Genomic DNA, 56,091 nt, shown 5'->3' with positions numbered 1-56,091 from the left:
ATGTTTAATGAAGCCAAACCGCCTATGGCGGTGGCATTGCTTTTAAGCTTTATGCTTTTGTTAAGTGCTTGCGGCGCGGCGGGAAACGCGGCAGAGTCGACCCATACGCCGGTGGAGACGGAACCTGTTTCCAGCGAGCAGCAGACTAAAATTATATCTACCATTGCCGGAGATATCGAGGTTCCTACGCATCCGAAACGGGTTGTTGCAGGAGAGTATTTGGGCAGCTTGATCGCACTTGGAGTCATACCCGTCGGAACATCCAACCATCATATTCAGAATCCCTATTTCAATGATGCCCTGAAAGGCGTAGAGGACATTGGGGATGGGAACGGCAATATTGAGAAAATTTTGGAGATGGAGCCCGATCTTATTATCATGGATGATACTTATGCCGAAATGAACGAGCAGCTGCCCAAAATCGCCCCTACGGTGATCGTTCCCTTTGCATCGCTAAAAACCGTTCATGATGAGCTTACCTATTTCGGCAAACTGCTTGGCAAAGAACAAGAAGCAGAGATATGGCTGGCCGATTATGACCGACGCATTGCCGAAGCCAAAGTAAAAGTCTTAAAGGCCATACCGGCAGACAGCACGTTCTCTGTTATGGAACTGATGGAAAAAAACATTTCTGCGGTGGGTTCCAACTATGGCAAAGGCGGTCAAGCGGTTTACGGAGGGTTTGGCTTCAAACCGCCGGCTGAAGTAGACTTGGAGATGAAAGACCCTGGTTGGGCATCCATATCTGCTGAGACATTGCCAAAATATGCGGGAGATTACATCATTCTGACTACCGATTCGCATACAATGGAAGATCTCAAAGCAGATCCGATTTGGAATTCACTTGATGCCGTCAAGAACGACAGAGTGTACATTTGGGGACCAGAACGTTCATGGTACTGGGATCCGATTGCCATACTCACCCAGACGGAGGAATTAGCAGAGTGGTTGACTGGCCTTAAATAAATGAGAAAAACGCCATGCTGCAGAGCTGCAGTCATGGCGTTTTTTACTTAGCTTAAGCGTTGCAATTCTTTTGATTCGAGATATCGTATCATCTATCCGCTACTTGCCGATTTTATCTTTTAGTTCCCCTAATTTCTCCTGCGCAGTGCCTTTGAGCTTATCCAGCTTGCCTTCGGCCTGCAGATGCTTATCATCAGTCACTTTTCCGTATCTGTCCTTTACTTCGCCTTTTGCCTGGTTTGCCATGCCTTTTACCTTATCCTCTAGTCCATTGGTTTTCATGGTTACCATCTCCTCTTTCGTTGTATGCTCATACTTACCACCAAGCCGATATTTTGAAACAGGACGGCCTGTATGAAAACATTTCAAGCTATAACCCCACCCAATCAAGCATCCACCCAATCAACTTATTGGGGTTAAACGTATGGTCGAGCATAATATCAATCCAAAGCATAAATGAAAGAAGCGACAACACAACGAATACGCTTACTTCCTTCATAGGTTTTTTTCTTGACACAAAAAATAGAATAGCGCCTGCAAAGGCAATGAAAAAAAGAAGAATAAAACCGATCATGGCGATAATTCCTTTCCTTTCTGCCGTTGCTTGTGAATCCATGTCAAGATAAGGAGCAACAGGGGCAATACGATGCTAAACAAACAGGAATACGGAAAAATATATCTGCGGTCCCAGTCAATATTAGCTACGACGTTATCATTAAGTGAGATTGCTAATCCCGAGACAAGAAGAACCAATGGGATAGCTATCCATGTTCTGTCCTTTAATTGAAACAATTGGCATATGCCTTCCACTGCGCAAAAATAAGCAATACACAGCTTTAAAAAAATCCATATCAACCACACAATTACGATAGTGGATTCCAAATGCTCAATAAATTCCGCGATCCGAAGCTCTTTTACGATGGTGTACAGCGGATACAGGAGATGCGAGCTGCGTGCCGCTCCCATAACGCCGATTGTAACAAATACGATTCCGCATAATAGTAGCGTCACTGTGATGAGACCCAAAAGCAGGCTGGTCTTAAACCTTGATTTGACATACGGCGCTAGCATCAGAATTGTAATTGTCTCTAGATAAGGGAAACCGATCACCGGTGCTGAGTCTTTCATCAGCTTGATCAAATTGCTTTGAAACATAGGCAGCAAGCGATCTCCGTGCCATTCATTAAGAGCCGCGATATAAATCACAAATAATACGAGCAAAATAAACGGCGTAAGCAATTCACTCGTTCGAGCGATTGTCTCAATGCCTCTAATCGCGGCATAACAAGCGATGAGCAAAAACATAACATGAAATACGGTTATCGGGGTATGCGGCATAAGAATCGTTTTCATAAAATCACCAAGATTCCGAGTGACCCAGCTTGCGGTTTGTATGAAATACCAAATATAGACGATCGCAATCAATCCTCCGACCGGCTTGCCCGCTACCTTCAAGCTGATCTGTATAATACTTAATTTCGGATTAGCATTCGCCAATAAAATCCATATACACGCCACCAAAACGGCAAATGCCCCCGCCACTAACGGGATGATCCATCCATCTTGTTTGGTAGAGGCAATCATGCTGCCCGGACGAATAAAAAAAGCAGTTCCTAATGCATAATTTACAGTCAGCAAAAAAAACTGCCAGCCGCTAATCCGTTCTTTTCCCATCATCATCACCTTGTTTTATAAGGATCTATCGTATTTCCGAAGGTTTGGATGACAAAATGTACAGAAACAGCAAGCTTTGTTTCTTTCCATAACGCTTTGTCAGCTTTTTCCTTCTTCCAAAGGTTCCCCCGCTTATGGGCATTTAATTCTTCTATGGCCAAAAGATCCCAATCTTTAGCCTTCCCTCTCTCATATAAGCGATTGGCTTTTTCCTTTACCTGTTTGGCTAGCTGCGCTTTAATCGCGTTTAAGTTATCTTCTGTTAATCTATCTTCCTGTGTATTTCCTTCGATATGAACCTTGGCTTTAATCTGTATGGTCAGAACAGGATGCCCCGAGCTTTTTGCTAATTGCTTGCGCACGGCAATATCCTTCAACCACAGTTCAACTTCACCATCATCAATCGCGACTGATTGGTGAAGCATCATAATCTGTCCATTCAGCAAATTGTACAAGGGCATCTCTGAAGATGTTAGTTTTCCGATCATTATCCCTTTTTTAAATATAGCTCCTCCTTTTAGATAAAAGCTGCCTTCATTCGCATTAATATTCTCATATCTTTTCGTCGACGGACTTCCTTGCGGGGTGGATATGCTTATAATTGGCAATACGGTAAGCACAGAGGTCTCCAGATTTTCGATAATATCTTTTACGCGAGAGCGGTAGCTTGCTTCTCCAGATTCCACAGACTGATTCTGAATAATTTTGCGCACATTATTGCCCGGCATCCGCTCCAAGGTCGTGTAGGTTTTCATGAAATTGGAAAGAGGGGAATCCGTAACAAGCAAATTGATCGTGGACTGCCGATCCTGCTGCTTTTCCATGAAATTAAGCTGGTCTAAAATTCCTTTTCTCGCTGCTCTCTCCGTTATTACCATCGCTTCGGAGTGGTCAAAAAACGGACGCTTTGGAATGCTGTCAAGCAGCTTGGAGGGGATCTCCATCGAATGCTTCGAGCTTACTCGGAACGTATATACCGGGGCATTAATCCCTGATACTTTTTGTGCAGCTATTCCCGCAGGATTAACGATATGATAATAAAAGGTGCTCCCTTCCTTCTCCGGCTCGATGTCCATCCCGATAAAGTTCACGATCGCCAACTCGTTAACCTCCACTAAATCCCAGCATGCAGTTAAGCAGAAGCAAATGGCCAAGCTGCAACATAATTTACCTTTCCACATTAACTTGTTGGCATTCATGCGTGTCACCTTTCGTTTTCGTGGTTAAAATCGGTTTTTCCGCCTCGTTCGGTTCATACGCGGATAGGTTTTGAGTTTCGAGCGCGGCACCCGCATCAGTACGTCCTTCCAGTCCGAAATTATGGTAGGTGCAATTGGAGCAAGAAACGGAATTCCGAATGACTTCAAGGAAGCGAAATGGACAATCGTAAACAATGCCCCGCATAATATGCCGAACAAGCCCAAGAAGCTCGCCAGCACCATATACGAATACTGCAAGAATCGTTGAGATAGGCCAAAATTATAATTGGGGGCTACGAAGCCCGCGATTGCGGTAACTGCAACGACGATAACCATTGCCGCAGAGACAAGCCCTGCCTGAACGGCGGCTTCCCCTAAAACAAGCGCTCCTACGATCGAAATCGCTTGACCAGCAATTCGGGGCATACGCAATCCCGCTTCGCGTAAAATTTCGAAAATGCCCGCCATCAAAAATGCCTCTACAAAGGATGGAAACGGGACGCCTTCTCGCTGCGCCGCAATGCTAACCAAAAGGGATGGCGGAAGCAGACCTTGCTGGAAGGTCGTAACCGCGATATAAAGCGCAGGCACAAATATCGCTAATAAAAAAGAAATAAATCTGATCCATAGCATAAAGGTAGCAATATCCGTTCGCTGATAGTAGTCCTCAGGCGACGAAAAAAATTGAAAAAAGGTAACGGGCCCAATCAATGCCAGCGGGCTGCCATCCACCAATACGATAATCCTTCCCTCCAATAAATGGGAAGCCGTTACGTCAGGTCTTTCTGATTTCATCATGAGCGGTATCGGAATAAACGTTTTGTCCGCGATCAAATCCTCAATATAGGAGGTATCCAATATGCTGTCTGTTTCGATTGATTTAATTCTGCTGCGAAATTCATGAACGATATCAATCGGCGCAAGCTCCTCTAGATATACGATAACGACTCTTGTCTCCGTTTTTGTCCCAATGATCAATTGCTCGAACCGCAAATCGGTTGAGCGGATTCTTTTGCGCAATAGACCGATACTCGTTGCCAAGTCTTCGTTATATGCCTCGTGCGGTCCCCGAACGGTCGCTTCCGTCTCTGGTTTATCAATTGCACGATGATAGGACATTGCTACATCGAGCTGGAGAATTTCTGCAGAGCCATGAATAATAAGCAAACACTTGCCGTCCAAAAGCCCTTCCAAACATGCGCTTAGATCAACAATGCTTGTGGAAGATGCGATAGGAATTTTATATTTTAAATACGCAATGGTGTCCATTTCTTGATCTGCCGCTGCGATGCCTTCCGATATAAAACGAAGAATGATGTCCTCGATTTTATTTTTATCCACCAGCGTTTCAATAAACAAACAATGACCCTGAATATGAGGATGATTCGCGAATTCATGATAAGTAAGATCAGGCGGATTTCCTAAAGCATTTATGATGGCTTCAGTAGAAAAATCTTCAAAGGAGATCTTGTCCACTTGATCGGTATCCTTCTTCATGTACATGCCTCTCCTTCAATGGATTTTTTTTGAATTATTCCCATTCGACTCACATGCAATACTAGAAGCACATTTCCGTTTTGCTAAAGACACCCCCCCTTCTCCAAATATGGATCAAGGCAAATTAATATTCCTTGCATAAAAATGATTCGAATGTAAAAAATAGGGTTTAGAAGAAAATTACCTAAAATAGAAAATCAGGAGGAACGAGATGAAAAAGACGATCCTATTTGCTTGTTTGATCTTATCAGCCCTAGCAATCGGAACAGCAATGACCCCTTCGAATTCCAATGCGTTAACGGTCAAAATCATTAATGGCGAAGGCAAAGAAATTGGTACCGCAGAGCTTACGCAGAAAAAGAATAAAGTGTTTATTCAGGTTGAAGCCGAAAATTTGGCTCCCGGCACGCATGGCATACATATTCATGCAGTTGGCAAATGCGATGTTCCTGATTTTACGACAGCAGGGGCTCATTTTAACCCACAAAACAAACAGCACGGCTTCCATAACCCAAAAGGTTTCCATGACGGTGATTTGCCTAATATCGAAGTTGGCGTAGACGGAAAAGTAAAAGCGATGCTCACAAGTGAAACCGTCACATTAGCTCGCGGACAATCCAATTCCTTGTTTCAGCCTGAGGGTACCTCCTTGGTCATTCATGAAAAAGCGGATGATTATGTAACGGACCCTTCCGGCAACTCGGGAAATCGTATAGCATGCGCGGTAATCAAATAAGTAAATCCTTGGCGCATGGGCAATATGTATAAAACGCAGAAAAAAGACTTGAGAGGCATCATCTCTCAAGTCTTTTTTCATTGTTTGATGTTATTTCGCGGTAGGCGAACGATCATCTCTGTACCGACCCCTTCTTCGCTCTCCGCAATTATTTTCCCGTTATGCTCCATTACAATTGTTTTGGCAATTGGCAACCCTAAGCCCGTTCCTCCGGTTGCCCGTTGACGTGCATGATCTACTCTATAAAAACGTTCGAAGATAAGATCAAGCGATTCCCAAGGAATGCCAATCCCTAAATCTTTAACACGAATTTCAATCTCCGTGCTCATTAAGGTTATAGTCAGCTCTATTCTTTCTTTGCTGTATTTCAGTGCATTATCCAATAAAATTAGAATCAACTGCTTGATCTTCAAGTAATCTGCTGCGATTGTGGGATCATCGCCATTCGTTTGAATCATTATTGCACGCCTATGCAATTTGCTAAGAAGAGAGGCAGATTCCATACAGCATTCAACGAGATTGAATGTCTCGAGCTTTAGCTTCGAATCATGCTCCGAAGAGGCGAGCAACAATAGCTGCTCCGTCATTTTCCTCATCCTTTTGGATTCCTCATAAATGGATTCAATCGCTTCTCTCTGAATGCTCTCGTCTTTCATTCCCCAGCGGCGAAGCATGTTGGCATACCCTTCTACAATCGTTAAAGTCGTATTCAATTCATGTGAGGCGTCAGAAACAAACTGCTGCTGTTTAATGAAGCTTCCTTCAAGACGGCTAATCATCCGATTGAAGGTTTCTGACATTTGATTGATTTCATCATTAGAATGAGTGGTTAGCGGTATTTTTTTGAAGGATAAGCTGCTTTCAATCTCCCGCATCGTATTTATGCTATTGGATATCGGTTTAACAATGGTTTTTGCTAATAACGCTCCCCCAAGAAAGCTCAGCAGCACAGCTCCGCCAGATGTAAGGAGTAAAATAATGATAAGTATATCAATGCTTTTATCCAGCCCCTCCATGCCCTGTATCATTTCAAAAGTGCCTATAACCTTAGCATTCTCCACGATAGGGACGCGCACGATTATGATCTTCCGTTCAGAATCTTCACTTAGCAAAGCTGTTTTCCGTTCGCTGAACTGCGCTTGCGGCAGAACCATCCTCTCTTCATTATAGAGCTCAGCTACAAGCTCTGATTTTGAATTAATAATCCTTATCGTTGAGTCATCAGTCAAATACATCCTTAACTGCTGTTCTCCTTCATTGTTAATCAATGAAGTAGGGCCAATTTTTTCAATCATTTGTTCCGCTTTGTTTTGAAGTGAATTCATTTCATTTTGCGTGGCTATTTTAATAAACGAGAAATATACGCTTAAATCTACGGCTAACAAAATAAAGATAACTAAAACCGAAGTTAACAACATGATTTTGTTTTTAAGTTTCATGCGTCCTCCTCGCGAATGCAATAACCTACTCCACGTATCGTTTGGATCAACTTCAGGTCGAAGTCATGATCAACCTTTTTGCGCACATACCGGATATACACATCAACTATATTGGTTTCACCTACAAAATCATATCCCCAGACATTCTCAATAATTTGCTCCCGTTCCAAAACGATGTTCTTATTTTCCAACAAAAATAAGAGAAGCTCATATTCCTTAGGGGTCAGCTCAAGGTGACGGCCTGCCCTAATCACTTTTCGGCTTTTTTTATTTATAGAAAGGTCAGCGACCTGAATTTTCCCTGTTAGATCAGCATTGCCAGTCGTGCTTTCTTCCGTTCGGCTTCGCATATTTGCTCGCATCCTGGCCAATAACTCTTCAATTTCAAACGGCTTCGTCATGTAATCATTGGCACCTAGATCGAGCCCGCTTACTTTGTCAGGTGTAGCATTTCTAGCTGTCAGCATAATAACAGGCGTAATCGCATCCACATTCCTAAATCTTCTTAATACTTCTATTCCTGTCATTTCAGGGATCATCACGTCCAAAAGAATCAGATCCCATGCTTGCGATAACGCTTTATCCAGTGCTTCTCTGCCATTTGTCGCTATCTCCGTCGTGTATCCTTCAAAGTTTAACTCGAGCTGAAGTAATCTTGCTATTTTTTCCTCATCTTCAACGATCAATACGCGCTTTTCCACTAATGCCGCCCCTTCCCAAAAACACATATCATTGTTCCTAGTAAGTTATCATGTAGTTGAGATTAACTTTATTTTATAAAAATAAGACCTAAGCAAAGCCTGCTTAGGTCTTATTCAAATGATTTAGTCGTTCTCGGCAATTATTGTACCCAAGTCGGCATCAATATTAATTTCCTGCTCTTTTCCAGCTGTATCTTTGATTGTTATATTATAAACAAGTTTTCCGTTCTCACTCTCTAACTTCACTTGTTTAACTTCGCCTGCTGTTTGTTGCTTTGCTATCTCAATACTTTGCTCTTCCGTAATTTTCACTGCTTTTGCCGCTTCAGCAGACACTGCAGAGTCAGTGCCATTCTGACCTTCTAGATCGTCATTTACCTCAGCATCGTTATCATTCTGACCTTCTTGATCATCGTTTACTTCAGCATCGTTGTCATTTTGTCCGTTTTGGTCATCATTTACTTCAGCATCATTGTCCTGCTGAGACTGATCTGTAATCGCTGCAGGCGATTCTGCTTTGGCAGACGGCAGAAGCGCAGCACCTGCCAATCCACCTCCGATGAGAGCAGCCGCAAGGGCAAACGACATAAGCTTTTTATTCATTATCTGTTCCTCCTAATGGTTTTTTTGTTACAAAACCAATTGTATAGAACACGTCTGAGATTACTGGGTGATTTAGATTAAAAAATCATGAGAGAACGATTAATTATAAAATGGCTGTTATGCCCTAACTTTTATCTTGCGTTGCCGTCTCTCGAGTATGTATTGATATAAACCGATCGAAGCAGCCAGCCATGTGCCGCTTGCTAAATATCCGCCAACGATATCGCTTGGGTAATGAACGCCTAAATAGATGCGGCTAATCCCGATAGCAAGTATTAAGATAGACCCCACTGCAATAAGTGCAACGCGCGCATACACGTTTGGGATGTGCTTCCATAGAAGGAACGTGATTATTCCATAGAACGTGAAGGCGGCCATTGAATGCCCACTCGGGAAACTATATCCATTCACTTCGATAATCCGATGCAGAGTTGGCCTTAACCGATGAAAGATCGACTTTAACACGCTATTCAACAAAGCCGATCCGATAAGGACACCTCCATAAAAGAGAAGCAATCTTCGTTCATGCAATTTTATTAATACAACCAGCATAGCGATAGCGAGTACAGACACAATAACGCCAGATCCGATAAAGGTAAATAGTTTCATTAAAGCAGTAAGGCCAGCAGATTCTGCGCCTTGAATCTTACTAATGATCATTCGATCAAAGTTGTCAATTCGCTTATCGCCAACCCAAATCGCAATCAAGGCAAATCCAATTGCGCCAATTAAACTCAACAAAAATGCACGGGAAAAAACGAATGAAAAATTCATACCATAGCACGCTCCATTGTCTATTCTTTAATTTGATCCCCAAATATATGTATTTATATTTATATTAGTTTGGCAACATAGGCAAAAGTTTATTCGGCATTAATCACTCCTGAGATAATACATTGTTCGTATTAATTAATCTACATCCTCATCGCAACTTTTTGTTGTTTTTTATAGAGTAGAGCAATATATACGAAAAAAAAGCTCGGTTTCAGGAAAACTCTTTCCCAGTATACCAAGCTTTTCTGTATATAGATCTTCTTTTACATTGTTCCGCCTCCGCGGCGAATGGAAGCTGGAATCTTTTCAGGGCCTTCGTTGATATATTTATAAATAAAGGTAGCGATTTTTTGGTCATCATAGTCGCTTAGCCCCATCGTTTTCGTCCAAGCCGTTACAACCACGTCTTTGTCAGCTGGAATATCTCCATTCGGAACAGCCAAAATTCCCGCTCCCGCTTCTCTAAAATTCACAAAATAGTTAAGCTGCTCGATGATTTTGGGATCGGCGTCCGCATGGTAATAAATAATAATGTCGCCGTGCTCCAAATTATGAACAAGCATTTCATAAGACGGCATTTCCTTATAGAAACCAAATTTCAAATCATGCGGGCTATGTGTGCCTGACGTAGGAATCTTCATCTCATACTTAACCGGCTCATCCGAATGTTCCGCACCGTAATATTTGTCATCCGTTACTTCGATCGCTGCTTCTACATTCAAGCTGTTCATATCATATTCCTTGCCCAAGTCTTTGGCAAAATGAATGATTGCAACGATAACTGACAAGCTAAGCAGCAAATGTGCAGCTACTCGCATTTTTTTCGTTTTTTGCTTAATAGCAGCTTTTTGATCCTTTTTCAAACGACTTGTATTTTCCTTATTCCATTTGGCGGCATACCAATAGCTCATGATCGCTAACAACAAAATAATACCCGCCGTATATAACAAAAAATAAGAAGATCCTGATTGCTGATGCAAACCCATATGCTCATTCATAAACTCATTTACACGCTCCTCTGCACTACTTTATGTAGTGTTCGTTTTCAAAAAAGATTAAGTGATTGCCATAACAATCATGCCCATAAACAGCAGCAAGACATAAATAGAAATCACGATGGAGGTCTTACCCAGCCTTACAGGAATGTCATGGCCAGGATCGACTAATTGCTGCAATCTATAATTTACGACACCGTCTGTAAAATAAACCAAGACAGGCGTAGGATTATCGCTAAAGCCTTTTTTGATTAGCTTAAGCAATGCGCTGCCAAGGCCGAGCTCCGAGCCCGTCTTCTTAATGGCATATTCATCGGCAAGCAGCTCACTCATCAGCTTATAGTTATGGTACGTCCATTTGGTGATCGGAATAAACCAGAGCGATTGCGAAATGAGCTGAAGCATAAATATTTTCAACGAATCATGGTGGCTTTGATGAAAGGATTCGTGCTCTATAACGGCTTCCAGCTCACTGTGATCCAACATTTCAATTAGCTCACTTGAAAGCACGACGAGCGGTCTTCTGAATCCAACGGTAAACGCCATTGCTTGATTATGATCGATGACAATAATATTCTGATTCATTGGCTTGAATTGTTGAATGACCCTAGCGGTCAAGTTGATGTTCCGTAGCGACATCAGTCTAGTTTTAAATCGTCTAGATAGAACAAACTGCTGCGTAATCTTAATGAGCGTAATCAATATCGCGTACGCAACGAGGGAGTTCAAAAACGTAATAACGATAAAGTAATATAGCGTATTTTCCCTAAACAAGCTTATGCAAAACTTAAAGAAGTTCACTTTCACATTGACGCCAAAAATGAGATGGGCGATATACATCCCCATCTGACTCCATACTAGCAGCGCAATGAATAGACTAAGCGCCAACACCAATGAGGACTTGCGCTGCCATCTCATGTTTGATTATCCTTTTTGAGCTGCTGAATTTTATGCTCCAGCTTCTCAAGCAAGGATTGGTCAACATCCTTTAGCGCATCAATCATATGGGTAATGACAACGCCGCCAAACTCATCCAGAAGGTTCTCTGTTAATTTCTTTGACTGCTGCTCAATAAAATCCGCTTTTGATTCAGTAGGACGAAATAACGAAAGTCTGCCTTGCAGCCTTTTTTCCAAAATGCCCTTTTCTAACAATCGATTCATGACGGTCATGACCGTGTTAAAATTGACCGGCTTCTCCTTTTCCAAACGGAGCTGCACGTCCTTAATGCTCAACTCCTCCGCAGCCCAGAGTATGTCCATAATTTTGGCCTCCAAGGAACCGAAAAATCGATTTAAGCCTACTTCGCCATATTTAAAATTTTTAATATCCATGGACCGCTCCTTCCACTACATATTATAGTGTAGCACAAATGGCATTTCAAGAGGATACATCTGCCTGCAAATGTCTCATTCGAATGAAATGGGCATATTCTGCTCACTCTATAGGAGCTGGAGGTGATAACAATGACAGGAAGAAACAACAAGCCAGATAATGATGGTCCAGCAGCAAGCCCCTCTCGTCTCGATCAATTTGGCGACAAGCTTAGCCGCAATGCTGAAGAAACGCCCAAGAAAACTAACAATAACAATGGCAAAAGCTGCTAACATGCAGCGAAGGCAGCCCGTTACTAGCGGGCTGCCTTCCATTTTACAAATCAAGAACGTTTGTTCCCCACATGCATTTTGAGCATTTTCGTCCATAATAACATCGATCAGCGCTTCGCATATCTCTTTTGATACCTACAAATCTTCTTATATACCGACTTATCTCTTAATGACTTGAATCCATAGATTGCAGGACGAGTATTTACTTCAATAATCCATAATTTGAGCTTCCGATCCACCCCAACATCCATACCGATTTCGTTTAGTGATTTAAAGGTTCTGTTCAGTTGGTAGGCTGTTTGCAAACCCAAGCGTCTGAGCTTCTGTTTAAACGCCTTCATATCGTCAACCCTTGACTCCAGCAGCATTTCTACGGGCTTTGAAGTGCCGCCTTTGCAGACGTTGGTCACGATCTTGGCATGATGGCCTATTCGACCAATCTCGCCTGTCGGCTCCCATTTTCCTTTTACGTTTTTCTGCACCATAACTCTTAGATCAATTGAACGACCCTTATATTTCAATAAATGAATGCCGCGCTGGATCAGGTATGAGCGGTCCTTCGTTCTTCGGGATATGCTTTTAGCCAGGCTCCTGAAGCTAGTGAACTTTCGTGTAGTGGTCAACAGCTGGTATTTATAGCCTTCCGTTAATTTCTCGACTCGCATAACGCCGCTTCCGCCCGTCCCTGTATTTGGCTTGACGTAAACCATACTGTAGCTATCGAGCATCGCTTTAAGCGTAAGGTTGCTGTATCTTTTAGTCATCGGTACGTTCCCTCTAAGCTTCTTATCTTGCAGTAACGATTCGGTCTTTTTCCACTTGCTCGCTACACTTCCCATACTCTCCACTACCTTTCGATCTATTTCCGGTCCAATCATCCCTATAATATACGTCGCTTCGTTACTCTTGGATTGTGCTAATATGCTAATGTCTCCTATGGCTATCCGATTATTTCATATACTGTACCGGCTAAACGCCCTAAATGATGGGAATGGCATATCTTGTAGGTACCTGTCCGTTACTATCCCTCGGTTTAGATCATATTGTGGATAATGTTGGAGGTGATCTCAATATGCATATAACCAGGCATCGATTAGCGAAAAACACAAAATACGAGACGCCCTATTATATTGTCCGGGGTGACTTGCAAGGGAATACGGTAATGGTAACTGCAGGCGTGCATGGGAGCGAGAGAGGAAGCATCTATGGGGCGAATCAGCTTTTGAACCAATTACAAATGCGGACACTCTTAATCAAAAGAGGGGTTCTCATTATTGTTCCTATTGTCAATCAACAGGCTTACAAAACACGCAGCCGGGGAAAGCCTGATTTGAATCGAACGTTTCCGCGCGCGCATAATCGTACTGCCAGGCATCCGCTTTCGGCCGCGTTATTTCAATTAGCGAAGCAATTTCAGCCTAGCTGGTATCTTGATCTTCATGAGGCAGACGGTTTATTCAAACTAAATCCGCGCTCTCTTGGCCAGACCCTCATCACGAATCCCAAGAGTGAGGCGATTCCGGCCGTAAGGCGTGTCGTCGGCCATATGAATCGTTCTATTACGCTAGAAAAAAGAAAGTTTTCTACGCGGCTTCATCAATTGCCTGGTTCCGGCCGCACCGCTGCCCATCTCTACTTAAAGGCAAAAGCTGTGACGGTAGAGACATCTATCGGTTTGCCTATTGCCGATCGCGTCAAATACCAAGTGAAAATTCTAAATCAATTTTTGAATGAGCTAAAATTAAAATAAGCAACATCTGGCATAACCAAAAGACCGCAAGGGCAGCAGCTGCCGTTGCGGTCTTCTATTTTCGAAAAAAATTAGTCCCAAGGATGCTTTACCGTCAAAAAACCGGCGAACTTCTTACTCTCGTCTCTTCTAATCTTGCGCATTTCAGCCCGGTGGGGTGCAGTCTCGAACAGCTTGATCTCCTCTTCCGTCTCAGGAACGACAGTTGGCACGGGAATCGGCTTGCGGTTCTCATCAAGCGCAACAAAGGTTAAGAAAGAAGTTGCCGCAACCCTGCGCTCGCCGCTGAGCAAATCTTCCTTTATGACCTTAACAAATACCTCTACTGAAGTACGGCCTGTCCACGTAACGAACGATTCAAGGCAAACCGAATCGGAAGGCCGTATGGGATGAAGGAAGTCGACAGAATCCGTTGAGGCAGTCACGACGGAGCGCCTGCAATGCTTGGTTGCTGCAATCGAAGCGATATCGTCGATATAAGCCATCAGTTTGCCGCCGAACAACGTATTGTGGTTGTTAACGTCCGGTGGAAATACCCTTGCCGTTTTGTAGCATTTGGATTCGCGTGAATACCTTTGTTCCATCGACTATTGTTCCCCTTTAGTAAAAACGGATAATAGCTGCGCGATGGCTTTCTCCCGATCTACCTCTAAGCAGAAATCAACTGGGCGGCCGACGGTTGAGCGCACTCTACGGTCAGTAATGATCATCCCTGCCGTATAACCTGTTCCGCAGTCGATTACCGCGTTCATCGATTCGATACGCACGAGTGACGGGTTAATAGCTACAATGACAGCTAACGGGTCATGCATCGCGCATTCGCCGTCAAAATGATTGGAGAATGCATAGAAATCAAAGTATGGCTCTAATGCGACATTTAGAAAATCTAATATCTCTTGCTTATCTTCGGCAATCTCGCGTGACAAATAGGCCATATGCTTCTTCGTTAGCCTTGTCTGCTGGGTCACATCAAGACCAACTATCGTAATCGGAAGCTTCGATTCAAATACGAGTGCAGCGGCTTCCGGATCGCCATAAAAATTAGCTTCGCTTACGGGCGTAATGTTGCCTGGCACGAATACGCTGCCTCCCATAATAACGACCTTCTTGAATTTGTTTTCAATCGACGGATCAAGCTGCAAAGCGAGTGCCAAGTTCGTTTGCCGGCCAACGGTAACTAAAGTAAGCTCACCGGGGCTTTCATTCACTTTTCGAACGATGAACTGCGCCGCCGTTTCCTCTAATAGCTGCTGAGGAGATGCCGGCAAAACCGCATCACCTATTCCGTTATGACCATGGATATGGTGTACGGCTCCTGGGAATACACGGCTAAGTGGGCCTGAAGCACCTTTGGCTACCGGAACTTCATAGCCACAATTGGCGACTTGAATGACGCGCAGCGTATTTTCAGTCGCTTGTTCCACGTCAATGTTCCCGAATCCCGTCGTAATTCCCTCTACTTTGATCTCAGGAGACAACAGGGCGTATAAAATGGCTAAGGCGTCATCAATGCCTGTATCTACGTCAAGCAGCATTCTGTTTATGTTCGACATCTCATAACTCCTCCTTCTACTAACGTTCATTGTAATCAATTCATGAGGCAAAAACCAAGCTTATTGAAAAAAATAGAGATAGGAAAAGAAGTCCATTGCAAGCTAAGCTTCAGCTAGTAGCTTTAACTGTTCGTTCCGATGCTCCAAAAACTTAGTCATATAAGACTTCAAAACGAGCCGCTCGGCGATCCACCCTAACCATCCAAGCGGAGCCTCGAACCGCAGCGTATCTGTCATGAGCGTGCCTTCTCCGTGCCTCTCAAACATGTGAACATGCCTCAAGTACTTGAATGCGCCTTTTTGCGTTTCATCAACAAATAAATAGGGAGCGTTAAAATCCGTTATTTTCGAAGTAAGCCGTTGTCTTATCCCAAAGTGCGTCGCTTCAAACGTAACCAGCTCACCCGCCCCGATACAGCCTGTCGTGACTCCTGCTACCGCCTGCTCGCGCGTATGCTTCCAAACCGTTCTCGTATGGACGTCAATGTCGCGCGCCAGATCAAAGCAGCGTTCAATCGGTGCCTTAATCATGATGCTCGTCGTTACTTCTACCAAACCATTCACCACTCTTTTTGTCTACCGCATAACGGTCCTAAACTATAGTAAGCCTTCTTTGACAAGGTTTATAAAATAATTCTGATGCTCGGGATGGCATGCGATCAAATATGGCTGTCCATTCATGCCAGCAAATGGTTTGCCGTAAAAATCAACGATAATGCCTCCCGCTTCCTTCGCCATAAGGAGGCCTGAATACAAATCCTCGCCTTCCGAGTTATATACGATAATCGCGTCCAAATCGCCTCTGGCCAACATCGTCCATTGCAGCGTTGGCGCCCAAAGCCGCATCATTCTTTTCGTACTTACGTCTATGTAATGCCTAAGCTTTACCGCTTGAGGTTCATTTTGAACCGCATGCCCCTGAATCCAGCCTACTCTAGCTTTCTTAAAGGCTTTTGCTTCGCCCATACGAACCGGCTTCGTATTGCATGAAGTGCCTTCATTCTCGCTTGAAACATATAATCGGTCCGTCATCGGCTCGTAGATAACCGCTAGCACAGGTTTTGTCTCATAAATAAGCGTTATCGATATGCCAAACAAGGGCAGCCCAATCGCAAAATTATTTGTTCCATCAAGCGGATCAACCAGCCACATCCACTCGCTTTGAACGTCATTTTCGCCAAATTCCTCTGAACGAATCTTATGACCTGGGAATACGCGCCTAATTTTATTCAAAATAACAGCTTCAGCCAAATGATCCACTTCCGTTACGATATCGCCGTGATCATCCTTCTCCTCATAATGATCCAGATCGCCAAATCGCTCACGTGTGAGCCGTCCCGCTTCATACGCCGCGGCTATCGCCACTTCCCTAGCGCTATTCATCGTCATTTGATCCAATTGATTTGCCCCCCCGCACTCCATTTAACCTTGTCAATCCTGCCTCGACGCAAGCTTTTCTCTGATTCTCCGTTTATAGAGCAGCCAAGTTTTCATAATCGATTCCTCGCTGCGATGACTAGACACCTCTTCTATGAAAGGAAAGTCTTCTGCCGATACCGCTAGTTTATAACGAGGCGCAACCGTCTCTCTACTTATCCATTCGTCAAAATATACGAAGCCGCTACTTGATCTGGCAAACGATTCCTTTGGCAGAAAATATACCGTTCCGCTTGTCCAAGGGGAATTATTCATCGTCGCTTCAGTCAGCGAGAAAAAATAGAAGCGATTCACGTTCTTTTTGACCCGAATGCATCCGTTGCGAAAATTCCCATGCAGCTTGCTCCGATTAAACACCGCATAAAAGATCGGCCAAATAGCATCCGATGTAGCAAATACAGCTTCCACATATTTACCGTTATAAAGCGTCTGGCGCCTCGTTTCAAATCGGTCGATCGCAGTATGGTTGGAACCATGAACGAGCATAGCTTTATGCTCAGTCATATAGGCGATGAACCTATACTTAGGATAAGGGCAGTCGTACTCGATCGCTCCCGCTTCCGGGTTTGTCTGCGCGAGCAGACGCTCATACGCCGCAGCCTCATGGGAATCAATGAGGATGGGCGGTTTTTCCATAAAATATTTTCGCAAAAAGAATGAAATGAATCCCATATCTAGTTGCTCCTTTATATATCTGTATAAAAATGGAGACGATTGCCGGACGGATCGGTGATGCTCACTTGGTTCCATTCGTCATCAAAGCCCGGCCGTGCGAATTTATATTTTTTACTTAGCAAGTGCTGCTGCAATCCTTTGGCATTCTCTACCTGTATGCGTACGGCGGAGCCTGGCGAACAATCACCGTAATGCTCGGATAAATGGATGATGCAGTCGCCGTTCGATATTTGCATATAAAGTGGTGCGTCTGGATCAAAGCGATGCTCCCAATCACATTTGAATTCTAAAAAATCGAAATAAAACTCTTTTGCTTTCGATTCATCAAAAAAACGAAGGATCGGCACCGTACGCTTCATATGAAAAGTCATCGTTTCTCACATCCCTCTCCAGTGTTATATCCATCTGATTATACATCCATTTCTGGCGGCACGGAAGGCTGCGGAAAGGAAAAAGGACGATACCCTTTTGCGATCATCGCATCCAGATACAGCCCTTTGTTCATCTTTACACTATTATTTTACGACACTCTTAAGCACGTCATCGATAATTTGCGAGTTAGCAATGGCACCTGAATATAACCAAGCCGTCGTATTTGGGAATTCGTAAACCTTGCCGTTTTTAACTGCAGGAATCGCTTGCCAGATCGGATCCTTCAATGCCTCCGAGCCGGAGTCAATATCACTGTTGATGAGGAAAATATGATCCGCGTCCATCTCAGCCAGCTTCTCAAGAGAAATGGCGTTCCAGTTGCCTGTTCCCACAGCAGAAATTTCTTTCACGACTTCTGGTACAGCAAGGCCGAGGTCATTGTAGAGGACAGAGCCGCTTGACAATTTGTCGCTAACGACGAAGAAGCTTTTTTGAACCAGCCAAATCGCTGTTGCAGATTCGCCTTTTGCTACGCCTTGTAGTTTTTCTTTTGCTTCCTTTGCTTTCAATTCATAGGCATCGAGTACTTTTTGAGCCTCATCGCTCTTTCCTAGAACTTCGCCTACTTTTAAAAGCGATTTGCGCCAGTCAGCGTTGATTTCATCGCCCAGCGTGTAAGTAGGAGCGATCTTCGAGTATTGTGCATATTTATCGCCCTCAACCGCACTATTTCCACCCATAATAATTAGATCAGGGTTAAAGCTAGTCACCGCTTCAAACGGAAGATCATAAGCAATCGTTGGAATGCCTTCAAGCGAATCTTTCAAATAATCTTGTGTTCCGTTTTGTACGGACCACTGTGCAACCGGCTTAACACCCAAAGCAACTAGATGATCTTCCAAATAAGAAGCAAGGATACGCTGCGGGTTTGCAGGAATCGTTACTTCGTTTCCAAGCGCATCCTTTAATTTATGCTCGGTAGATGCTTCTGTAGCAGTCGGCGCCTCAGTTGCAGCAGGTTCGTTGTTACTGTTGCTTCCACAAGCAGCAAGCCAAAGCGACATCACCATCAGACTCATTATTACCAGTATGAATTTTTTCTTATTGCGCATAAACACGATAGTTCCCCCTGTATGACTGTTTTTTTGTTGAAGTGAATCTCATCCACCTCAAAGACAACTAATGATAACAATTATCATTTTCATTGTCAATGGCGGTTTAATAAATTACACCACATTACATAATCACGAGGGAACTCGGCTTTAATATTCAGCTTTCTCAAATAACCGGATTAGCCAACGAGAAGTATCCTCCACAAACTGCCGAACAAATTCCTCAGTTAGATAAGACGGTTCTATGCGGGGTTCTTTCGTCGTATCGTTAAACCAGTGCAGCCTCCTCAGCCATAATCCGTGTCCATATTGTATAAGCCGCGCTCATTTTCAATCTGTTCATAAGAGATTTTGCTTTTGAAATCCCGGCATACGGTATGCTGGCGGAGAAGTTCGCTAATGACGTGGGATGAATCGCATCGGGAGAGATGCTTCCGAGTAGGAAATCAGCGATTGCCAGTGAAGTAAAGTTGCGTAGGTACAGCGCCTGAATGTATTGGCCGCAGCCGAGTGTACTTAGCGGGCAATGGCTGCCTCAATATAATTAAACTAGCTCATCCCAGCCAAAAGCTAATTCCTTCAATATGTCATTGCCGATTTGGATATCCTTCTCAGCAAAAATCTTGCCTCCCAAACTGGAATAGAAGGCTTTCGCCGAATTATCAGCTAATACCCATAACATACACGAATGATAGTTGTGCAGCTTCAAATGATTGATCAATGTGGAAAATAAAACTTTTCCATAACCTTGTCCTTGGTATTCTTTGAGCAAGTATATCGAATAAACTTCACTGTCAAAGTTGTATTGCTCGCTTCTGCATTTTCCGCCGTGTGTAAAGCCGACTATCGCTCCATCGTCATTTTCGACTACAATCACTGCATGATCCGGCTTCGGATTTTGAAATACCCCAATCCAGTTATTCAAACGACTCTCCACGCTTAGATTGTTCAAATAATCATCCGAGATGATTCCCTTGTAGGTGGTCTGCCAACTCGCAACGTGAACTTGAGCGATACTCGTTACATCTTCAATCGTTCCCATACGGATCTTCATGTTAACCTCCCATTACGCGTCTTCGTGCCTCTTCGTAAAAAAATGAGTTTCCTTGTACCCAAGGGATCTTATACGCTTCTTCTGGCTTAAATAAACCTCTTCCTTTGCTTTCAATCGTGCTTTCAAAAGGATCAAGCTGAATGATTTTCGCACAATAAAATAACATATAGCTATCTGGATACGGATACTTGTAGTTGTTAGGCTTTGTAAATAATCGGATGCGTTCATAACCAAGAAGCTGGGGAGACTCGACCAAAACCCGGGTTTCTTCGTATAGCTCTCTTTTCATCGCTTCGATTGGCGTTTCACCAGCCTCAACATGCCCGCCTGGAATGTCCCATCCTCTTTCTGCCAAATTCGTTAACAACAATTGGTCTTCTTGAAAAGCTAATACAAATGAGCCCGTTATTAATTCAAGCCGCGGCAAAACATCATCCATGACTAAACATGTTTCATTTGGCAACGGCAGACCTATTACATTTTTTTGTTCTCTTAACACATTCATCGGAAGCGATCATGGAATTGCACGATCGCCATGATTGCGAACATTGCTGAAAATATAAAAATAAAGGTTAGGAATAAGCTTACAATGAATGATCTTTGGATGCTTTTATTATTTTTCAGATTTTTTAGAAGCATTATCACACTCGCAAACCACAACGTACCCAGTAATGGAACGAATAACGTTATAAAAACGAGCAAATAACCACACTCCTTATGTAAAATCATTCATAATCTTGCCGTTAGAAAAACAAGAAAATTTAACCATTATTAACATAAAGATGTTACTATAGTAACAGATAGACAAGTCTATCTTGACGACCAAGAAAAGGAGGAGCAATCGGTTTCGGTAAAATATGTTTCATCTTTTCCATATTAAAGGAGGAATTATGATGTCTTTGTTGAGAACATGGCCTGAACGCTCCATGATCCGGATTATGGTTTTAAGCTTCATTTTATTGTTTTCGATAGTGCCGATCACTTCAGCAGCTGCGCCGGACCCGGTCACCAACCTTCATTTCACGAGCACTTCCCCGGTCATCATTGCGTGGACGAATCCCACGACCGACTATGATTCCATTAAGGTTATTAAACTAAACAGAACGAATTTGGTCCAAGTGTACAAAAAGGATTTAACGAAAGGAACTACCTCTCACTATGACACGACTTCTGTAGATCCAACAAAACAATACTGGTATATTGTTCAAACGGTGAAGGGCGGAGTAGTATCTTCTCAAGTAAAGGTTATCCTTAACTAAGTTTCCAAGTCCTGTATTCATTTTAGCAGATTGCGCAATAAGTTGAACTGTAAAAAAGCCGAGGAATGAGCAGTCAAAGGCTTGTTCCTCGGCTTTTTCAAATGGATGCCGATCACTTACCGATTAAAATTATGCTTTCACTTGTATCGTTCCCTATTAATTTAATGACTAACTCTGCATCTGCCCGGGAAGATGGGCTATTTTCAATGAGCAATTTGTTATAGTATATGCCTTCTTTGTCTAATGAAGCTTTCTCCGCGCTAAAGTTTAAAACATCGTTATTTTTTCTTCCACAAAATAACTAAAGGTTTCGATATCCGCTATGTGATTTCCTTTGTATTTAAGCTTAATCTCATACTTTTCTTCTCCTATCGTTTGTTCAACACGCACCTCGGCCGTCCAAGCTTCACCCTCGCCAAGTTTATAGCCTCCTCTTTCTTTACTTGCTAATTTTAACAAACAAAACACATATGATAAACCAAATGATACAATGAATGTAAAAATCAAAAGCTATTCTGATCACAAAAAAGCTAATAACCATGAAAAAAACAACCATACGGAGTAAATGCGAGCTTTATTATTCCACTTAATCTATAGCTTAAGACAGAAGAAAAGACTGCCCGTGGGCAGTCTCTTTTATGTTGAATGTTCTTATTGCAGCGATTGTAAATGCTCCTCGAAGCGATCGTAGGTTTCAGAAATGCCTTGCTCCATTCCCATATCCATAACGGCTTGGAGCGCTTCTGCGGAAGCGTATCTGCCTACGTTAATAAGCTTTGTTTTGCCCTCATGTTCAAGGAAAGTAATGGTAACCTGCGAGGAAGGCATTCCCTCCAATTCATTTCCTTCGGCATCTGAGAAAAAGTCGACTAATTCGATTTTTTCATTTTTAACAATGTCCTGGTAGATGGCTTTGCCCCATGATTCGACTCCGTAAAAATCCCCTTGGTTTTTATCCTGACACTTCATGCAGTAATGCCATACCCCGCCCGGACGAAAATCAACATTGCAAACCGTAAGTGTCCAACCGCGAGGCCCCCACCAATGCTTTAAATGCTCGGCCTCCGAGAACGCTTTAAATACAAGCTCGCGCGGTGCATTGAAAACACGCTCTAAAATAAGTTCTTGGCCCTCTACTCTGGATATCATTTTGTTTGTCATTATAAACTCCTCCTAAGATTTAGTTATTATTTTTAGTTGATTTTTCAAATTGCAGCTTCTGCAAGTAATGATGCAAGTTGTCGAACCGATCATCCCAAGTGCTTCGGTAGCTCTCAAGCCATTCATCTAATGCTTTGAACGGCTCCATTCGAAGTTTGTAATTCCGCCGATTAGCGTCAGCCTGAACGTCGACTAGTCCGGCGTCGAGCAAAACTTTTAAATGCTTTGAGGCTTGCGGCTGGCGGATTTGAAGTCGATTGGCGATCTCACCGACGGTTAGAGGACCGCCTTGCAAAAGCTCCACAATCCGTAAACGATTGGGCTCGGCTAGTGCGCTAAATGTCGATGCGTTCATGATGCAGATTTTCCTTTAATGAATGAATTAGACTTTGTAACGGAGATTGCAAGACCACGATTTCCATATCCATTCATATCTGCTCACCTCATTTCGTTTGTTTTTCTTTTTCTTGTACTCAATATACCATCTGAGGAATATTCCTGTCAACGAATATTTAAAATCATTATCTAAGCCTTAGTTTTCTAGCACGTTTTAACATAAAAAAAGACTGGCACCCTACTGGTACCAGTCTAATTCATCTCTATGACTTTGCCGAACCACAATCGCCGTTTAATTGCTTCCGCTTGGAATACTGATTTTTTTGGACCATGATTTACCGCCATCCGTTGTTCTGTACACTGCAGGACTTAGCGAGCTTGTATCAGCCATCCATCCGATATCCTTGCTTGTGAACGAAATAACGCTCTGGAAACCTTTAATGGTTTTGAGATTGCTCCACGACTTTCCTGCATCTAATGAACGGCCAACTCCAATAACTTCACCCGCTGGCGAGTAACCTCCGAGAATCGCTGCGCCGTCAACCAGTTCTAGGTTGCTTGGATGGCCGCCAGGGGAAGCCGGTCCTTCCTTCACAATGCCGACAGCGCCGCCGGGAGCCGGTCCGCCTCCAGCCGTGCTTTGGCTGATCACTTTTTTCCAGCTTGATCCATTGTCAGAGGATGCATAAAGGGAGTACGACTGCTGGGACATACCCGCTCCGCCATAAAACTCAGCCCAAATTTGGCTGCCGCTCGTGTAGATTTCACCGCCGATAATCTCATCTGATTTGACGTCCAGCTTGGTCGCCCAAGTCGCTCCGCCATCTGTTGTTTTAGATAACTTATAACCGAAGCCCGGTATTAAGGTAAGCACCCAACCATGCTTCACGTCGGTAAATTCCGCATAACGAGTATTTGCCGGAGTCGTAATTTTAGTCCACGTTTTCCCGCCGTCCGCCGTTTTATAGGCAAAAGCCCGTGTATATCCGAAGCCGTTTTTTGCATCCGTAAAATGAATGCGTTCAAGGGCGAGTGCACCTGTTGGAATTTTCGTGAAGGTGCTCCCCCCATTCGTCGTATATACCAGTGCATTCGTTCCGGCAGCTGAAGATTTCGCTAAAGCAAAGCCAGTCGTATTCGATATAAAGTCAAGCTGAGTAAACTGCCATGTTCCCTTATAAATAGACTGCCAAGAACCGCCTGCATCGGAGGTTCCGATCAGGAATCCATTGCCTGCGGCCCGTCCGGTTGTTCCGCTAAGAAACTGAATATCGCTAAAATGGAATGTCGAATCACCTGCCGGAGTCCCGCTGAATAGATCCTTTGCTGTAGACCCTGCCGCCGCCTGGGTAAATGGAACTGCCGACGTAAGTCCAATTGCTAGCGCTGCTGCTAAAAGTCCACACTTAAGTTTAATTGTGTTCATTATCTTTGTCCTCCTGACCTAAAGTTGTGATGTTTGCTTTTATTCAATAAATTACCCTACTTTGATCCAAACGAAACTTCAACGCAGAAGGTTGCAAGCATAGATTCATTCATTGATAGGCTACGAAATCGTATAATAATGATTTCTTATGATTCCATTTTTAAACAAATTTGATGTATGATTAAAGGATAAAGTTGAATCGGCAATTATGTTTATTTATCAATTCATTATGATAAAGGAGTCTTACTCATATGAAAGTCGCAGATGCTCGGGCCGCAGCCGCTTTGTGGGTGATGGAACATGCAAGCCTTCATCCTGATTTTATGGGTGCTTATTTCAGCGGTTCCACTATTACAATGCCAGATGATATGGAAATGCCGGCTGCGTCGGATGTCGATATCGTCATTGTCACATCCCATCGTGAGCCTCCTGTCAAGCTCGGTAAGTTTGAATTCCATGGTGCTTTAATAGAGGTAACTTACATGACATGGAGTCAGCTATCCTCAGCCCGGGAAGTTTTGACCTCCTATCATTTGGCTGGAAGCTTCCGCATGAACACCATTATTGCTGACCCCACCAAACAGCTGGGTCGTTTACAAAGTGAAGTATCGCGCCATTTTTCTGAGCTGGAGTGGGTACGCCGTCGATGTGAAAATGCTCGGCAAAAAATCGAAAACGGGCTGCTTGCCATTAACAACTCCGCCCCGTTGCACGATCAAGTAACGTCATGGCTATTTCCAACCGGCGTTACTACGCATATGATTCTAGTGGCTGCGCTTCGGAATCCTACTGTGCGGCTGCGCTATGTTGCTGCCCGCGAAGTGCTTTTGGAATATGGATTTTCCAATCTTTACGAAGAGCTGTTAGAGCTGCTAGGTTGCTCTCATCTGACTCCGGAGCTAGTCGAGTATCATCTGGGCGAGCTTGCTCGGACTTTCGATGCTGCAGCAGCAGTTGCTAAAACTCCCTTTTTCTTTAGCAGCGACATTACCGCAGAAGCAAGGAAGGTCGCCATTGACGGCAGCCATGAGCTCATTCGAGCCGGCCTTCACCGTGAAGCGATCTTTTGGATCGTTGCGACATTTGCTCGTTGCCATACCATTTTAGCCGCAGACGCGAGTCCGGAGCTGCAGGAATCACTTACTCCGGCCTTTAAAGCCGTTATCGCAGACATCGGCATCCATGCTCCCCATGCTCTAATAAACCGCAGCAAAAAAGTGCTTGAGTTCCTTCCTGCGCTTTCAAAAGCGACAGAGGCCATCATGATGGCAAATCCAGCTATCAGCAGCAAGTAGGCAATCACACAAAAGGAAGCAGGCATGCCGGATAACATCGTATCAGTCCTATCCGCATCCCATCGGAATACTAACTCCATATTTGGCGTGATTTAATTCCTTGGATACCATTGCTTCTGGATATCATTGATTATGAATGAAAATAAGGTTGCTCGTAGTGTGTTTAAGGTAAGCTTTTATTAGGGGGCGGTTAGATGGATTCCAGAAAAGAAACACCTGAAGAAAAAAGAGAACGATTAAGACTGGAAGAATTAAAAAATAACCCTTCTGGTGCGTTTAATGATGGAGCAAATCGTGCTGAATTTGGAAGTTTAGCTGATTTAGTTGGTGGTTTGGGATGAAAGGAACACCACCGTTACACGCCGGCAGCCTTCATTTGTTCATTACCCAAATCCACATATTGATCCACTTTATCGTTATCTTTCAGCACCAATAGCTTACTCTGGTACGGTTCTAATAGATCAAAAATGACTGGCCTATCCCGCTTCTGATAGCCGTAGTTCCAAATGTACATCTTCTTAAGCATATCAAAGGATTGTTCGTAATTCCCTTTTTCAAATCCAAGCTTTTGTACGATAAACCTTTTTAATATTCTATAATTTCTAATCCACATCGCCGTGTCGAGATAGATGATCAATTCGGCATGTTCAAAACACGATGAGGTCCATTTATAATGCACGCCCTCCGTTATCCACTCAGCAGAGGCAATAATGCCATTTAACTGCGCATCTCTTGCTTCGCTACTATTTCTTACGTCTCCATTTTCCGTCCTTCTCCATACCACATTGTCCAGTTCATAATATGGAATACTGAGTTTTACTGATAATTGCTTAGCTAGCGTTGACTTTCCACTCCCAACAGAGCCAATAATATGAATCTTTTTAGGTGTTTTGCTCGCCAATAAACTTCCTCCCACGCTCAGCATGAATCGTAAAAGTATTAATCCATTGCCTTACTTGAAAAAGTAAAAACCTTGCAAAGTCCTACGTCGCCCAGCTCCTTATCTTCTTCGGTGAATTGATTGTCGGTATACCGGAGCAACGTTTTTCTCCAAAATGCAATCGCATTTCTATTCTTCTCCGTTCCCGTCGTGTAGAGCATCCATTTCCCTAGGAATCGTTTGAAAATTTCGATTGCAGCATGCTCGCCAACTCCTTTACCGCGAAAGGGGCGCAATATAAAATATTCATTTACCAAATAATTCGAGTCGCCGTACACATAAGGCGGCGTTGCAATTAACGCAAATCCAGCAGGCACATCGTTCACCCTGATCAAAAACGGAAACAGAACGCCCTCTTTTTCCCACCAAATATCAAACACCGCAATTTGGTCTTGAAGCGTTTTATAGTCGTCACTTTCCTCAAACACGCCAAATTTATTAGGCAAAACATTCCTAATGCCCGACAAGTCATGCAGATAAAGCGGATACATATTGTTAATGATCGCTTTTGTGTCCAGATCACATAACTGAACCGTTATTTTATCCATATCGTCCTCCACTTTTCCGATATTGTCAGGCTAGTGAAAAAAAGCCGCGGGTCCAAGCCGCAGCCCTTGCTTAAAATCCCCGTCTAAGATGATAAGACTCTTTTCACTATTTTTTTCGCAACGCTCTCGGCAGTCTTTAATAAACCCGCTTCTTTCGCCTGCCGAAAATAGTCAAAAACAGGCTGCCCCTCTACTTGACGCGCTTCTGCCTGCATTTCCGTATCCACCATACCGGGATCGACCTTATAGACCGTAACGGCTCGATGCTCTTCAAGCTGTACGCATGAAGTGAACATATTTAATGCTGCTTTCGATGCGCAGTAGGCGCTCATACCGGCTGCTGCATAATTTGCCGAGCCAGAAGAGACATTGACAATTATTCTTTTTAATTCGAGGTGATCCGTTTGCTTAATTAAAGACTGAGTGAGCAGCATAGGAGCTAACAGGTTGATTTGCACATTTCGAATCGTTTCTTCAGGGGAGCAGCAATCGATTGCGCCAAGAGGCGAAACTTGGGCAGCATTATTAATTAATGTAAGCGATTCTAATTCGGAGTGATCCACCAGCTCAAGCATTTCCTCCATAAGAGGAGAAATGCCCTGAACGTTTTGCAAATCATATTTCATAAAATGAAATTTGCAGCCTTGCTCAGCCGCAAGCTCCGATAGTCGTTCATTATTAGTCCTCGATATGGAGAAGATAATATGGCTTGGCTTAATGAGCTGCTTACAAATTTCAAGGCCTAAACCACGTGAAGTGCCCGTTACCAGGAATGCTTTCAAAATACGCCTCCTCTCCTTAGCCCTCTTGCTCATCCAAAAATTGCTTTATGGTCAAATAGAGCTTATCTCGCTCCATATTGCGAATGTTATGTCCGGAATCAGCAAACGCCTCGACCTTAACAGTCGTGAACATGTCACCGTATTGCAATACATCCGCTTCGCTAAGCAATGATCCTTCAAGAAGTCCTCTTATAACCAAAGCAGGAAGCTCAAGCTTCCCATCGAGCTTGATCGGCGTCGAATCCCGTTGGATCCCTTTTACAGCCTGCTGCCTTATGAGCTTGTTCCGGCCTGTAGGAATCAAATACTGATTAATATAATCATCTGCCCACTCAGCAGTCATCTGCTTATGCTCGGCTGGGTAGTCTTCCACAATTAAAGATTTGATCTGCTTGGCATTTTTTTGAGCATACCCCAGCGCATAGGATACACCGCGGGAGTTGCCAAACAAATGAAAGGATCCGATTGCCGTCTCTTGAATAACGGCAGACAAATCAGATACGTGATCCTCCAGATCATATTTGGCACGCGGCGTATCGCTTCTTCCTCTTCCGCGAAATGAGAGAACAATCGCTCTTCGCGGCAGCAGATAGGATAACAAATCCTCATACTCTTCCGCTGCTTCCGATAAACCGGGACAAATTACGATCGGCGTAAGCCGATGATCCGCCTCTCGCAACGTATCCAAATAATGAATATTAACGTCTTGATTAGTAGCAAGGCCTGATACAAACATAGGTAACCCCCTTATTGTAATGCCTCATTATTTCTCTCTAGCGATGACGTAACACTTATCGGAATGCGTAAATCCGATACGCGGATAATAGTCGACAGCAATAGGGGAAGAGAGCAATACGAGCGATACTTCCGCACCTAATGACTCTCTTAACCGTTCGACCAGCTGCTTCCCGATGCCATTTCGTTGATAGGCCTTGTCGACAGCCAGATCCGAAAGATAACAGCAATAGGCGTAATCGGTGATGGCACGAGCTATGCCGACTAATTTATCGCCATCCCAAGCGCTGATGATGACATCTGCATGGTCGATCATTTTTTGCATCCGCTCTAAATCTTGATAGGGACGTTTTATGCCCGAGTTTGCAAAAACAGTGGATAGGTCAGCCGCTGACACAACTTTACCTTCCTGATATCGAATCATCGTTGCCCTCCATGACTTTCATCCCTTTATTTCGGAATGCCATAATATGAGCAACATGGTGATTGCCATGCCATGCATAACTGCCAAGCGTGTAATCCAGCGCATACGTTTCCTTTGAGCCCGGATGAAAAAACAGCTTTTTATAATCCGAATCCGTTAGCGACCTTAATAAAATAGCCCATCTTTTGTGCAGATGGTCAATTAGCGCTAAAGAAAGCTCGATGTCCGCATTAACCGTATCGCCAAGCTCCGCCCAGCGCTCCTCGTAATAGGGTTTAATCGTTGGCGTTTCCTCCGTCAATGCGAGCTTAAATCGGATGTAGCTGTTCATGTGACTATCCGCAACATGGTGTACAACTTGTTTGATTCTCCAGCCGCCCTCCCGGTAAGGGGTATTTAGTTCCTGCTCATTTAGACCTTCAACGCTGCTGCGGAGACGGCTCGGCAGCCGTTCGATTTCTTGTATCCATGCCTCTCTCTGCAGCGATGAAATCTCGCCTGGCGCATGGAATGTACCAATCGGATACCTTTCGTCCATATAAATCCTTCTTTCTTCTTAGATGATTGCTAGCAATTCGTTTAATCTATTAATCTTGTGAAGCGGCGTTGCCGTCAAATCCTCGCGCCAAGGCTGGTTCACCTGAACCCATATCGTGCCTAATCCTGCGAGAGAGGCTCCCTCAATATCATTTACGGGATGATCGCCAACATAAATGCACTGCTCGGGCTTCAGCTTCAGCTCGGTCCATGCCGCTTCAAAAATGCGTCGATCCGGCTTTTTCACTCCCGCTTCCTCAGAAACGATGATAAAGTCAAAATGCTCACGTAATCCTAGTCGATCGATTTTCCCGTATTGGATTTCGGTCCGGCCATTCGTGATGAGCCCGATTTTATATTTGCTTTTGGTATGATGGATGACATCAAGTGCCTGATCGAAGAGGACTGCATTTTGCACATAGTGTACGCTGTAATACTCCATTAGCTCTTGGTGCTCTGGCTTTGTCACCCATGGCAGCTGTTCCAGCAATTCTCGGAAAAGCTCCCGTTTGTCCTTGTAGCCGTCTTGATCAAGCTCAATAATGAGCGCTAGCAGTTGTTCATGCGCTTCCAAATGACTGAAATAATGGCCTAGAAACGAAGCAGCAAACGACTTAAAGGTATGGGTACGATCTAATAGGGTGTTATCCAAATCAAAAATGACCGCTTTTATATCCGTCATAGCCAATCCCCCTTCATTTCCATGATTATACAACTTCCAGCAGTTACCGAATAGTCCGTTTCTAAATAAAACGATAACTTACATCTAGCATAAGCTCATTCATGGTTATTAAATCCTTTGCTTGAAAAATAAAAAGGCCTCCGCAAAAGAGGCCGCCTAATTATTTTAAAAGAATAGTTTACTCGAACCAACTGCTCCATCAGCAGCAGATCCGCCAGTTACCTCAAGCGCCATACCGCTATCTCGATTAGATTGTTTGTTTATATCATTCAAATTGATGAGTCTCTATATATCTTATGATTTGAACGAAAAGCTCTTCCCTATCCCAAATCACTTTAAAACCTTTCATAACCGTATCGCCCATCTCTTGATCCAATGGCAGCCGCAGCCACTCCTCGCCTGCGACACCATACTCTACTTCCATCCCGCTCGCATATTCGATTCGAAAAGAAGTAAGCAGTCCCCACTCTTCCTTCGTCGCTTGCTCGATCGGTTCGAATGGAAATTGATGAAGGATCGCTTCCAGCGTCTTCGTCTTCTTATCTGAAATAAGGAGAAAGCTCAAATTCGAGTCCTCTTCATTCTCGTCATCCGCGCAAGGGCCAACCAAAGCAATGCCTGCAATATGCGATTGCTCCCCCGCCCATTTTACAAATTCGTACATTAGCTTATAATGATCCGGTCTCATAGCTGCGCTCCTCCAAATACCACCGTGGAATAATGTTGTTAAAATGGTCATGATCCTCAAGCACTCGCTCTAGCTTTTGCGTCATAATCCCAAGCTCTGAAGGTCTGACTTGCAATATCCAGACGATTGAGGAGACGATGGTCATTGCCAAATAAAGCGAATATAACGTCCAAAATTGCTCATCCGGCTCTTGACCGACATGATATCCTTTAATTTGACCTATCGTGAACGGAATGCTAACCTCACTGCTGAACATCCCTGCCTTCAAAAATTCATGAACAGGATCTCCCCAGTCTAAACGGTTAAAATCGATGACGCCTGCCAGCTTGCCGTTCTTCACGATCAAATTGCCTACATGGAAATCGTCATGCTGAAAAACGTTTGGCCTTCCCTCCATCAGATGCAGATGTCTGTCAATGAACGCCAAAAACGCTGTATCACCCTTCAATCTCGCATCGCCGTTCAAATATTGCTCTATGTACCGTTTGTGCTTCGCAAGCTTTCGTTCATGCCAAGGCGCAATAGCTGCTGGCGCAAGCAGCTTATGCATCTTCGCCAGCTCTCTTCCAGCCTCCAAACCGATTGCCTGCTGAATGGAAGGCGAGTATGCTGGCAGGATGTCCGTTGCCTCATCACCATCAATGTACGTTAAGAGCATATACCCGATATTTGAATTTGGCAAAGACCCCATCTCTATAGGTTTTGAGCATAAGACATCGTAGTTTTGCATTTGACGGATAGCAGCAAATTCAGCCTGCTTAGCGGATAGCTCATTCAAAGCAAAGCTTCGCAGCAAATACGTTTGATTATCCTTCTCTACGATAAACTTTTGGTCATAGGAATATCCTTTATTTATTTTTGAAATACGGTTGCTCCCCTGCAGCAGACTAATTTCATTGATAAAAAGCTCGGATAAGCGCTCATCGTTCAATCGATCTCCTCCTAACCGATGCTTGCATCGAAGCTACTTCCTTAACCAGACGTCCTTATAATCGATTTTGCCCCAAGCATTAAGCGAAATGCCTTGCAGTGCTTGATTGTGGCCAACCTGCTGCATGCTATGGTACAGGAATAACATGCTGTAGCTGCGCTTAAGCTCTTCTTGAATGGACAGCAAGTGCTGCATACGGACATCCAAATTGTCATTTCTCAAACACAACATAATTTGTTCACGGATATAGGCCTGATTCGCCAGCGATTGCAGATTCGTAACAAAGCTGACTTTAGACATATACATCTCGATAAGCGAAATATCAGGCTGTATGCTAAGCACCTCTCCGGTTAGGATCATGTCAGCTTGCGCAACGACAGCGGGCACGGCAAGCTCATCTATAGGCAAAACAACGATCTCTACTGCTATTCCAATGCTTCCGCATGCTTCCTTAATCCATTTGGCGCTTTGTTCATTAGCCGGCATTTGATACGTATATAACGTTAACGTTTCTCCGTTATATGAAGATTCCTTTACGAGTTCCTCGGCGTATTCCTTGTCATAGGCTTGAACATATAAATGCGCTGAATCCGCCAAAGTAAAGCCGGCTGATGGCTCATGCCTGATTCCGCCTAAATCATTGATCATTTGCTGCCGATTGATCCCGTGGTGAATCGCTTTCCGCAGCTTTAAGTCCTTTAATACGTTATTTTTCGCCACATTAAGCGTAAGGATCGTACTGCCCTGCTCCACTTGCCTTAGCGACGGGCTTAACGTTTTCATGACCTGTGCTTCAAAATAGACGAGCTGCTCATCCGCTTGAGAAAACTGAATGCCATGGTCATCCTCATAATTCGGAAAAACCCACATTTCGATGCGGTCCAAATGAGGACAGCCATCAAAATAATATTCGTTCGCTTCGACTACAAGCATCGATTCATTGTTTTGAATCATCTTGAAGGGTCCTGTTCCGATGGGCATTCGTTCAAATATATCCTCTGACTCCGTGCCATCCAGCATTTCAGGTACAATCATCGACCGCTCCGTGCATAGAAAATGAAGAAATAGTACATTCGGCTCCTTGAGTTCAAATGTGATGCTGTATTTCCCCGTTTCGCGAATCTCCTTGATCATGGATGTTATCCATTCTGAGGGCGAGTTTGTCAAAAGCCTCTTAAAGGTGTACGCGACATCCCGCGAGGTCAACAGCTTACCATTGTGAAAGCGAACCCCTTTGCGCAAAAAAAACGTCCAACTGGTTTTTGCATCATTGGTCTCCCAATAATGGGCAAGCTGCGGATGGAACTTGCAATCCTGCTGTGAATATTTCACCAATGTATTAAAAATCTGCTCAATCCAGTGCGTTTCCGTCCGTCGGCAAACGTACGCAGGATCAAGCCGCAATACCGGACGATAGAACGGAAACCGCAGAATGTCCTTCTCGCCTTCGTCCCGCTTCAAACCAAACAACTCGGTTAGCCACGCCATGATATCCGATTTCACCGATGAGTCCTGCAGCGTCTCGAGCATACTCCAAACCTCGGTAATTCGTCCCTTCTCAACCAGTCCTTTTACTTTGCCTAGGACCACATCCCGATAAGAGATAAGAAAAATGATTTGCGATAAATTGCCGCGCCCGCGCCCAGGCTTCCATTCGACATAGTCCTTTTCAATCATTTTTGTCAAAAGGATTTGAACATTTCTGCGCGTGCAGGACAATATGTCGCAAATTCGGTCCATCGAAAGAAAGAGACTCTCTTTCTCCGGCACGTCAGCAAACGTTTTTCTCAGCCTGCAATAATATTCTTCAACATCCAATTCGTTCACCACCTAAAAGGCGAAATGGTTAAACAACACCTGAAAATCCGCTTCCTCTTTTAAGTAAAGTATAAATGGCGGCTTAAGCATGGTCAAGATAAGCCTTGAACTAAAGCTACTGCTAACATCATTAACGGGAGCTATTCCTGTTAAATTCAAATCCCCGCTTTCAGCCTCATAAAAAATGCACTCCTTAAAGGAGCATCGGTTTCCCCTATGGGTTTTTCCAATGTCTACTTTAAGGAGTGCACGTCTCCTAGCAGGATGCCTTACTATAGTTTCTTGCTGTAAGCAACCACTTCATCGTAGGACAGATTGCCGCCAAAAATATCTAGCGCGCTGCCTATCGTAATATCCAGCTTGCCGTTTGACAGCTCATTAAATTGATCCATATCGGCAATCGATCTTGCGCCACCGGCATAAGTGGTTGGAATGCTTACCCAGTCGGCGAGCGCGCTTACGAGACTTTGCTGAATGCCGCGCTGCTTGCCTTCCACGTCTACGGCGTGTACGAGAAACTCATCACAAAACTGTTCAAGATACGCTATATTTTGTTTGTTCACTTCAAAGTCGCTGAACTGCTTCCATTGGTTGGTCACGACAAACCATTTGCCGTCCTTCTCCTTGCAGCTAAGATCAATGACCAAACGATCCTTGCCAACCTCGGACACGATTTTCGCCAGATGCTGTTCATTCAATTGACCGTCTTTGAAAATATAGGACGTTACAATAATATGTGATGCGCCCTTCTCCAAATAAAACGATGCATTGTCCGAAGTGATGCCGCCGCCAATCTGCAAGCCGCCGGGATACTGCTCCAGGGCGCTGACAGCTGCCGCTTCATTCCCGCCGCCAAGCATAATGACGTGACCGCCCGTTAACGCATCCTTTTTAAACAGATCGGCATAATAGGCTGAATCCTGCTTGGACACGAAGTTTTCTATAATTTCAGTATTAAGCGTCTCACCGACGATTTGTTTCACTTTCCCATCATGCAAATCGATACAAGGTCTAAACTTCAACTTGATTCCTCTATTCTGTATGATCTATGGACGAATATCTTTATAAGAAAAATAACCTAAAAGGCATCTATAAATCAACTAAATCAGCCAATCTATTTTGCCGCTTGCGATTTCCCTGTTAAAACGTCTATCAAATCGGCTAAATCTACTTCCGCCATGGAAGGAATCAATAGATCGTAATCGGCGAACTCAAAATCCTTCGTCAGCTCATTTGGCACGATAACGGTATTCAAGCCCGCCGCTTTCGCTGCCCGGAAACCATTTAACGAATCCTCGAACGAGATCGCTTCGCCCGCTGCAACGCCTAGCTTTTGCAATGAGAGCAAGTAAAGCTCCGGGTCAGGCTTCACGTTCGCCACTTCATCTGCTGTACTGAAGCTATCGAAATAATCAGCCAGATGATGCTTAATCAAATAAGGTTCAATCCAGTTTAGATGCGAGCTGGAAGCGAGTCCAACCTTCAGGTTGAGCCGCTTCGCTTCCTCCAAATAAGCAATCACGCCAGGGCGAATCGTTGCTTCCTTTAATAGCTCCGCATAGATTGCTTTAAACTTCTCCTTGAATTGCTGCAAATCAACCGTGTCCGCAACGCATTCGGCAATATAGGTATAGGGGTTAAAATGGTCCAAGGATGTTCCTACGCATTTGGCGTATAGCGCAACCGGAAGCTCTACCCCGTATTGCTGATAGACTTGTCGAAACGCATGATAGGAAGGCGTCTCGGTATCGATGATCAATCCGTCAAAGTCAAATACAAGTGCTTTAATCAATGGAATCATTCTCCTCTTTCTAAGAAACGTATTTCCGCATGATAGATCATTGATCCGTTGCATCCGGGAATTTATGCTTCTCCAGCACCTCATAGCCCAAACCCAAACGGCCATAAAACCTTAGCTATTCAAAATTTTCGATGAGTCGCTATACGTTTGCAGATATTGCCCTCTTTCCTTTTCGTTCGACTCGATATCGCTCGTAATGAGGCTTTGAATGAGCTTCAACAATTGCCCCTTTTCATATACGCAGTGATGATTGTAGCAATGAGCATCATTCAGCATAAAAGGAAGCGTCCGCGGAATATTGGATACGATGCCGACGTTATCCTCATTCATGATCCATTCGATTTTTTTCCAATCCAATATGCCCTCATCCGTTTTGCGCGGCGTTACATAATCATAGCTTTCGGGCACCTCTGCCACATAGGCATACATGCCGCCAAAATCAAAATCCTCGCCGGTCCACGTCACCAAACCTTTGAAATACAGCTCGTATGCCTCAATTCCCGTTTCTTCCTCTATCTCTCTAATCATCGCTGCCCGCGGAGATTCCATAGGCTCCAGCTTGCCGCCTATTCCATTCCAGCAGCCCATCCAGCTTGCCTTTTCCCGGTTGAGCAATAGAATCTCATCGCCTCGTTTGACGAAGCAAATATTATATTTCAGCATGCCATGCGCTCCTATTGGTTTACAATGTCAAAAGAAATTAGTGCTTAGTGCAAATACAACCATAGCAACTACTATAGCTGCAAAAAAATATCCGATAACTCTAATCCCTTTGGGTAACGTATGCCAAATGACTTTTTGCGGGGGACCCCCGCCTTCGATTCTTTGCGCATCCTCAAAAAGGGGATCAAACGATCCGTTTCTTCCCGTATCAGTCTTAGATGCCTGCGTCTCATGAATGCTGCCGCTTTTTTTATCCATTCCATGACCTCCGCAAATCAAAGTGTTGAATCATTTGGGCTCTTTTAAACCTTCAGCGTTGCAATGAGCTTCTTCGGCGCTTTGGTCAAATATGCCTCTTGTATGACACCTACCAGCTCATCCCACGCCGCATCACGGTCAAGCCTCACGCCAATCCAGCCAAGATGCCCAACATAAGCCGGCCGAAAATAGAGGTCAGGATTCGATTCTATCAGCTGAGCTTGAACGTCAGGCGGTGCAGCGCACCATAGTGCGATTTTGCCGTCATTATGATGGTTAACGCGATATTGCAGAAACGATTTTTTCTCATTGACAAAAAAGCTAGGAGCACCGTGGCTCATTCGCTCGACAGTGCCTGGAAAGGATAAACATAATGCTCTTATATGATCAAATAATTCGCCATATGAATGACTGCCTTCGCTGCTTTCATCCTGCTCCACTTCCCAGCACCTCCAACAATTTGTATCTTCTAGGCTATATTTTACCATATGAAAAAGCAAAAAAGACAAAGAATGCTTCTCTTTGTCTTGTCGCTTTGCTTCTTGCTATTAGAAATCGAAGTTGTCCGGGTCTGGCCCTACTCGAAGATTTTCGTTCAGCCCGCTGATCCGGTCCATATCATCGGAAGAGAGTTCAAAATCGAACACCTCGGCGTTAGCAATAATTCTTGCTTCCTTCGTCGATTTCGGAATGGTGATGACGCCGTTTTGCAGATCCCATCTTAGAATGATTTGTGCAACGGATTTGTTGTAGCGTTCAGCAATTTCCATTAGGAGCGGGTTATCCAGCAGCTGCCCTTGCATAAGAGGAGACCACGCTTCAAACTGAATGCCGTTTTCCATGCAGAAGCTACGCAATTCGAGCTGCGTCAAGCGCGGGTGATATTCCACCTGATTGATCATAGGCTTGATTTCAGCGTCCTTCATCAATTCTTCAAGGTGATGAATTTGAAAATTGCTCACGCCGATCGCTTTCACTCGACCTTGCTTGTACAACGTCTCAAGAGCGCGCCACGCTTCCTTGAACTTGCCTTCCACAGGCCAGTGGATCAGATAAAGATCAAGATATTGTAAGCCAAGCTTCGATAAGCTCGCTTCATAAGCAGCTAATGTCGACCCATAACCCAGATCGGCATTCCATACTTTCGAGGTAACAAACAAATCTTCGCGGTTAAGCGACGCCTGCTTCAAACCTTGCTGAATGCCATTGCCTACGCCCGCTTCATTGCCATAGATAGCGGCCGTATCGATGCTGCGATAGCCATTCTTAATGGCTGACGCAACTGCATTTTCCAGCTCATCGCCTTCCTCTACTTTAAATACCCCTAATCCAAACCAAGGCATTTTCACTCCGTTATGCAATGTAGTTGTAGCTTGTAAATGATTTATCATGATTATTCCTCCAATAAATTATAGGATTAGATATTAACTTCTTTCCCGCTATCTTTGCGCTCCAAACGCATGCTCCAGCCTGTTAGGATGACAGCAGCGACGACCATAATGCCGCCGAACCAAGAGGTATGGATCAGGCCAATTGAATCCGTAACGACGCCGCCTAAGTAGGCGCCAATAGCAATGCCGGCATTAAATGCAGCAATGTTAAGCGCGGATGCGACATCTACACCGCCTGGCATGAACCGCTCGGCAAGCGTTACGACATAAACCTGGAGCCCTGCCACATTCATGAAGTGGAACAATCCCATCAATATGATCGTGAGCAGCGCCGCGATTTTAAAAGGTGCCGTGAAGCTAAGCACGAACAGCACGACAGCTTGTACGACAAACATATAGAATAATGCCCTAAGCGGATTTTTATTAGCAAGCTTGCCTCCAATAACATTTCCTATCGCAATGGCGATACCATATACGAGCAAAATAATCGTGACTTGCTGTGCTTTAAAGCCGGTTATTTCTTGGAGCATAGGGGCTAAATAAGTAAAGACTGCAAACGTTCCGCCATATCCTAATGCCGTAATGATAAACAATAGCACTAACCGACCGTTTGTAAAAAGCTTGAGCTGCTCCGAAATCTTAATGGGTGCTCCTTTGCGCAAATCAGATGGCACAAGAATACTGTTGGCGATAAAAGCGATGACGCCCACGATGACGATTGCGATGAATGCAGCCCTCCACCCGAGCTGCTGTCCGATAAACGTGCCGATCGGAACACCGGTGATCGTCGCGACGGTTAGCCCTGTGAACATAATAGCAATTGCGCTTGCCCGCCGATTTGGCGGAACAACATCGGCTGCTATCGTTGAGCCAATGGACATGAACACCCCATGCGACAAGGCTGAAATGATTCTAGCGATAAGCAGAATCTCGACCGATGATGAAGTTGCTGCAATCGTGTTACCGATAATAAAAACGACCATTATCCATAGCAGCAACGCTTTTCGCGGTATTTTCGTCGTTAATGAAGTCAGGATCGGCGCTCCAAAGGTCACGCCAAGCGCATATAACGTAACGGTCAAGCCTGCCGTCGTGACTGATATATTCAAGTCCTTCGAAATAAGCGGCAGCAGCCCGACGCTTATAAATTCGGTTGTTCCGATTGCGAAGGCACTGACTGCTAATGCAAGCAAAGCAAGCGTGCTTCTTTTTCTCTCTATAGCCATGCCCCTTCACTCCTATTCTTTCAAGTATGGTCAGTTGTTCAATTAAAATGTTGTAGCTGTATCGGCCGATGAATGTTATTATCGTTTATGTAAGGTGAAATGACCAGTACGCACTTAAAAGTACTATAGGTACTAAAAAGTACCTATAACTTCAGATAGGAGAGAATAACATGAGCAAAAAGAAATACAATATTTCCGTAGAAGCGACGCTCGAAGTGATCGGAGGTAAATGGAAATGCGTAATCCTCTGTCATTTGACCCATGGAACGAAACGTACGAGCGATTTAAAACGGCTTATGCCGAATATTACGCAAAAAATGCTTACCCAGCAGCTTAGAGAGCTGGAGGACGACGGCATCATTAATCGAATCGTCTATAATCAGGTTCCCCCTAAGGTAGAATATCAACTCAGCGAATACGGGCAAAGCTTGAAAAGCATACTCGATTCCCTTTGTAATTGGGGAGAAAATCATATCGTTAAGGTGTATGGCAACAAATACGACGTCTTGGAAGAAAGCATCCTCAATAAATAACAAAAAGAAGAATTTCCTGATTGGCCTGATCGGCAATCTGGAAATTCTTCTTTTTGTTTGTCGCCTTATTTCGGTATATAGGCAAAGCCAGGATATCTCACGACCGGCCATTTCTCCTTGCGAAGCGCGTCCAGCAGCTCCGGCCCGACAATCAAATTATCCGCAACCAGCTCGCGCGGCGTTAAAGCCATCCATTGATTTAAAGATACATCAACGAACCGATCGCTCTTGAACATTTCCAAAAACCATAATGTCTGGTCACCCGTGTTTTGAATATAGTGTCCAAACGCGAACGGGACATACCCCACGTCGCCCGCTCGGTAATCAAAGGTGCGCGCAACTCCATTTCCCGCAAATACAGTCATCCGGCCTTGGCCAGCGAGATAATACTGCCACTCGTCATTGTTCGGATGCCAGTGCAGCTCCCGCATGCCTCCCGGCTCGATTTCGACTAATGCCGCTGCTACCGTTTTCGAAATCGGAAAGTTTGAGGAGTCCACAATTCGCACGCTGCCTCCGGGTGTTTTGAATGGAGGCTGCGCCAGCAAACGATGAGTGAAGCTTAACGGGATCGTGCCATAGGGTGATGGTACCTTCTGGCTCTCCAGTGAGCCCGGTACCTCATCTTGAAAAATATAAACCTGATCGGTTGGAATATTGCCGAAAGCCGACTCCGGCACGCCAAAATTTGTAGACAGCACTTCCTTCGGCGTATGCGCAAACCAATCCGAGATGGATAACGTGTTCAGATCAGAGAAATTGCCGTCATCAAAGACAAGCAAAAACTCACAACCGCCCTCCAAGCCTTGAATCGAATGGGGAATGCCTGGCGGGAAATACCAAAGATCCCCCTCGCTGACGTCTGCGATAAAGTTCCGTCCTGCCTGATCGACCGAGGTAATGCGCGCATTGCCAAGCAGCATGTACGCCCATTCGGCCTGTTGATGCCAATGCAGCTCGCGGACGCCTCCAGCCGTCAGGCTCATATTAACGCCTGAAAGTGTAGTGGCAATGGGTAGATCACGGACGGTGATCTCGCGTGACCACCCGCCCTGATTTAACTGCATATGCGCATCTGAAAAGGAAAACTTCATGTTAGGCAGCAAGCCAGAGTCCGTAACCGGAGGCACGAACATGTTCGGATTTTCTTTGTCGCGCATAATATCCCGGGGTCCCAGGTCAACGCCGCCTGCGCCATCACTCTTTCTGATCGGCTGCGGGACATGGCCGTAGCTGCTTTGGTTCCGAGGCGAATTGTCCATCATTCTCCTCCTCATAGGTTGGATAAGGTAACGATAGCTTTCGTAACCTATACAGTTTATGATGGAGAAATGAGCAATATGTTGTTTTTACCACTCCTCTTATGAGAGACCTTACAATCGTATCTGCAACTATAAGGAGCAGGAAGCCGTCTGGATAAAAAACCATTGTAAGGTATGCAAAGAACCGTTCAAGGGGATATTGCAACAAAGGAGGAATAATTGATGTCCAAAAAAATCGTTGCCATCCTTTCAATTTTGATCATTTGCGCCAGCTGCAGCAAGGCTAACGCACCAACCAATCAAGCTCCTTCACCTGCGCCGATTGTTAGTCCAAGCTTGCAGCCAACAACGGAACCGACGGTTGAACCCGAACCGACAGAAACCATTGATCCCATCAAAGAGCAAATAGCTGCTATGACGCTGGATGAGAAAATTGGCCAAATGGTGCTTGTTGGCCTGGAAGGCACTACTATACAAGATGATGCCAAAAAGATGATCGAGCAGTATCGAATCGGCGGATTTATTTTATATAAAGATAATATGACAGACGCTGCCCAAACCTTAAAGCTTCTTAATCAGCTGAAAGCTGCCAATGAAGCGAATACCGCTCCGCTTTGGCTCAGTCTGGATCAGGAAGGCGGCAAGGTTAGCCGCATGCCTGAACAATTTATAAAGCTGCCTCCCGCAGCAGATGTGGGACGGGTAAATGAAGCAGCCTATACGAAGCTAATCGGCGAGGCGCTTGGCGAAGAAGTGCATGCGCTTGGCTTTAACATGGATTTTGCCCCTGTGCTTGATATTAATAGCAATCCCAAAAACCCGGTGATCGGCAATCGCTCCTTCGGGGCAGATCCTGATACCGTCATTTCGCACGGAATGGAAACGATGAAAGCGATACAATCCAAGCAAGTAGCAGCCGTGGTCAAGCATTTTCCTGGCCACGGGGATACTTCGGTTGATTCGCATCTCGATCTGCCAGTCGTCAACAAAACCAGGCAACAGCTCGAAGCATTCGAGCTGCTCCCCTTCGTCAGGGCGATTAAGCAAAATGCGGATGCCATCATGGTTGCTCACTTATTGATCCCGAAAATCGATGAGAAATATCCGGCATCCATTTCCAAAAAAATAATTAAAGATATGCTCCGTGACGACTTAGGGTACGAGGGCGTCGTCATTACGGACGATATGACCATGGGCGGCATTACGGAACATTTTAATGTCGGCCAGGCCGCAGTCCGGTCGATTCAGGCTGGCAGCGATATCATTCTGATCGGACATGACAATGCGATACAATTATCGGTTCTCAAGGCGCTTAAGCAAAGCGCGCGGGATGGAGATATTCCGAAGGATATGCTTGATCAGAGCGTTTATCGCATCTTAAAGCTTAAAGCAAAATACCAGCTTGCCGATACGCCCGTTAAGAGCATAGACGTTAAAGCAGTAAACAAACAAATCGAAGCCGCGTTAGCAGCAGGAAAATAGCATCATAAAAAGGCCGTCTATTCCTTCATAGACGGCCTTTCCCCAATCATTTATCAAAACCAGCTCAGTCGCTTACAAGCCCAAAATATGATATCCGGAGTCGACATGGAGAACTTCGCCCGTGATTCCTCTGGACAATTGGCTCAGTAGGAACATCGTCGCATCGCCAACCTCTTCCTGGTCAATGTTGCGGCGAAGCGGCGCTCTTTCTTCAATGGTGGACATAATATCGTTAAAGCCTGATACTCCTTTTGCGGCAAGCGTGCGGATCGGACCTGCGGATACCGCGTTGACACGAATGCCGTATTTCCCCAAATCCTCAGCTAAATACATCACGCTTGCTTCGAGCGCGGCCTTCGCTACGCCCATAACATTATAGTTTTTCACAACACGTTCAGCGCCAATATAGGTTTGGGTAACGATACTGCCGCCTTCTGTCATCAAACGTTTCGCTTCGCGCGCAACGGCTACGAAGGAATAGGCGCTTGAGTTTTGCGCCAGCAAATACCCTTCTCTTGTCGTATCCACATATTCACCCTGAAGCTCGTCCTTATCGGCAAAAGCAACCGAGTGCACGAGTCCGTGAATAACGCCATTCGCCTGCTGAATTTCGTTAAACGCTGCTGTTACGCTGCTATCATCGAGCACGTCACAGGATACCGTCTGCAAAGCTTCTATTTGGTGCTGCTCCAATAGCTTCTTCAGCTTCTCTAAAGATCTTTCCTTGCGGTAAGTGAAAATAAGCTTAGCTCCTTGGTTATGAAGCGACTTCGCCACTCCCCATGCGATGCTGCGCTCATTCGCTACGCCCATCACGACAACTACTTTGTTTTCCATTAAGTTAGACATGCTGTTCCTCCTAGTTGGTTCATCCATCATTAGAATCGTATATGTTTAACCTGCGTTAATACGCGGTCATACGCTTTTTTGAACTTGCCTCTTTGATCCGGCAATAAGCTGATATTCGACATCGATGCGATTTGCTCCACGTTTTGCAGCACGGTCGTTTTATCCGTATCCAGATGATACCGGAAAATCTCGTCCGATAAACCTGCCGCGCATCTCTTTATTTGCTGCTCCGCCCACGAGTTTTTTCGCTCGCCTCTGCCCCGAAGCCGCTTCATGAGCGTCTCTTCCGATGCACATAAGGCATAGTGATGGACAACGACTCCATCCTCCCTTAAGCGTCCGACAATTTCATCAAAATATTGCGGATTCACAATGGTCATCGGCGCAATGATCATCCCGTCGTAGGATTCATCGAGATACTTCAGCATCGCGTAATTTATTTCCCGCCACATCGGATAATCTTGAAAATCACCCTTTTGGACCGCTGCAGGAACGTTTTTTCTTATGAAATAACCCGCATTCTCCGGATCATACAGGTATGAGTTTTCCGTTCTTCGATGCAGCTCATGCGCTGTCTGTGTCTTCCCCGCCCCAAATGCGCCATTAATCCATAAGATCACGACCGTCACCTCGATACCAAACTCACATCACTGTTCTATACTAACGATAACTATTAAGATATTCAACTTCTATTTCTTCGAACAAAAAATATCCGGTTACTCCAACCGCTATTCCAATTGTCTCACAAAAGCAATGTATTCCGTATTTATGGGAGTACCTCCGCCTTGTCTGATCAACGAAGCAATTTGACCGCGATGATAGCTGCCGTGCAAGGAAACATGGGTTAATATATCGTATATCGCGGTATGAAATAGGTGCCCTTTGCTATTTGGGTAAGCGATTTTTTCGTTAAAATCAACGGCCTTCAGTCTAGCGAATAACAATTGATAACCTCTCATATTCTGCAACATAAGCTCCTCGCACCGCTCAAGCGAATACTCAGGCCATATGGGAAATGCCGATGCGTCCTCCCCGTTAATCCGGGCAAGCCATATCTGCTCCGCGGCGAGCACATGTCCAAACAAAACGAGAGGCTTCTCTGCTGGCTCAATGCCTTGCTGAAGGAGTTCAAAAATCTGCCGGTTAGCCCATGCGGCATGTTCAAAGGTTTTGAGTGACACAGGTGGATGATGTTGACCGGCCGCAACAATATGTAGCGGGACACGAGCGAGCGAAGAGAACGTGATCTCTACGATCTGATCCAATTCCAGCTGGTCCATAATCTCAGGGACAATAATTCTAATCCGCTTAACCTTCCCATCCGCTCTTAGGATGTATATGGTATTTTTATACTTGCTGACCAATTTTGCTTGAATGACAAATCGATTTTTCGTAATCACATCAATCAATTGTATGATCAAGAAAGCAAGGATAACCAACCCTCCGGCAAAAAAGAAAAAGCCTAATACCTCAGAACCGCCATTCTCATAAATCATCGTAAACTGGACGATGGCATTTAGAAGAACGACCGAGCTCGACATGATCCCCAAACCGAACGTTTTTGATGGCTGTAGATTCATAAGCGTCCCCTCGTCTCTCTGTACTACTCTATTTTAATGCCGTGCTGCTAAAACCTGCTTATCAATTGATTCCATCGTACACTCCTCCAATATTTAAAGGCTTCGCATTACGGAACCGTATAATGGAAAAGTCCAGCGTTGACGCGATAATTCGGTTTCTGATCGGATGCAGGTTAGGCGTAAATCTCAGCTCGACCCGCTGCTTAACGATTTGACCGATAAGATCGTAAACGCGCTCAACCTTCACAGGCTCGGCTTCAGCATAAGAGATGTAATACCCGGCGGTGCTCGCCTCGTCAAATAGCTCGAAGTTATCTTCGGCAAACGTATAACGATAAAGAGGGGTTTGACGGATACGATCCAGCCAATCATTTTCCACTACGATGATTTTATCGACGCTGGTCTCTGCGAAATAATGCTGGATGTCCTCTTCGCTGCTCCATTCTGCTTTCCAGTAAATAACCCGAGGACAGTCCCTTGGGAAACAATAATGCAGCGCTTGTTCCTCGTTAATCGCAAACACGACCGGTTTCAGGTGAGGATAAGCCTTTTGAAGGCGTGGGATAAATCGTTTAATATCGGGTTCTTCGCTAAAATGGTACAGCATGCTTACATTCCTCATTTCAATGGCTTCCGGACCACAAGGTACTCCCCTTCCTGTTTACTCTTGCAGCTGCTTCTCGTAGCAGACACTGCTCTCGCTATCCACATAAATGCCGAATCTATCAATCAACGAATAACCATGCTTCCGATAAAAGCTGAGCGCCTCCGGCTGCGCTTCCCCTGCTTCGAGCTTGATGCTGCGAAAATGCATCGCTTTTGCTTTCGCCTCAAGCTCGAATAAAATCTGCTTCGCAATGCCTCTATTCCGATAGCTTTCGTCCACGAAAAAACGCTTCAGCTCTGTTGACTCTTCGTCCAACGGTCTTATCGCGCCGCAGCCTACCGGGATCTCGTTATCATAAGCAACGAGGAATAAAATGTCCTTGATCTTCTCATCCGTAAAATCGAGCCCGAAAATTTCTTCCGCAGGATAACGCTCCAGCAAATCCTCATCGAGCTTACGGATCAGCATTTGCAAATCCTCGTTCTGAGGGGTAACGACGTTTAATGTAACCTTTTGCATATGGTTTTCTCCTCTTGTTGGGTAAGATGATAGTAAGTTTAAACTCCGCCTAAAACAGTCAATTTTCCCATTATGGCTCAATGGATACCAGTGTCGGCTTTTCCCATTTTCGATGCTCGTATTTGATTGAGTATTCCTGATTTACTTCGATCAATTTATAAATGCCCTTTGGTATTTGGACGGTTTCGCGGTCTCCGCTCATTTTCTCAACGACAATTTCATCCGTACTCACCTCAATTACCTTCACCTGCGACGTTGTTAGAGTCGCATAATGATTCCATCTAAAAAAGGCCAGCATTAAGACCAGCAATCCAATAAAAAAAATTATTTTACTCCGCTTATTCATAAAATCCTCCAAAAAGCTTTTCCGCATAATCAATGCTATTCTCAAAATCTATAATTCTTCTAGTCTTCGTCTTTCTTTGCTTTAGATGCATAGTAGGTGCTTGTGAGAAAAGAGGCCAGCCCTAAAATCCACCCAATTAATGGCGAATAGGCCAGAGCTGATTTTAACGACATGCCGCCTATGACAAATACGACGCCAACGAATAAATAAGCAATGGATAATCGATGAAACTTGTTCATCCCAATCACTCCCTATCTCGCTTAATGAAGCATCTCCTTGATCAATTCAATGCTCTTGGCCGCCCGATTATTCAAAGATTTTTTATCTTTGATCTGGAAGTGCTGCAGCTCATGTCCGGGATCGATAATGAGCGGCTTCGCAATAATGTCCTCCAATAGGAGTGCCGTTACTTTATAAGCGTTGTGCAGCTGCTCAGTCGAACTTTTATCTTTTACCAGCTTAATGATCAAAATAATATGCTCGGCATACATAAGCTTAACGATGCTGTCCGAAGACATAAGATGTCTGTCCGTAAAAGCGATCACATGGTCCAAAATCCGGCTGTCCGGAAAGTTATTCGCTAAAGACCATAGCTGGATAACCGCATCCCAGTTCCTTATGGACAGCTCGCCGTCAAACTTGACAATTAACTCCTCAAGCCATTCGGTTTCGGTTTCTTTTGCCACATCGTAGGTTTTATATTCTTCGTACTTTCCATCACGGTGCATCTGAAAATAACTCCCATAATAGGAGGTGAGCAGCTCTTTTGCTCTTTGTGCTTGTTGATCCAACTTATCGCCGCCTTGATCTGTAAATATTATAGGTTTGCCGCTGCTTCAAATCTGCTGCATAGATGTTTAATTTCATCAATCCTTGCCAGCTGATTTACCCAACCTGACGGAATCGCATCTAAGCCATAATAGAGACCCGCCAATCCACCGGTTACCGCGCCCGTCGTATCGGTATCCTCGCCTAAATTGATGGCACGCAGCACCGCTTCGCTGTAGCTGCCCGTTGTCAGCAGGCTCCAAATGCTCGCTTCCAGCGTATGGACTACATAACCCGAAGACTGAATATCTTCTTCTGCAAGCTTGCTCATATCGTCGTTTAACACACGATCAAATGGTTTTAAATGCTCAGCCGCATCAGCATCCTGATAGGCATCATGAATGGTTAGTCTCATTTGTGCGATGCTGTCCTCCAAGTTTAGGCCATTCATCAAATGTATCGCAAGCTCCACGTAGATAACGCAGGCGATAATGGAGATCTGATGCCGATGGGTAAGCGAAGATACCTGCGTTACAAGCGTCAATCGATCCTCAATCGCTTCTTCCTTTAATAAGTAAGCCAGCGGCAAAATACGCATTAAAGACCCATTCCCATTGCTGTACAAATCGGAACCGCCGGCTAAATCTGGCCGAATGCAGTTATATCGAAAATGGTTAATGGCATCTGCCGTAGCGATCCCCACATCAAATGTGATGCCATGAGGGGTCCAATACCCCTTTTTTAACCATTGCACAAACCGTTCGGCCAAATCATAAAGATCCAATTGAGGATAAGCAGCAACGCTTTCCATTAAACAAAATACTAACGAGCTGTCGTCTGACCATGTGCCGGCCGGCTGCGAATGCGTGCCAAAACCGATCATATCGGTCAAAGGGCTGTTCTTCAAGGCACTGCGGGAACGAAACTCTACAGGGACGCCAAGCGCGTCTCCAACGCAAAGTCCAAGTATACCATCGCGTACTTTAGTCATCGTATGGTAACCTCCATTTTAGCGTAAAATCGGCTATCGCTCCTACCAGTATACCAACGCTAGCAGCATTTGGAAACATCATCCATCCCGTCATCGCCTGATTTCAGAGGAATTACCAGCATAAATACAAAGAAAGGCTCCACGCCTATGACTAGGCGCAAAGCCTTTAATTGATCAAAGCCACACTCGGCAGCTAGATTTGTATGCCAAGCGCTGCGAACTCACTCTCGAATCTTGCTATCAATGCCAGCTTCTCCGCTTCCTCCGCAAATGCTGCCTTAACGCCGTTCATAATGATCATCACGATCTCGTTCAGCGTAACGCCGCAATGCTCCATCAGCAGCTCATACTCTTTCAGAAGCGTCGTATCGGATACGGTCATATTGTCTGTATTCACCGTAACGACAATCCCTAGCTCCATGTAACGGCGCAGCGGATAAGCATCCCAATCCGAAACGGCCTTCGTCTGAATATTGCTAAGCGGACACATCTCAAGAGGGATTTGCCGCTCCTTCACAAGCGCTACAACAGCGGGGTCCTCCAGCATTCTTACGCCATGGCCGATTCGAACGGCGCCAAGAGCCGTAATCGCTTCGCGAACATTTTCTGCGCCTGCGGCTTCACCCGCATGAATGGTGACAGGCAAGCCAAGCCGCTGAGCGCTTTCGAACAGCTGACGGAACAGCTTAGCTGGAAACGATGCTTCATCACCGGCCAAATCAACCGCAACGACTCCTTTTTTATAAAAAAGGGCCGCTTCATCGATTACTTCCTTATTCCATTCATAAGAATGGCTTCGCAAACAAATAATGATCGCCCTCGCTGCCGTTCCGAAGGCTTGCTCGCCGCGCTTCAAGCCTACGATTACATGATGAATAACCTCATGTGCGGATAACCCTTTCTCGCGGTGCAGCTGAGGCGCGAAGCGCACCTCCAAATATTTCACATTGTTCATTGCGGCTTGTTCAACAACCTCGAATGCCACTCTCTCTAATGCTGCTCCCGTCTGCAAATAAGGCAATACGAAGCTGAATTTGCTTAAATATTCTTTTAAGCTCTCACACTGCTCTCCTACTCGCATATGGTCTATCAGCTCGGCATCCGAGCCTATTGGCAAAGGCTGCGCTTGCTCGCGAGCAAGCTCCTTTAACGTGTCTGGCTTTACGCTTCCGTCCAGATGCACATGCAAATCGACCTTTGGCAGCTGCGGCAATAACGCCTTTCCTGCTGCCGATTGTTCATTTGTTAACGTCATCGCCAAGTCCCCCTTTATAATACCTAATCATACACATCCGTAATAGCTTGTATACATCTTGCATGAAGCGAAGGCTAGCTTCCACGATAGGTGCTGTACCCGCCTGGCGCGACTAGCAGCGGAACATGATAATGCGAGTTTGCATCATTAATATGGAAACGAATCGGAATCCATTCAAAGATGCTTCCCTCAATCGCAGCGAGATGCGCCGACCGCCGAAAAAATTCGCCAGCCGCAAAAATCAGCTCATATATGCCAGGCTTAATATCGTCTCCCTCAAGCAGAGGATGATCTACGCGCCCGTCATTATTTGTCTTATAGGCTCCAATTAACTTCGGTGCTGGCAAGCCATCCGCATTTGCGGCTGTCTTGCCCAAATACCAAAGCTCAATCGCGATGCCGATAACCGGCTTCCCGCCTGCCAGATCAAGAACATGAGTCGTGATTCGCCCGCTCATGACGGCTCTGTCCCTTCATCCAGGTCAGCTCTCGTAAGCGTGAAGCCTTGGAACCCGTAAGGCGGGCGCGGCTCCGTGTATACGCCGGCTGCTGCAGCGTGATCCGGCTCGACGATCGTCTCCCATGTCCGATTGATCGATTCGAAGCGAACCTCCGCAAGCTGCGGAAATCTCGTTAAGATGCTTTTCCCAATTCGGTAAATCAAATATTGGATCGACGGCGAATTCTCCGAATGGAACTGCGTATGTGCGAGATCATGAATTTGCTCGGAAGGCACATAGGCGCCGCGCGTGCTATCGAAAGCATCCCCTGCATCCGCATAAGTCCAAAAAATATCAAGGAAAATAAATAATGGCCGATCAAAGCTTTCAGGCAAAGTTGTATATTCATCACGAACGAAACCATAGAAGGAGCTGCCGCTAACCTTAATTAGCTGAATATGCGACAAGGCGCTTTCCTGCTCAGCAAGCGCTGCGCCATCAGCCGTGCGAATCCATTTCAGAGCTGCGCTGGCATGCTCATTATGCGACCGTCGGAAGACAAGCTGACTATCGCTCCACTCGCTGCCTTCCGCTACGGTGACTGAGCTAAACGGCAGCCGATCGGCACTAATCTCAATGGCATCGATATGTGGATAACGCTCCAGAAACCTTTGGCTGATGAAAGTGAGCAGTCCTTCTGTCGTGCTTCCCTCATAATTTGCCGTTTGGCGCAAAATAAAATTTTTCATCGAGTCCGTAGCTACGACCTGCGTATTGTCGCCTTCCGTGAAGGAGGTTAAGAGCACCTCGCTGCTCACCGAAAAGGTTATGTTATGCGCGAAAATAACGTTGCTATCGCCTTTAAATGGTGATTCCGGTATCGCTTTGACCACAAGCGGGGCAGCGTAAGTTCGATAACTGAGCACATCCCCTTTACCATAATAAAGCGTTCGACCACTGCGTAATTTTAGCATGACCATCCATCCCTTCTCTACTCTATGATGAGATCTTTTAAGCGAAAGCCGGATATCTTCTCGATTTCCAGCAGCGCCTGCTCCGCTTCCTCGCTGGCCGTATGCCATATTCTAGCTTCCATCGCTTCCAATATGTCTTCCTTCTTCTTGCCTCGCACCGCTAAAATGAACGGAAAACCGAAGGTTTTCAAATACGTTTGGTTCAAGCCGTAAAACTGGTTATATTCCTCGGCTGTTAGCTGGTTCAGCCCCGCCCCCTGCTGCTCCTGAGCGGAATACTCGGCAACGGCAAGCCGAGTGCCTAAATCGGGATGTGCGCGGAACAAGTCTACAATCGTCTCTACCCTGGACTCACGAACGACATTGATCATAGCTGCATGCAGGGCTTCAACCGAAACGAATGGACGCGCCGCGTAAGCGGAAGCGGCGATCCATGGGGAATGCTCGAAAATTTCGCCTAGCAGCTCGACAAATTGCTCTCGGGTGCTTTCATTTATTTGTTCAATCGTTATCTTCATTTCCAATACCCCTCATGAACCGCAATCGCCGCCTCTTCCACCTCTGGAAACGGGCCGATTACTTGAATTGGTTTGCGTCCCTGCGCAAATACGATGCGGCAAGGCAAATCTAACGTCGGATTTTGCTCATCGTCTCCTGTTAGCTGGGCTAATCGCTTCTCTGAAATGCCGTAAACGACTGTGCCAACGTTGCCCCAATAAATAGCGCCTGCGCACATCGCGCAAGGTTCGGCCGTCGTATAAAGCGTAAAATGCCAAAGCTCATCTCTGCTGTAACGTTTGGAGGCTGCCTCCATCAATGTTCTTTCTGCGTGACCGGTACAATTGGATTCCGTAATTTCCACATTGCCTTGCTCAAGCACAATCTCGCCCTCTGCATTCACAAGAATGGCGCCAAATGGCGTATTTCCCGACAGTCTCGCCTCCCGCGACACTTCAATGCTGCGCCATAAATAAAATAAATGCTTATCCGTGTTTGTCATGTCGCTTCTCGCCTCCCTTCGATCGCTCGTTTTACCGCTCGCCATATTCCCCCATAGCCCGTGCAGCGGCAAATATTGCCTGACAAAGCCTCCGCTATTTCATCCTCGGCAGGATCTGGATGCTCATCGAGCAGCGCTTTGACGGAAATGACCATGCCCGGCGTGCAATAGCCGCATTGAAAGCCCCCCTCCTCCAGAAACGCTTGCTGGATCGGATCGATCCCTCCTGGCGCTACGCCTTCAATCGTTGTAATTTGTGAGCCTGAGCATTGGTAAGCCATCGTCAAGCAAGAATTGACCGCCTTGCCATCCATCAGCACCATACAGGCGCCGCACCGTCCTATTTCGCAAGAGCGTTTCGTTCCCGTCAGCGCTAGATCATCCCTGAGTATCGTAAGCAAGCGTGTTGAAGGCGCTGCTTCGATCGTCTTCTCTCCACCATTTATGGAGCATTGCAATGCAAATCCCGTTCCAGCCTTTGCAGCACTATCCGTCATTCCCTCTCACTCCTTTGTCAGAAAAAATGGCGCTTCCTGCAAAAAGCTAGGCTCTACCGGCAGTTTCGCAACCCATTTGCCGCTTGCCTGCCGAATGGCTGCCGCAATAGCAGGAGCGAGCGTCACGGAACCAACCTCACCGATGCCGCGAGGGCCGTAGTCATCCTTTTCAGGCAATTGTTCAATCGCCTCGACCTCTACCAAGCCGCTTTGATCGACGATCGTTGGTACCAGATACGTGTCCAAGTTTCGCGTTATATAATGGCCTTTATCCATAAGGGCATCTTCCATAAGGGCAAATCCAAGCGCCATGCTGCTTCCGCCTTCGATTTGTCCGAGAAAGCCCTGCGGATTGATGACCGGTCCAGCCGCCACTGCGTGATATTGCTGAAGCACCTTGACTCGCCCTGTCAACGTGTTCAGCTCAACCTTGACGGCAACGCCAGAATACGTGTACATAAAATGTGCGCCTACACGTTCAGTTGTCGATGTGGGAAACGCAAAAGACGTTTCGCAGCGGATGGGACTGCCTTCCGCTCTTGCCAGCTCTTCATAAGTTAGCATTAGCTCGCCGCTAGATGACTCCCGAATCCCGCCTTCGCCAAGCCGAAGCCGATCTTCCGAACTTTTAAGGCGAACACCTGCCTTCTGCAGCATTTGCTCGGTAAACGGCTTCTTCAATCGTTGCAGCGATTTCCACATCATGGCGGTGGCGCGCGATGCCGTCGTTGAACCGCTGTCGGGTACGACATCCGTATCCCCGATAATGATTCGAATATCCTCCTCCGCCAAACCGAACTGCTCGATCAGCATTTGTGTAAGCGTCGCGATCAAGCCTTGGCCAAATTCCTCATAACCGAATACCGCCTCAATTTTCCCATCAGCCGCAAGCGCCAAGCGTCCGCCGGCCGGATCAGGAATGCCAACGCCAAGGCCCGCCCCATGCATCGTGAAGGCAGCGCCGATCCCCCTCTTTATCCAAGGCTCTTCGCAGGTCAAGCCAGCATCAGCCATGCTTGCTCTCTCCTGCCACAACGGGCATTTGGCTATGGCTGCCCATACCTGCTCGGCACCGTCCGTCATCGCGATGGGCTGATCGAACGGTCCAAGATCCTCCACCTGGCGCATGTTCAGTCTGCGAAAGTGCCAAGGCTCCATGCCATGCAGCTCGGCAAGCCGATCCATTTGACCCTCTAGCGCGAAGATCGCTTGATTGCCGCCGAAGCCTCTAAACTCGCCGGACATGCCGTTATTCGTGAACACGGAGACCCCTTTTACATCCAAATGCTCATACCTGTAAGGACCAATGACATGTTCCGTCGCGAAATTAAGCACTTCTGCGCCAAGCGTGGAGTAAGGTCCCGTATCAGAAATAATGCTCACTTGATGCGCGAGCAGCTTGCCTGACGAATCCGTGCCCGTTTTCATCTTGATTTTCATAGGGTGACGCTTTAAGCCTGCGCGAACCGATTCTTGTCTGGAATTATGCATTTTAATAGGCTTTCCTGCATGCATAGCCAGCAGCGCGCCGTATGGCTGCACATTCAATTCATCCTTGCCGCCGAACGAGCCGCCGATCGGGCTTGAAACGATTCGTATTTCTTCCTGCGGCTTCGCCAAAATTCGGGATAGCTGCATCCGGTCCATGAAGCCATGCTGCGTCGGCGAGTAGACCGTCAACCGGCCATCTTCCTCAGGTACGAACAAGCCGCCTTCCGTTTCCATATACGTGTGCATTTGACGCGGCGTATAATAAGTTTCTTCTATAATATGAGTGCACTGTTTGAATCCATCCTCCGCATTCCCTCTGCTGAACGTTGTATGATGCATCGCATTCCCCTTAGGGTGCAGCTGCGGCGAATCCGCTAGCAGCGCCTGCTCGGGATCATCAACAACCTGTAAAATCTCGTATTCGATTTTGATTAATTCAATCGCATGCTGGGCTATCGTGATACTGTCAGCCGCTACCGTCGCCAGCGCATCCCCCACATATCGGACGCGGTCCTCGCACAGAACGGGCTGATCCGGGTGAGCGATCCCAAAAGCATTCAAGCCTGCAACGTCCAGATAGGTGAGCACCGCATGAACGCCCGGCAATTGCTTTGCCGCATCCGTCTGGATGGATACGATCCGTGCATGCGGATGCTCGCTTCGCAGCACAAGGCCGTATAACATATCTTCCCTAGCCATATCCGTTAAATAAGCCAAGCTGCCAGTTACCTTGCCTAGCCCGTCAGGACGAATTCGCCATCGTCCCGCGCTGCTTACGCGGTTTAAGAGCATAAGCCTCATCCTCCCCGATTGCTATTAATGTCTTGCAACCTTCCAAAGCTCTGCAACGATGACATTTGCAGCCGTGGCCTTCCGATATGCAGCTGATGCGAATAAATCCTCGCGCGTTTCATATAGCTCTGGAATCCGGTCGTAAACATGCTGCAGCAGCTTGGCATCCACTGCTGCTCCGACGATTTCCATTTCCAGCTGTTCAAGTCGCTGCGGAATCGTCTGACCGCCGCCAAGCGCTATTCGAATATGTTCAAGATTGCCGTTATTCGATATAGCCCCCTTAATCGCTGCCGTTACGACAGAAGGGGTGAACGCTTCGCGGCGCCCAATTTTATGATAAGCGCCAAAACGCTTCATTTTCGAAATCGAATCCGTTCGATCATCCGCATCCCTTGCCGCCTCTTCCTCCGTTGACTCGAAAGGAAGCTGTATGCTCAGCAGCAATCGCTCATTTGACCGACCTTGATCACTTGCGGCGCTTAACCATTCCGATAATGGCGCCAGCTGCTCTGTTACCCCGTTATACCAGAGCACTTCGGCTTCATAAGCGAGCAGCGCGGCAATTGAATCGCCTATATTTGAAGCAACGTTCCCTCCAAGTGTCGCCAATTGCCGAACCGAAGGCGCCGCTATCGTACGAGTCGCCTCGCTCACCAGTGGAAAATGCCGCTGCAATAAAGTGTTAGTCCGGCAGGCTTGCAAGCTCGTTTGACCGCCGATGAGAAGCCCTGTCTCGCCAATTCTCATTTCATTTAATCCTCGTACCGCGCTCAAATCGATTAGATGCTTTGGCATCGCCGCTATACCGGATTCCCAGTGAGTGCGAAGCAGCGTTCCGCCGGAAATATAAATGCTATCTGCTGCATACGTTTGTTTAAGCTGCCACGCCTCCGCAGCCGTTTGCGGATGCCATACAAGAGGAGACGCCATGGTCTCCTGTACGTTCATGCCCATCGTTCTCCCCTCCCATAATCGTTAAAACCGTTGTTCCCGAATGTACGGTACGCCAAGCGATTCCGGCGAGCCGGAAGGCTTGTTGCGATTGCGCCAGCCAAGGAACATGAGGACTAGAATCGTGACTACATAAGGAATCATCTTCAAGAAATAAGAAGGTATTTCACTGCCAATCAATTGGATGCGGAAGCCCAGCATGTCGAGCGCACCGAAGAAATAAGCGCATAAGAGCGCGCGAATCGGATTCCACCTGGCAAAAATAACTAAAGCAACCGCGATCCAGCCCCGCCCCGTCGTCATCCCTTCCGTCCAAGTCGGCGAGTATACGAGCAGCAAATCAGCGCCGGCAATGCCGATGAGTATCGAGCCAACAATGATGCAGCCGTAGCGAAACGCTTGAACGCGTATGCCCATTACATCTGCCGTAGCCGGGTTGTCGCCCATTGCCCGCAGGTGAAGCCCTAACGATGTACGATGAATGAAGAGATGTAGGCAAATAACTAGCAGGAAGCTGAACCAAGTTAATAGATCAAGATGGGCAAAAATCCGTCCAATAAACGGTACGCTCTCAAGCCATGGCATATTAAGCTTCGGTACCGCTCTTGGCACGGGAAGCCCGCTAATCGGTTTGCCTAAATAAGCGCTCAATCCGGCACCGAACAAGGTCATCGCCAGCCCGCATACGATTTGATTCGCCCGCAGC

General features: G+C 45.6%; 69 protein-coding genes and 1 pseudogene (2 of these 70 only partly in view). 9 read left to right on the top strand and 61 right to left on the bottom strand.

The window, feature by feature from the left end; genetic code table 11:
- Positions 1-966 carry the 3' portion of an AraC family transcriptional regulator gene (locus ADU23_RS23325; RefSeq protein ID WP_053375934.1) on the top strand. The gene continues 957 nt to the left of window position 1, outside the view, so 966 of the gene's 1,923 nt are visible here — the last part of the coding sequence; its start codon lies off the left edge, out of view; the stop codon is at positions 964-966.
- A 99-nt stretch (positions 967-1,065) separates the two neighbouring features.
- Here ADU23_RS23325 and ADU23_RS23320 read toward each other — a convergent pair whose 3' ends face one another.
- The 4 genes from ADU23_RS23320 to ADU23_RS23300 all read right to left on the bottom strand — a co-directional run bounded on the left by ADU23_RS23320 (position 1,066) and on the right by ADU23_RS23300 (position 5,336).
- A complete protein-coding gene (locus tag ADU23_RS23320; protein WP_053377793.1) occupies positions 1,066-1,248 on the bottom strand; it encodes a CsbD family protein in 183 nt (60 codons plus the stop codon).
- A gap of 288 nt (positions 1,249-1,536) precedes the next feature.
- The gene (locus ADU23_RS23310; RefSeq protein ID WP_063846089.1) at positions 1,537-2,640 is read right to left on the bottom strand and encodes a GerAB/ArcD/ProY family transporter; all 1,104 of its coding nucleotides are present in this window, start codon (positions 2,638-2,640) and stop codon (positions 1,537-1,539) included.
- Positions 2,641-2,645: 5 nt separating this feature from the next.
- Positions 2,646-3,821, bottom strand: coding sequence for a Ger(x)C family spore germination protein (locus tag ADU23_RS23305; protein WP_231637634.1), 1,176 nt, complete (start codon positions 3,819-3,821; stop codon positions 2,646-2,648).
- A gap of 42 nt (positions 3,822-3,863) precedes the next feature.
- Positions 3,864-5,336, bottom strand: coding sequence for a spore germination protein (locus ADU23_RS23300; protein ID WP_063846084.1), 1,473 nt, complete (start codon positions 5,334-5,336; stop codon positions 3,864-3,866).
- Positions 5,337-5,547: 211 nt separating this feature from the next.
- On the opposite strand from ADU23_RS23300, the gene ADU23_RS23295 reads away from it, so the two are divergent.
- Complete coding sequence (locus ADU23_RS23295; protein WP_053375930.1) at positions 5,548-6,072, top strand: superoxide dismutase family protein; 525 nt, start codon at positions 5,548-5,550, stop codon at positions 6,070-6,072.
- 77 nt (positions 6,073-6,149) lie between these two features.
- Here the strand turns inward: ADU23_RS23295 and ADU23_RS23290 are convergent, their stop codons facing one another.
- The 7 genes from ADU23_RS23290 to ADU23_RS23260 all read right to left on the bottom strand — a co-directional run bounded on the left by ADU23_RS23290 (position 6,150) and on the right by ADU23_RS23260 (position 11,918).
- A complete protein-coding gene (locus ADU23_RS23290; protein ID WP_053375929.1) occupies positions 6,150-7,511 on the bottom strand; it encodes a HAMP domain-containing sensor histidine kinase in 1,362 nt (453 codons plus the stop codon).
- Positions 7,508-8,212 carry a response regulator transcription factor gene (locus tag ADU23_RS23285; RefSeq protein WP_053375928.1) on the bottom strand — a complete coding sequence of 235 codons (705 nt, stop codon included), beginning with the start codon at positions 8,210-8,212 and terminating at the stop codon, positions 7,508-7,510. Before ADU23_RS23285 ends, ADU23_RS23290 begins: the two co-directional genes overlap by 4 nt.
- A gap of 123 nt (positions 8,213-8,335) precedes the next feature.
- Positions 8,336-8,815 (bottom strand): PepSY domain-containing protein, encoded by a 480-nt coding sequence (locus tag ADU23_RS23280; RefSeq protein WP_053375927.1) that lies wholly within the window; start codon positions 8,813-8,815, stop codon positions 8,336-8,338.
- A 117-nt stretch (positions 8,816-8,932) separates the two neighbouring features.
- The gene (locus tag ADU23_RS23275) at positions 8,933-9,589 is read right to left on the bottom strand and encodes a phosphatase PAP2 family protein (RefSeq protein WP_053375926.1); all 657 of its coding nucleotides are present in this window, start codon (positions 9,587-9,589) and stop codon (positions 8,933-8,935) included.
- Between the two features lie 263 nt (positions 9,590-9,852).
- Positions 9,853-10,587 (bottom strand): DUF3105 domain-containing protein, encoded by a 735-nt coding sequence (locus ADU23_RS23270; protein ID WP_053375925.1) that lies wholly within the window; start codon positions 10,585-10,587, stop codon positions 9,853-9,855.
- Between the two features lie 57 nt (positions 10,588-10,644).
- Entirely contained in the window at positions 10,645-11,502 is an 858-nt protein-coding gene (locus tag ADU23_RS23265; RefSeq protein WP_053375924.1) for a M56 family metallopeptidase, read from the bottom strand.
- A complete protein-coding gene (locus tag ADU23_RS23260; RefSeq protein ID WP_053375923.1) occupies positions 11,499-11,918 on the bottom strand; it encodes a BlaI/MecI/CopY family transcriptional regulator in 420 nt (139 codons plus the stop codon). Before ADU23_RS23260 ends, ADU23_RS23265 begins: the two co-directional genes overlap by 4 nt.
- A 132-nt stretch (positions 11,919-12,050) precedes the next feature.
- On the opposite strand from ADU23_RS23260, the gene ADU23_RS33310 reads away from it, so the two are divergent.
- Positions 12,051-12,191, top strand: a complete 141-nt coding sequence (locus ADU23_RS33310; protein ID WP_197286102.1) for a hypothetical protein — start codon at positions 12,051-12,053, stop codon at positions 12,189-12,191.
- 107 nt (positions 12,192-12,298) lie between these two features.
- Here the strand turns inward: ADU23_RS33310 and ADU23_RS23255 are convergent, their stop codons facing one another.
- Positions 12,299-13,030: a YheC/YheD family protein gene (locus ADU23_RS23255; RefSeq protein ID WP_053377791.1), complete on the bottom strand. Its 732-nt coding sequence runs from the start codon at positions 13,028-13,030 to the stop codon at positions 12,299-12,301.
- 233 nt (positions 13,031-13,263) lie between these two features.
- Between ADU23_RS23255 and ADU23_RS23250 the strand changes: the two genes are divergently transcribed.
- Entirely contained in the window at positions 13,264-13,941 is a 678-nt protein-coding gene (locus ADU23_RS23250; RefSeq protein ID WP_053375922.1) for a succinylglutamate desuccinylase/aspartoacylase domain-containing protein, read from the top strand.
- Positions 13,942-14,012: 71 nt separating this feature from the next.
- Here the strand turns inward: ADU23_RS23250 and ADU23_RS23245 are convergent, their stop codons facing one another.
- The 9 genes from ADU23_RS23245 to ADU23_RS23205 all read right to left on the bottom strand — a co-directional run bounded on the left by ADU23_RS23245 (position 14,013) and on the right by ADU23_RS23205 (position 20,649).
- Positions 14,013-14,525: an acyl-CoA thioesterase gene (locus ADU23_RS23245; RefSeq protein ID WP_053375921.1), complete on the bottom strand. Its 513-nt coding sequence runs from the start codon at positions 14,523-14,525 to the stop codon at positions 14,013-14,015.
- 3 nt (positions 14,526-14,528) lie between these two features.
- A complete protein-coding gene (locus ADU23_RS23240) occupies positions 14,529-15,494 on the bottom strand; it encodes a nucleoside hydrolase (protein WP_053375920.1) in 966 nt (321 codons plus the stop codon).
- Between the two features lie 102 nt (positions 15,495-15,596).
- Entirely contained in the window at positions 15,597-16,061 is a 465-nt protein-coding gene (locus tag ADU23_RS23235; protein ID WP_269433124.1) for an SRPBCC family protein, read from the bottom strand.
- Positions 16,062-16,091: 30 nt separating this feature from the next.
- Positions 16,092-16,883, bottom strand: a complete 792-nt coding sequence (locus ADU23_RS23230; protein WP_053377790.1) for an inositol monophosphatase family protein — start codon at positions 16,881-16,883, stop codon at positions 16,092-16,094.
- Positions 16,884-16,925: 42 nt separating this feature from the next.
- Positions 16,926-17,603: a hypothetical protein gene (locus ADU23_RS23225; protein WP_063846083.1), complete on the bottom strand. Its 678-nt coding sequence runs from the start codon at positions 17,601-17,603 to the stop codon at positions 16,926-16,928.
- 14 nt (positions 17,604-17,617) lie between these two features.
- Entirely contained in the window at positions 17,618-17,977 is a 360-nt protein-coding gene (locus tag ADU23_RS23220; protein ID WP_231637513.1) for a glyoxalase superfamily protein, read from the bottom strand.
- Positions 17,978-18,121: 144 nt separating this feature from the next.
- A complete protein-coding gene (locus ADU23_RS23215; RefSeq protein WP_053377788.1) occupies positions 18,122-19,090 on the bottom strand; it encodes an iron-hydroxamate ABC transporter substrate-binding protein in 969 nt (322 codons plus the stop codon).
- A gap of 544 nt (positions 19,091-19,634) precedes the next feature.
- On the bottom strand, positions 19,635-20,144 hold the full coding sequence (locus ADU23_RS23210) for a GNAT family N-acetyltransferase (protein ID WP_053375918.1): 510 nt from the start codon (positions 20,142-20,144) through the stop codon (positions 19,635-19,637).
- 1 nt (position 20,145) lies between these two features.
- On the bottom strand, positions 20,146-20,649 hold the full coding sequence (locus tag ADU23_RS23205) for an NUDIX domain-containing protein (protein WP_053375917.1): 504 nt from the start codon (positions 20,647-20,649) through the stop codon (positions 20,146-20,148).
- Positions 20,650-21,037: 388 nt separating this feature from the next.
- Here ADU23_RS23205 and ADU23_RS23195 point away from each other — a divergent pair, with 388 nt between their 5' ends.
- On the top strand, positions 21,038-21,403 hold the full coding sequence (locus ADU23_RS23195) for a hypothetical protein (protein WP_053375915.1): 366 nt from the start codon (positions 21,038-21,040) through the stop codon (positions 21,401-21,403).
- A gap of 267 nt (positions 21,404-21,670) precedes the next feature.
- Here the strand turns inward: ADU23_RS23195 and ADU23_RS23190 are convergent, their stop codons facing one another.
- The 4 genes from ADU23_RS23190 to ADU23_RS23175 form a co-directional block, all read right to left on the bottom strand.
- The gene (locus tag ADU23_RS23190) at positions 21,671-21,862 is read right to left on the bottom strand and encodes a hypothetical protein (RefSeq protein ID WP_157265914.1); all 192 of its coding nucleotides are present in this window, start codon (positions 21,860-21,862) and stop codon (positions 21,671-21,673) included.
- Positions 21,863-22,054: 192 nt separating this feature from the next.
- The gene (locus ADU23_RS23185; protein WP_053375913.1) at positions 22,055-22,564 is read right to left on the bottom strand and encodes an SRPBCC domain-containing protein; all 510 of its coding nucleotides are present in this window, start codon (positions 22,562-22,564) and stop codon (positions 22,055-22,057) included.
- A gap of 19 nt (positions 22,565-22,583) precedes the next feature.
- Positions 22,584-22,919, bottom strand: coding sequence for an ArsR/SmtB family transcription factor (locus ADU23_RS23180; protein ID WP_053375912.1), 336 nt, complete (start codon positions 22,917-22,919; stop codon positions 22,584-22,586).
- Between the two features lie 273 nt (positions 22,920-23,192).
- Positions 23,193-24,326, bottom strand: a complete 1,134-nt coding sequence (locus ADU23_RS23175) for a WD40/YVTN/BNR-like repeat-containing protein (protein ID WP_053375911.1) — start codon at positions 24,324-24,326, stop codon at positions 23,193-23,195.
- 251 nt (positions 24,327-24,577) lie between these two features.
- On the opposite strand from ADU23_RS23175, the gene ADU23_RS23170 reads away from it, so the two are divergent.
- Positions 24,578-25,621: a hypothetical protein gene (locus ADU23_RS23170; RefSeq protein ID WP_053375910.1), complete on the top strand. Its 1,044-nt coding sequence runs from the start codon at positions 24,578-24,580 to the stop codon at positions 25,619-25,621.
- Between the two features lie 194 nt (positions 25,622-25,815).
- Positions 25,816-25,956: pseudogene (locus tag ADU23_RS34320) on the top strand (DUF6366 family protein); the annotation flags it as partial.
- A 20-nt stretch (positions 25,957-25,976) separates the two neighbouring features.
- On the opposite strand, the gene ADU23_RS23160 reads toward ADU23_RS34320, so the two are convergent.
- The 17 genes from ADU23_RS23160 to ADU23_RS23080 form a co-directional block, all read right to left on the bottom strand.
- Positions 25,977-26,522 carry a DNA topology modulation protein FlaR gene (locus tag ADU23_RS23160; protein WP_231637512.1) on the bottom strand — a complete coding sequence of 182 codons (546 nt, stop codon included), beginning with the start codon at positions 26,520-26,522 and terminating at the stop codon, positions 25,977-25,979.
- Between the two features lie 38 nt (positions 26,523-26,560).
- Positions 26,561-27,109: a GNAT family N-acetyltransferase gene (locus ADU23_RS23155; RefSeq protein WP_053375908.1), complete on the bottom strand. Its 549-nt coding sequence runs from the start codon at positions 27,107-27,109 to the stop codon at positions 26,561-26,563.
- Between the two features lie 83 nt (positions 27,110-27,192).
- Positions 27,193-27,891 (bottom strand): SDR family NAD(P)-dependent oxidoreductase, encoded by a 699-nt coding sequence (locus tag ADU23_RS23150; protein ID WP_053375907.1) that lies wholly within the window; start codon positions 27,889-27,891, stop codon positions 27,193-27,195.
- 16 nt (positions 27,892-27,907) lie between these two features.
- On the bottom strand, positions 27,908-28,627 hold the full coding sequence (locus tag ADU23_RS23145; RefSeq protein WP_053375906.1) for an alpha/beta fold hydrolase: 720 nt from the start codon (positions 28,625-28,627) through the stop codon (positions 27,908-27,910).
- A 27-nt stretch (positions 28,628-28,654) separates the two neighbouring features.
- Positions 28,655-29,050, bottom strand: a complete 396-nt coding sequence (locus ADU23_RS23140; RefSeq protein WP_053375905.1) for a GNAT family N-acetyltransferase — start codon at positions 29,048-29,050, stop codon at positions 28,655-28,657.
- Positions 29,028-29,588 carry a YfiT family bacillithiol transferase gene (locus ADU23_RS23135; protein ID WP_053375904.1) on the bottom strand — a complete coding sequence of 187 codons (561 nt, stop codon included), beginning with the start codon at positions 29,586-29,588 and terminating at the stop codon, positions 29,028-29,030. Before ADU23_RS23135 ends, ADU23_RS23140 begins: the two co-directional genes overlap by 23 nt.
- A gap of 18 nt (positions 29,589-29,606) precedes the next feature.
- Positions 29,607-30,269 carry an HAD family hydrolase gene (locus ADU23_RS23130; RefSeq protein WP_053375903.1) on the bottom strand — a complete coding sequence of 221 codons (663 nt, stop codon included), beginning with the start codon at positions 30,267-30,269 and terminating at the stop codon, positions 29,607-29,609.
- A gap of 265 nt (positions 30,270-30,534) precedes the next feature.
- The gene (locus ADU23_RS23125) at positions 30,535-30,957 is read right to left on the bottom strand and encodes a hypothetical protein (RefSeq protein ID WP_053375902.1); all 423 of its coding nucleotides are present in this window, start codon (positions 30,955-30,957) and stop codon (positions 30,535-30,537) included.
- Positions 30,938-31,888, bottom strand: a complete 951-nt coding sequence (locus ADU23_RS23120; RefSeq protein ID WP_082311181.1) for an aminoglycoside phosphotransferase family protein — start codon at positions 31,886-31,888, stop codon at positions 30,938-30,940. The genes ADU23_RS23125 and ADU23_RS23120 overlap by 20 nt, the downstream gene beginning before the upstream one ends.
- Positions 31,889-31,921: 33 nt before the next feature.
- Entirely contained in the window at positions 31,922-33,706 is a 1,785-nt protein-coding gene (locus ADU23_RS23115; RefSeq protein WP_053375901.1) for an SgrR family transcriptional regulator, read from the bottom strand.
- A gap of 272 nt (positions 33,707-33,978) precedes the next feature.
- Positions 33,979-34,728, bottom strand: a complete 750-nt coding sequence (hisA, locus tag ADU23_RS23110; protein WP_053375900.1) for a phosphoribosylformimino-5-aminoimidazole carboxamide ribotide isomerase — start codon at positions 34,726-34,728, stop codon at positions 33,979-33,981.
- 92 nt (positions 34,729-34,820) lie between these two features.
- Positions 34,821-35,498 (bottom strand): HAD family hydrolase, encoded by a 678-nt coding sequence (locus ADU23_RS23105; RefSeq protein WP_053375899.1) that lies wholly within the window; start codon positions 35,496-35,498, stop codon positions 34,821-34,823.
- Positions 35,499-35,618: 120 nt separating this feature from the next.
- The gene (locus ADU23_RS23100) at positions 35,619-36,170 is read right to left on the bottom strand and encodes an NUDIX hydrolase (protein ID WP_053375898.1); all 552 of its coding nucleotides are present in this window, start codon (positions 36,168-36,170) and stop codon (positions 35,619-35,621) included.
- Between the two features lie 27 nt (positions 36,171-36,197).
- Positions 36,198-36,428 carry a hypothetical protein gene (locus tag ADU23_RS23095; RefSeq protein ID WP_053375897.1) on the bottom strand — a complete coding sequence of 77 codons (231 nt, stop codon included), beginning with the start codon at positions 36,426-36,428 and terminating at the stop codon, positions 36,198-36,200.
- 44 nt (positions 36,429-36,472) lie between these two features.
- Entirely contained in the window at positions 36,473-36,868 is a 396-nt protein-coding gene (locus ADU23_RS23090; RefSeq protein WP_231637511.1) for an MmcQ/YjbR family DNA-binding protein, read from the bottom strand.
- Positions 36,869-36,976: 108 nt separating this feature from the next.
- Entirely contained in the window at positions 36,977-37,819 is an 843-nt protein-coding gene (locus ADU23_RS23085) for an aldo/keto reductase (RefSeq protein WP_053375896.1), read from the bottom strand.
- 26 nt (positions 37,820-37,845) lie between these two features.
- Positions 37,846-39,045, bottom strand: coding sequence for an MFS transporter (locus ADU23_RS23080; protein ID WP_053375895.1), 1,200 nt, complete (start codon positions 39,043-39,045; stop codon positions 37,846-37,848).
- Positions 39,046-39,215: 170 nt separating this feature from the next.
- Between ADU23_RS23080 and ADU23_RS23075 the strand changes: the two genes are divergently transcribed.
- A complete protein-coding gene (locus ADU23_RS23075) occupies positions 39,216-39,578 on the top strand; it encodes a winged helix-turn-helix transcriptional regulator (RefSeq protein WP_053375894.1) in 363 nt (120 codons plus the stop codon).
- A 65-nt stretch (positions 39,579-39,643) separates the two neighbouring features.
- On the opposite strand, the gene ADU23_RS23070 is transcribed toward ADU23_RS23075, so the two are convergent.
- Entirely contained in the window at positions 39,644-40,840 is a 1,197-nt protein-coding gene (locus ADU23_RS23070; RefSeq protein ID WP_442950620.1) for an oxalate decarboxylase family bicupin, read from the bottom strand.
- Between the two features lie 222 nt (positions 40,841-41,062).
- Between ADU23_RS23070 and nagZ the strand changes: the two genes are divergently transcribed.
- The gene (gene nagZ / locus ADU23_RS23065; RefSeq protein ID WP_053375892.1) at positions 41,063-42,322 is read left to right on the top strand and encodes a beta-N-acetylhexosaminidase; all 1,260 of its coding nucleotides are present in this window, start codon (positions 41,063-41,065) and stop codon (positions 42,320-42,322) included.
- A gap of 72 nt (positions 42,323-42,394) precedes the next feature.
- Here the strand turns inward: nagZ and fabI are convergent, their stop codons facing one another.
- From fabI to ADU23_RS22975, 18 genes are all read right to left on the bottom strand, one after another.
- Positions 42,395-43,171, bottom strand: coding sequence for an enoyl-ACP reductase FabI (gene fabI, locus ADU23_RS23060; protein WP_053375891.1), 777 nt, complete (start codon positions 43,169-43,171; stop codon positions 42,395-42,397).
- A gap of 29 nt (positions 43,172-43,200) precedes the next feature.
- A complete protein-coding gene (locus tag ADU23_RS23055) occupies positions 43,201-43,791 on the bottom strand; it encodes an AAA family ATPase (RefSeq protein WP_197286100.1) in 591 nt (196 codons plus the stop codon).
- A gap of 108 nt (positions 43,792-43,899) precedes the next feature.
- Positions 43,900-44,751 carry a DinB family protein gene (locus ADU23_RS33700; RefSeq protein WP_053375889.1) on the bottom strand — a complete coding sequence of 284 codons (852 nt, stop codon included), beginning with the start codon at positions 44,749-44,751 and terminating at the stop codon, positions 43,900-43,902.
- 61 nt (positions 44,752-44,812) lie between these two features.
- Complete coding sequence (locus tag ADU23_RS23045; protein ID WP_231637510.1) at positions 44,813-45,373, bottom strand: DUF6886 family protein; 561 nt, start codon at positions 45,371-45,373, stop codon at positions 44,813-44,815.
- A 39-nt stretch (positions 45,374-45,412) separates the two neighbouring features.
- Positions 45,413-45,877, bottom strand: a complete 465-nt coding sequence (locus ADU23_RS23040) for a GNAT family N-acetyltransferase (RefSeq protein ID WP_053375887.1) — start codon at positions 45,875-45,877, stop codon at positions 45,413-45,415.
- A gap of 70 nt (positions 45,878-45,947) precedes the next feature.
- Positions 45,948-46,223 carry a hypothetical protein gene (locus tag ADU23_RS23035; protein WP_141680190.1) on the bottom strand — a complete coding sequence of 92 codons (276 nt, stop codon included), beginning with the start codon at positions 46,221-46,223 and terminating at the stop codon, positions 45,948-45,950.
- Positions 46,224-46,282: 59 nt separating this feature from the next.
- Positions 46,283-46,462 (bottom strand): hypothetical protein, encoded by a 180-nt coding sequence (locus ADU23_RS23030; RefSeq protein WP_053375885.1) that lies wholly within the window; start codon positions 46,460-46,462, stop codon positions 46,283-46,285.
- Positions 46,463-46,483: 21 nt separating this feature from the next.
- Positions 46,484-47,014: a hypothetical protein gene (locus ADU23_RS23025; protein ID WP_053375884.1), complete on the bottom strand. Its 531-nt coding sequence runs from the start codon at positions 47,012-47,014 to the stop codon at positions 46,484-46,486.
- Between the two features lie 26 nt (positions 47,015-47,040).
- The gene (locus ADU23_RS23020; protein ID WP_053375883.1) at positions 47,041-47,982 is read right to left on the bottom strand and encodes an ADP-ribosylglycohydrolase family protein; all 942 of its coding nucleotides are present in this window, start codon (positions 47,980-47,982) and stop codon (positions 47,041-47,043) included.
- Between the two features lie 193 nt (positions 47,983-48,175).
- The gene (gene add, locus ADU23_RS23015; protein WP_053375882.1) at positions 48,176-49,237 is read right to left on the bottom strand and encodes an adenosine deaminase; all 1,062 of its coding nucleotides are present in this window, start codon (positions 49,235-49,237) and stop codon (positions 48,176-48,178) included.
- 74 nt (positions 49,238-49,311) lie between these two features.
- Positions 49,312-49,695 (bottom strand): hydroxyisourate hydrolase, encoded by a 384-nt coding sequence (uraH, locus tag ADU23_RS23010; RefSeq protein WP_053375881.1) that lies wholly within the window; start codon positions 49,693-49,695, stop codon positions 49,312-49,314.
- Positions 49,692-50,651: a factor-independent urate hydroxylase gene (pucL, locus tag ADU23_RS23005; protein ID WP_053377785.1), complete on the bottom strand. Its 960-nt coding sequence runs from the start codon at positions 50,649-50,651 to the stop codon at positions 49,692-49,694. Before pucL ends, uraH begins: the two co-directional genes overlap by 4 nt.
- A 17-nt stretch (positions 50,652-50,668) precedes the next feature.
- Positions 50,669-51,169, bottom strand: a complete 501-nt coding sequence (uraD, locus tag ADU23_RS23000) for a 2-oxo-4-hydroxy-4-carboxy-5-ureidoimidazoline decarboxylase (protein ID WP_053375880.1) — start codon at positions 51,167-51,169, stop codon at positions 50,669-50,671.
- The gene (locus tag ADU23_RS22995) at positions 51,166-51,651 is read right to left on the bottom strand and encodes a nucleoside deaminase (protein WP_053375879.1); all 486 of its coding nucleotides are present in this window, start codon (positions 51,649-51,651) and stop codon (positions 51,166-51,168) included. Before ADU23_RS22995 ends, uraD begins: the two co-directional genes overlap by 4 nt.
- A complete protein-coding gene (locus ADU23_RS22990; RefSeq protein ID WP_053375878.1) occupies positions 51,648-52,148 on the bottom strand; it encodes a (2Fe-2S)-binding protein in 501 nt (166 codons plus the stop codon). The genes ADU23_RS22995 and ADU23_RS22990 overlap by 4 nt, the downstream gene beginning before the upstream one ends.
- Before the next feature lie 6 nt (positions 52,149-52,154).
- The gene (pucD, locus tag ADU23_RS22985) at positions 52,155-54,431 is read right to left on the bottom strand and encodes a xanthine dehydrogenase subunit D (protein WP_053375877.1); all 2,277 of its coding nucleotides are present in this window, start codon (positions 54,429-54,431) and stop codon (positions 52,155-52,157) included.
- Between the two features lie 24 nt (positions 54,432-54,455).
- On the bottom strand, positions 54,456-55,388 hold the full coding sequence (locus ADU23_RS22980; protein ID WP_082311179.1) for an FAD binding domain-containing protein: 933 nt from the start codon (positions 55,386-55,388) through the stop codon (positions 54,456-54,458).
- A gap of 21 nt (positions 55,389-55,409) precedes the next feature.
- Positions 55,410-56,091 carry the 3' portion of an ABC transporter permease gene (locus tag ADU23_RS22975; protein ID WP_053375876.1) on the bottom strand. 248 nt of this gene lie beyond the right edge of the window, so the window shows 682 of its 930 coding nt (coding positions 249-930); its start codon lies beyond the right edge, outside the window; its stop codon occupies positions 55,410-55,412.

This window comes from Paenibacillus sp. FJAT-27812, from assembly GCF_001273905.1.
In the GTDB taxonomy this organism is placed as follows: domain Bacteria; phylum Bacillota; class Bacilli; order Paenibacillales; family Paenibacillaceae; genus Pristimantibacillus.
Note: the sequence above shows the minus strand (reverse complement) of the source record. Positions and strands in the feature narration are given on the sequence as shown.

Coding starts and splice junctions, on each gene's coding strand:
- ADU23_RS23320 (WP_053377793.1), bottom strand. CDS start 1,248: ATGAAAACCAATGGACTAGAGGATAAGGTAAAAGGCATGGCAAACCAG.
- ADU23_RS23310 (WP_063846089.1), bottom strand. CDS start 2,640: ATGGGAAAAGAACGGATTAGCGGCTGGCAGTTTTTTTTGCTGACTGTA.
- ADU23_RS23305 (WP_231637634.1), bottom strand. CDS start 3,821: ATGTGGAAAGGTAAATTATGTTGCAGCTTGGCCATTTGCTTCTGCTTA.
- ADU23_RS23300 (WP_063846084.1), bottom strand. CDS start 5,336: ATGAAGAAGGATACCGATCAAGTGGACAAGATCTCCTTTGAAGATTTT.
- ADU23_RS23295 (WP_053375930.1), top strand. CDS start 5,548: ATGAAAAAGACGATCCTATTTGCTTGTTTGATCTTATCAGCCCTAGCA.
- ADU23_RS23290 (WP_053375929.1), bottom strand. CDS start 7,511: ATGAAACTTAAAAACAAAATCATGTTGTTAACTTCGGTTTTAGTTATC.
- ADU23_RS23280 (WP_053375927.1), bottom strand. CDS start 8,815: ATGAATAAAAAGCTTATGTCGTTTGCCCTTGCGGCTGCTCTCATCGGA.
- ADU23_RS23275 (WP_053375926.1), bottom strand. CDS start 9,589: ATGAATTTTTCATTCGTTTTTTCCCGTGCATTTTTGTTGAGTTTAATT.
- ADU23_RS23270 (WP_053375925.1), bottom strand. CDS start 10,587: ATGAATGAGCATATGGGTTTGCATCAGCAATCAGGATCTTCTTATTTT.
- ADU23_RS23265 (WP_053375924.1), bottom strand. CDS start 11,502: ATGAGATGGCAGCGCAAGTCCTCATTGGTGTTGGCGCTTAGTCTATTC.
- ADU23_RS23260 (WP_053375923.1), bottom strand. CDS start 11,918: ATGGATATTAAAAATTTTAAATATGGCGAAGTAGGCTTAAATCGATTT.
- ADU23_RS33310 (WP_197286102.1), top strand. CDS start 12,051: ATGACAGGAAGAAACAACAAGCCAGATAATGATGGTCCAGCAGCAAGC.
- ADU23_RS23255 (WP_053377791.1), bottom strand. CDS start 13,030: ATGGGAAGTGTAGCGAGCAAGTGGAAAAAGACCGAATCGTTACTGCAA.
- ADU23_RS23250 (WP_053375922.1), top strand. CDS start 13,264: ATGCATATAACCAGGCATCGATTAGCGAAAAACACAAAATACGAGACG.
- ADU23_RS23245 (WP_053375921.1), bottom strand. CDS start 14,525: ATGGAACAAAGGTATTCACGCGAATCCAAATGCTACAAAACGGCAAGG.
- ADU23_RS23240 (WP_053375920.1), bottom strand. CDS start 15,494: ATGTCGAACATAAACAGAATGCTGCTTGACGTAGATACAGGCATTGAT.
- ADU23_RS23230 (WP_053377790.1), bottom strand. CDS start 16,883: ATGACGATGAATAGCGCTAGGGAAGTGGCGATAGCCGCGGCGTATGAA.
- ADU23_RS23225 (WP_063846083.1), bottom strand. CDS start 17,603: ATGGGATTCATTTCATTCTTTTTGCGAAAATATTTTATGGAAAAACCG.
- ADU23_RS23220 (WP_231637513.1), bottom strand. CDS start 17,977: ATGACTTTTCATATGAAGCGTACGGTGCCGATCCTTCGTTTTTTTGAT.
- ADU23_RS23215 (WP_053377788.1), bottom strand. CDS start 19,090: ATGCGCAATAAGAAAAAATTCATACTGGTAATAATGAGTCTGATGGTG.
- ADU23_RS23210 (WP_053375918.1), bottom strand. CDS start 20,144: ATGAAGATCCGTATGGGAACGATTGAAGATGTAACGAGTATCGCTCAA.
- ADU23_RS23205 (WP_053375917.1), bottom strand. CDS start 20,649: ATGAATGTGTTAAGAGAACAAAAAAATGTAATAGGTCTGCCGTTGCCA.
- ADU23_RS23195 (WP_053375915.1), top strand. CDS start 21,038: ATGTCTTTGTTGAGAACATGGCCTGAACGCTCCATGATCCGGATTATG.
- ADU23_RS23185 (WP_053375913.1), bottom strand. CDS start 22,564: ATGACAAACAAAATGATATCCAGAGTAGAGGGCCAAGAACTTATTTTA.
- ADU23_RS23180 (WP_053375912.1), bottom strand. CDS start 22,919: ATGAACGCATCGACATTTAGCGCACTAGCCGAGCCCAATCGTTTACGG.
- ADU23_RS23175 (WP_053375911.1), bottom strand. CDS start 24,326: ATGAACACAATTAAACTTAAGTGTGGACTTTTAGCAGCAGCGCTAGCA.
- ADU23_RS23170 (WP_053375910.1), top strand. CDS start 24,578: ATGAAAGTCGCAGATGCTCGGGCCGCAGCCGCTTTGTGGGTGATGGAA.
- ADU23_RS23155 (WP_053375908.1), bottom strand. CDS start 27,109: ATGGATAAAATAACGGTTCAGTTATGTGATCTGGACACAAAAGCGATC.
- ADU23_RS23145 (WP_053375906.1), bottom strand. CDS start 28,627: ATGTTTGTATCAGGCCTTGCTACTAATCAAGACGTTAATATTCATTAT.
- ADU23_RS23140 (WP_053375905.1), bottom strand. CDS start 29,050: ATGATTCGATATCAGGAAGGTAAAGTTGTGTCAGCGGCTGACCTATCC.
- ADU23_RS23135 (WP_053375904.1), bottom strand. CDS start 29,588: ATGGACGAAAGGTATCCGATTGGTACATTCCATGCGCCAGGCGAGATT.
- ADU23_RS23130 (WP_053375903.1), bottom strand. CDS start 30,269: ATGACGGATATAAAAGCGGTCATTTTTGATTTGGATAACACCCTATTA.
- ADU23_RS23125 (WP_053375902.1), bottom strand. CDS start 30,957: ATGAGACCGGATCATTATAAGCTAATGTACGAATTTGTAAAATGGGCG.
- ADU23_RS23100 (WP_053375898.1), bottom strand. CDS start 36,170: ATGCTGAAATATAATATTTGCTTCGTCAAACGAGGCGATGAGATTCTA.
- ADU23_RS23095 (WP_053375897.1), bottom strand. CDS start 36,428: ATGGATAAAAAAAGCGGCAGCATTCATGAGACGCAGGCATCTAAGACT.
- ADU23_RS23085 (WP_053375896.1), bottom strand. CDS start 37,819: ATGATAAATCATTTACAAGCTACAACTACATTGCATAACGGAGTGAAA.
- ADU23_RS23080 (WP_053375895.1), bottom strand. CDS start 39,045: ATGGCTATAGAGAGAAAAAGAAGCACGCTTGCTTTGCTTGCATTAGCA.
- ADU23_RS23075 (WP_053375894.1), top strand. CDS start 39,216: ATGAGCAAAAAGAAATACAATATTTCCGTAGAAGCGACGCTCGAAGTG.
- ADU23_RS23070 (WP_442950620.1), bottom strand. CDS start 40,840: ATGGACAATTCGCCTCGGAACCAAAGCAGCTACGGCCATGTCCCGCAG.
- nagZ (WP_053375892.1), top strand. CDS start 41,063: ATGTCCAAAAAAATCGTTGCCATCCTTTCAATTTTGATCATTTGCGCC.
- fabI (WP_053375891.1), bottom strand. CDS start 43,171: ATGTCTAACTTAATGGAAAACAAAGTAGTTGTCGTGATGGGCGTAGCG.
- ADU23_RS33700 (WP_053375889.1), bottom strand. CDS start 44,751: ATGAATCTACAGCCATCAAAAACGTTCGGTTTGGGGATCATGTCGAGC.
- ADU23_RS23045 (WP_231637510.1), bottom strand. CDS start 45,373: ATGAGGAATGTAAGCATGCTGTACCATTTTAGCGAAGAACCCGATATT.
- ADU23_RS23040 (WP_053375887.1), bottom strand. CDS start 45,877: ATGCAAAAGGTTACATTAAACGTCGTTACCCCTCAGAACGAGGATTTG.
- ADU23_RS23035 (WP_141680190.1), bottom strand. CDS start 46,223: ATGAATAAGCGGAGTAAAATAATTTTTTTTATTGGATTGCTGGTCTTA.
- ADU23_RS23030 (WP_053375885.1), bottom strand. CDS start 46,462: ATGAACAAGTTTCATCGATTATCCATTGCTTATTTATTCGTTGGCGTC.
- ADU23_RS23020 (WP_053375883.1), bottom strand. CDS start 47,982: ATGACTAAAGTACGCGATGGTATACTTGGACTTTGCGTTGGAGACGCG.
- add (WP_053375882.1), bottom strand. CDS start 49,237: ATGACGTTAACAAATGAACAATCGGCAGCAGGAAAGGCGTTATTGCCG.
- uraH (WP_053375881.1), bottom strand. CDS start 49,695: ATGAGCGGGCGAATCACGACTCATGTTCTTGATCTGGCAGGCGGGAAG.
- pucL (WP_053377785.1), bottom strand. CDS start 50,651: ATGCTAAAATTACGCAGTGGTCGAACGCTTTATTATGGTAAAGGGGAT.
- uraD (WP_053375880.1), bottom strand. CDS start 51,169: ATGAAGATAACGATTGAACAAATAAATGAAAGCACCCGAGAGCAATTT.
- ADU23_RS22995 (WP_053375879.1), bottom strand. CDS start 51,651: ATGACAAACACGGATAAGCATTTATTTTATTTATGGCGCAGCATTGAA.
- ADU23_RS22990 (WP_053375878.1), bottom strand. CDS start 52,148: ATGACGGATAGTGCTGCAAAGGCTGGAACGGGATTTGCATTGCAATGC.
- pucD (WP_053375877.1), bottom strand. CDS start 54,431: ATGCTCTTAAACCGCGTAAGCAGCGCGGGACGATGGCGAATTCGTCCT.
- ADU23_RS22980 (WP_082311179.1), bottom strand. CDS start 55,388: ATGGGCATGAACGTACAGGAGACCATGGCGTCTCCTCTTGTATGGCAT.